The following is a 55,309-nucleotide window of genomic DNA, read 5'->3' on the forward strand; positions in this document are numbered from 1 at the left end:
GCGCAGACCGTCCTGCTCGGAAAAGAGCGCGCTGTGCGGCTCGTGATGCAGGACTTCCGCCATGACCTCGGCTTCTTCCGCGGCGGCGATATAGGGCGGGTTGCTGACCAGCACGTCCAGCCCGCCCGGCAACAGCGGCGGCGTGAACATGTCCCCCTGCACCAGGGCCAGACGGTCCGCGGCCTGCAGACTGCGGATGTTGCGGGCGGCCACGGGCAGGGCCCCGGCGCTGTATTCCAGCAGCAGGCCCCGGCCGCGCGGCAGCTCCAGGGCCAGAGTGATACCGATGCAGCCCGTGCCCGTACCCAGATCCGCAAAGCGTACTTCCCCGTGTCCTTCGCATTCCCGCAGCACGATCTCCAGCAGCAGTTCGGTCTCCGGCCGGGGGATGAGGGTCTGCGGGCTGACCTCGAAATCGCGGCCGAAGAACTCGCGCCGCCCGGTGATGTGGGCCAGCGGTTCACCGGCACAGCGGCGGGCGGTCAGAGCACGGATGGCGGCGGCAGCCTCTTCCGTCACAGGGGAGGGCATGGCCAGCATCAGGCCGATGCGGTCAAGGTGCAGCACATGGCCTGCCAGCAGGCGGGCCTCCAGCGCGGGGGCATCCGTGCCTGCGGCATGCAGGTCGCGGGTCAGCGAGGTCAGCAGTTCCTGAAGGGTCATATCCTTGTCCTGTGTGCGGCTGGGCAAAGCAAAAAGGCCCGGGGCAACGCCATGTCGTCCCGGGCCATCCGCGTCACCACCTTGCAGGGGCGACGGCAGCGTTATTTCTTTTCCGTGGCCGGAGCGGCTTTCTTGGCACGCGCGGCCGTCTTTTTGACAGGCTCGAAAGCCAGCGCCAGCACATCGTCATAGGTGTGGGCGGGGTGGACCTTGATCTTTTTCAGCAGTTCCTTGGGAACCTCTTCCAGATCCTTGACGTTCTGGCTGGGGATGATGACATGCTTGAGCCCGCGCGCCACACCGGCCAGGATCTTTTCCTTGATGCCGCCCACGGGCAGCACCCGGCCCTGCAGGGTGATCTCGCCGGTCATGCAGGTATCGGCCCGCACGATGCGGCCGCTCAGGGCCGAGATCAGGGCCGAGGTCAGCGTGACACCGGCGGAGGGGCCGTCCTTGGGCACGGCACCGGCAGGCACATGGATGTGGATGTCCTGCGTATCGCTGAAGTCCGCGTCGATGCCCAGGCTGTCGGCCCGGCTGCGGATGTAGCTCATGGCGATGCGGGCGCTTTCCTTCATGACGTCGCCCAGCTGGCCCGTAAGCTGCAGATTGCCCTTGCCCTTCATGCAGGCGCATTCGATGGTCAGCACTTCGCCGCCGGCCGGGGTCCAGGCCAGGCCCAGAGCCATGCCGGGCATGAGGCGCTTGTCCTTCTCGTCTTCGATGAAGCGCGGCGCGCCCAGCAGTTTTTCCACCACGGCGCTGTCCACGGTGAAGCTGCCCTTCTTGCCTTCGGCACGCTGGCGGGCCAGCTTGCGGCAGATGGAGCCCAACTCCCGTTCCAGGTTGCGCAGGCCGGCTTCGCGGGTATAGCCGCGGATGACGGCGGTAAGGGCGGTATCATCCATGATGACGTCACCTTCACGCAGGCCGTTTTCCGTCACCTTCTTGGGCAGCAGATGGCGTTTGGCGATCTCCACCTTTTCCTGCATGGTGTAGCCGGGCAGGCTGATGACCTCCATGCGGTCGCGCAGGGGAGCCGGGATGGTCTCCAGATGGTTGGCCGTGCACAGGAACATGACCTTGGAAAGGTCGAAGGGCACGTTCAGATAGTGGTCGCTGAAGGTATGGTTCTGTTCGGGGTCCAGCACTTCCAGCAGAGCGGAGGAGGGGTCGCCCCGGAAATCGGAACCCAGCTTGTCCACTTCGTCCAGCACGATGACCGGGTTGCGGGTCCCGGCCTGCTTGATGGCCTGGATGATGCGGCCGGGCATGGCGCCGATATAGGTGCGGCGGTGGCCGCGGATCTCGGCCTCGTCATGCATGCCGCCCAGGGACAGGCGCTGGAAATGACGGCCCAGGGCCCGCGCGATGGAGCGGCCCAGCGAGGTCTTGCCCACGCCTGGAGGGCCGGCGAAGCAGAGGATGGGCCCCTTGGACTGGGGATTGAGCTTGCGCACGCTGAGGAATTCCAGGATGCGGTCCTTGATCTTGTCCAGACCGTAGTGGTCCTCATCCAGGATGGCCTTGGCATGGGCGATGTCCAGACGGTCGCGGGAAAGCTTCTTCCACGGCAGTTCCACCAGCCAGTCCAGATAGGTGCGCACCACGTTGGCCTCGGAGGAGTCGGCGTGCATGCCGGACAGGCGGCGCAACTGCTTGTCGGCTTCCTTGCGCACGTCCTTGGGCAGACCGGCCTTGTCCAGGGCCTTGCGCAGCTCGTCCAGCTCTTCTTCGCCTTCGGAGGCCGCATCGCCCAGCTCGTGACGGATGGCCTTGATCTGTTCGCGCAGGAAGTATTCCTTTTGCGCCTTGTCCATACCTTCGCGGGCCGTGCTCTGGATGTGGGCCTGCATGGTGGCCACTTCCACCTCGCGTTCGAGCTGGATGTTGACCAGCATCAGGCGTTCCACAGGGTTCACGGCTTCGAGGATGCGCTGGGCCTCGGCGGTCTTCATGCGCAGGTTGGCGGCGATGAGGTCGGCCAGACGGCCCGGTTCCTCCACGCCCTGGAGCACGGCCAGGATGTCCGGGGAGGCCACGCCGCGCAGCTGGAGCACCTTTTCGCTCTGCTCGCGGGCGGAGCGCAGCAGGGCTTCTATCTTGGCGTCGCGCGGGGGCGTCTCTTCCTGCAGGACGGTGATGCGGGCTTCCAGATAGGGCTCCACACGGTGGTAGCCTTCCACCTTGGCCCGGCTGGCGCCCTGCACCAGGATCTTGATGCGGCCGTCGGGCATCTTGAGCATGCGCATGACCTGCACCACCGTACCGGCAGTGTAGAGGTCATTGGGGCCGGGATCTTCGGTGGATTCTTCTTTCTGGGTGCAGACCAGCAGGTGGCGGCCCTTCTTGAGGGCCGCCTCCACGGCTTTGACGGATTTTTCGCGACCGATGAACAGCGGCAGGATCATGTAGTTGAACACTACGACATCCCGAACGGGCAGCACCGGCAGCAGGTCGGAAATCTGCTGTTCGCCGGGGGCCGACGCCTGTTCGTCGCCGCTCGTCCCCTGGTCCTGTCCGGCGGCATCCACCGCCTGGCTCAGGGCATCCTGCAACTGGGACAGCATGTCCTCCAGCGGATGGTCGTTCTTTTTCTGATCAGACATATATACTCCCGGACTGCTTACAGGTGTCTGCACTGGCAGATGCTGTAGCAGCCATTATCGGTGACGATCACATGGTCCAGAAAACGCAGCCCCATGTTGACGGCCAGCTCCCGCACGGTATTGGTGAAGATGAGGTCGGGCTGGGAGGGCCGGGTCTGGCCGCCCGGATGGTTGTGCACCAGGATGATGCCGCTGGCCTTGTAGCGCAGGGCAGGCTCCAGTACATCGCGGGGCAGCAGGGGGACGCTTTCCACATTGCCCTGGCGCAGGCGTTCCCAGGCCACGAGGCGGTTGCCCGCATTGACCATGGCCAGCCAGCATTCTTCCTGCTGGCTGCCGGCCAGACGGGCCCGGGCCATCTCGGCCACGGCCTGGGGCGTTGCCACTTCCACCCCCTGCAACAGGGGCGCGGCCGCATGGCGGGCCAGCACTTCGTGCAGCACCTGCCACATGGAGAGCAGGCCGGGGCCGAAACCCGGCACGGCCAGCAGCTGTTCCGGCGGAGCGTCCAGCACACCGCGGATATTGTGGAAACGCAGCAGCAGTTCCCGGGCCAGCGGTTTGGTATCCTTGCGCGGCTGCCCGTAGCCCAGCAACAGTTCCAGGATCTCATAATCGGCCACGGCCAGAGGCTCGCGAGCCAGTCGCTGACGCAGGCGGCTGCGGTGGCCGCTATGGGGAGAGGCAGAGGATACAGGCATTGCGGTCATAAGGTAAGATGCTTTTTGGCAAGCGCAAGGGGCAGAAAAGAGATTCATTGAGGGGAGGGGGAGCCCTCATCTCTGTTGTCGATGCCCGTAAAGCTCCTTCGTCGCCAACGGGCACGGCCTGCGGTCGCCTTCGGTCGCTCCGACGCGCGCTTTACTGGAAACCAAAGAGGACGCCCGGGGAGCGTCCTCTTTGGTTTCGTGACCAGTCATAAACCCGGAAGGGCTGTGATGCAGTCCCTCAACTGCCTGTGGCAGAGAGGCCAGTGACTGCCGTTTGTGATTTTTGGGGATAGAGTGCGTCCGAAGAATTGCTGGCGCCGTGTCACATGTCTTCTTGGAAGGTTTCGCCCTTTTGAGTCGAAGGTCTGACCGTCATGCAAAAATGTTCCAGAAAAAAGCGCGTTTGCGGAAGGAGGGGGGCTTGGGGGAAGGGACCCCTTTTTCGCGCCGGCAAAAGGGGGTCCCTTCCCCCCAAAAAAATCTAGCGCCGTGCAGCAGCGAAGAGGGCCACAAGATCGGTGGCCAGCTTGTCCAGACTTTGCTCAGGCGTGCAGCGACCGCTCTTGATGGCCAGCTCGGCGTCCATGATCATGCCCAGGCAGCGGGCCAGGGCGGCGGGGCCCAGACGGCGTGCCAGCTGCTGCTTGGCATTGGCTTCGGAGGGATGGAAGCGGACTTTCTCGCCCGCGCAGGCCTGCCAGAGCTGGCGGAACTCGCGGGCCAGCAGGGAGAGCAGGGGGAAGAGCAGGCCTTCCACGTCCTTGCGGCCCCGGGCCAGCTCTTTCCAGACAGCGGCCAGGTTACCGGCTTCCATATGGCGGATGCAGGCGAAGATATTGCATTCCGGGGCCCAGGAGCTGGTGGCCAGCATGTCCGTGGTGACGGACCAGGGCATGGCCTGCCCGTCATCCGCCGGGCGCAGGAGCAGGAGCTTTTCCAGTTCGTTCTCCACGGCCTGGGCATCGGGGGGCACGGAGGTGCAGAACTGTTCGAAGGCGTCGGCCTCGAAGGGGATGCCCAGGGCCTGGGCGCGGTCGCGGACATATTTCTTGATGCTGCGCTCGCTCAGGCCTTCGCTGCGCCAGATCCAGCCCTGCTGATCGGCAAAGCCCAGGCAGCGCAGCTTGGCGATGTGGGCCGGGATCTTGGGCTGGCCCTTTTCCCAGGCCACTTCCAGGCAGAAGAAAGGCCAGCACTGTTCCGAGGGCCGGGCCAGGGCGGCAGAGATCTTTTTCCAGACCGCGGCGGGCCAGAGATGGGCCTGACGCACCACCAGCAGGCGCGGCGTGCCGAACAGCCCCTGGAGGGTGAGCTGTTCCCAGAAGCGCGGCGAAGGCTCCTCGTCCCCCCAGTGGACGTGCCGTTCCCAGCGGCTGCTGTCGCCCTGGGCGCTCACGAGGGCTTCCAGACGGGCCTGCAAAAGGCGGCTGTCCGGGCAGACGAGAAAGGAAAAACCGGGTCTGGGCATGGTACGTCCTGGGTTCGGGATGGAAAACGACGTTGCGGGGAAAAAAGGCGGACGGCATGTCCGGGCCTTCTTCCCCCGCAACGGTTCAGTTCGGTATTGCGGAGCGGGGCTCCCTGCGGGCTAGTTGGCCACCACGTTGACCAGCTTGCCGGGCACCACCACGACCTTGCGGATGGTCAGGCCGCTGGTGTGACGCTGCACGGCGGCGTCGGCCAGAGCCACTTCTTCCATCCGGGCCTTGTCGGCACCGGCGGGCACTTCGATGGTACCGCGCAGCTTGCCGTTGACCTGCAGGGCGATGGTGACGGTATCCTGCACCAGGGCGCTTTCCTCGCACACGGGCCAGGCTTCTTCCTGCAGGGAAGAGGTGTGGCCCATGCGCTGCCACAGTTCCTCGCACAGGTGCGGGGTGATGGGCGAGAGCAGGGTCAGCACCGTGGCCATGGCCGAAGAGAAGACGCGGTTCTCGGCGTCGCTCTTGCCCAGCTTTTCGCGGGACAGGTACATGGCGTTGACCAGTTCCATGACCGCGGAGATGGCGGTGTTGAACTGGAAGCGGTTGCCCATGTCCTCGGTGACCTTCTTGACCGTCAGATGCTCGCGGCGGCGCAGGTCGCGGGCTTCGGGCGTGGTCACGTCGTCGGCACCGGCGCCGCAGGCCTTGACCGCGGACAGGCGCTCGGCTTCGTCCATGAACAGACGCCAGACGCGGTGCAGGAAGCGCGAGGAACCTTCGATGCCGCTGTCGGACCAGTCGAAGTCACGCTCCGGCGGCGCGGCGAAGAGGCAGAACAGACGCACGGTGTCCGCGCCGTACTTGGCGATCATGGCCGTGGGGTCCACCACGTTGCCCTTGGACTTGGACATCTTGCTGCCGTCCTTGAGCACCATGCCCTGGGTGAGCAGGTTGGTGAAGGGCTCGTCCAGACCTTCGGGGTAGAAGCCCAGGTCGCGCAGGACCTTGGTGAAGAAGCGGGCGTAGAGCAGGTGCAGGATGGCGTGTTCCACACCGCCGATGTACTGGTCCACGGGCAGCCAGTACTTGAGGGCGTCCATATCGAAGGCGCTCTCGGTATTGCGGGCGCCGGTGTAGCGGGCGAAGTACCAGGAGGACTCCACGAAGGTGTCCAGGGTATCGGTCTCGCGACGGGCCTCGCCACCGCAGACGGGGCAGGTGCAGCGCACGAAGGAGTCGGTCTCGGGCAGGGGAGAGCGGCCGTCTTCACGCACATGGGCATCCAGGGGCAGGAGCACGGGCAGGTTCTCTTCCTTCTCGGGCACCACGCCGCACTTGTCGCAGTAGATGACCGGGATGGGGGCGCCCCAGTAACGCTGGCGCGAGATGTTCCAGTCACGCAGGCGGAACTGCGTGGTGGCCTTGCCCTTGCCTTCCTTTTCCAGACGTTCGGCCACGGCCTTCTTGCCGTCGGTGTTGGGCATGCCGTCGAAGTCGCCGGAATTGACCATCACGCCTTCGGTGGTGAAGGCGGCTTCCATGGTGGCGGGGTCGAGGACCTCGCCTTCGGGGCTGATGACCACCTTGACGGGCAGGCCGTACTTGCGGGCGAATTCGAAGTCACGCTGGTCGTGGGCGGGCACGCCCATGACGGCGCCGGTACCGTAGTCGGCCAGGACGAAGTTGCCCAGCCACACGGGCACCTGCTGGCCGGTGAAGGGATGGATCACATAGGCGCCGGTGAAGATGCCTTCTTTTTCCAGATTGTCGGACTGGCGCTCCAGACGGTCCATGTTGCGGATGCGGGTCACGAAGGCGCGCACTTCGTCGGCCTTTTCGTAGCCTTCGATGAGCTTTTCCACCAGCGGATGTTCGGGGGCCAGGGTCAGGAAGGTCACGCCGAACACGGTGTCGGGACGGGTGGTGAAGACTTCCAGATGGTCGACGCCGTCCAGGGGAGCGGGCAGGCCGAAGCGCACGGCCGCACCGGTGGACTTGCCGATCCAGTTGCGCTGCATGGAGAGCACGCGGTCGGGCCAGCCGCCTTCCAGCTTCTGCAGGTCCTGCAGCAGTTCGTCACCATAGGCGGTGATGCGCAGGAACCACTGGGTCAGGTCCTTCTGTTCCACATGGCTGTCGCAACGCCAGCACAGGCCGTCGATGACCTGTTCGTTGGCCAGCACGGTGTGGCAGGAGGGGCACCAGTTCTGGGGCGCCTTCTTGCGGTAGACCAGGCCCTTTTCCAGCAGGCGCAGGAAGAAGCTCTGCTCCCAGCGGTAGTACTCGGGGCGGCAGGTGGCCACTTCGCGGGACCAGTCATAGGAATAGCCCAGACGGCGCAGCTGCGCGCGCATGTTGTCTATGTTGGCATAGGTCCACTTGGCCGGATGGGTGTTGTGCTTGATGGCGGCATTTTCCGCGGGCAGGCCGAAGGCGTCCCAGCCCATGGGATGCAGCACGTTGAAGCCCTGCATGCGCTTGCAGCGGGCCACCACGTCACCGATGGAATAGTTGCGCACATGGCCCATGTGGATGTTGCCCGAGGGGTAGGGGAACATCTCCAGCACGTAATACTTGGGTTTGTCGCTGTGATGGTCGCAGGCAAAGGCATCCTGCTGCTGCCAGCGCTCCTGCCATTTCTGTTCGATGTCCTGCGGGGAATAACGATCTTGCGTCATGACACTTGTCTGCTTTTAGTTGGTGGAATCCTCTCCGGCGGAGAGGGAACCCTTTTCCAGAGCCTTGGCGGCGGCGTCCAGAATACCGTTGACAAAACTGGTGGCGTTGTCTTCGCCGAACTGGCGGGTCAGCTCCAGGGCCTCGTTGATGGCGACCTTGGCGGGGACGTCCTGGCGGTACAGCAGTTCGTACATGGCCAGGCGCAGCAGGGTCAGCTCCACGCGACCCATGCGGTCCACGCGCCAGTTGCGCGAGAAGCGGCTGATGGTCTTGTCCAGTTCATCACGCTTGCTCCACACGCCCTGCACCAGATCCCAGGCAAAACCGGAAGGCAGCTCGCCTTCTTCGGTCTCCTGATGATCGGGGGACTGCAGGAAGGCGCGGCGCACGTCTTCCAGCGAGGTGGCGTCGGCGAAGGACAGCCCGTACAGAACCTGAAAAGCCTGGGCGCGTTCGCCCCGGCGGCTGGCGGATTTACCCTTGCTCATGGATTACAGCTGCTCCAGCACGCGGATGGTTTCCAGCATGGCGGCGGCAGCTTCCACGCCCTTGTTGCCGCCCTTGGAACCGGCGCGTTCGATGGCCTGCTCGATGCTGTCGCAGGTCAGCAGGCCGAAGCCGATGGGGGTCTTGTACTGCAGCATCACCTGGGCGATGCCCTTGCTGGCTTCGTTGCACACGTAGTCGAAGTGGGGGGTGGCACCGCGGATCACGGCGCCCAGGGCCACGATGCCGTCATACTTGCCGCTGGCGGCCAGCTTCTGGCAGACCAGGGGCATCTCGAAAGCACCGGGGATGCGCACGATGGTGATGTTCTTGGCATCGAGGCCGTGGCGTTCCAGGTAGTCCAGGGCGCCGCCGGTCAGGCGGTCCACGATGAAGTCGTTGAAACGGGTGGCCAGGATGGCGATCTTGAGGCCTTTGGCATCAAGCATGCCGCTGATGGTAGTGGGATTGCTCATGGTCTGCTCCTAAAGAAAACCGTTTTGCAGTAAAAATTCCTTGTTGATGCCGCTGCTCTTCTGCGGCGTGGCGGGCCCGTCGGCCTGGCACTGCATGATGCGGCGCACGTATTTGCCGATGAGGTCCGTCTCCATGTTCACGCGGCTGCCCGGGCGCCAGTGCAGCATGGTGGTGCGTTTCTGGGTATCCGGGATGACGTTGACGGTCAGGAAATCCTTGCCGCAGGCATTGATGGTCAGGCTGATGCCGTCCAGCGTGACGGAGCCCTTTTCGATGACTTCCGCCGCAAAGGCCGGCGGGAAGGCCAGCGTGCAGCGCAGGGAGGAACCGGCCTGTTCCACGGAACGCACCGTGGCCACGCAGTCCACATGGCCGCTGACCAGGTGCCCGCCCAGGCGGTCGCCCAGGGCCAGGGCCCGTTCCAGATTGACCAGGTCGCCCTTGCGCAGATCGCCCAGGGTGGTGCGGGAAAGGCTCTCGCCCGAAGCATAGACAGTGAAGGTGGAACCGCTGTGCCGTTCCACGGACAGGCAGGCGCCGTTATGGGCGATGGACTCCCCGTCCACGATATTTTCCAGAGGGAAGAGGGGGCGCACTTCCATGCGGCACTCCTGGCCGCTGCGGCGCAGGCCCACGATCTCGCCCTGTCCCTGGATGATGCCGGTAAACATGGTCTACTCCTGAGGAATGGCCGGGCGCAGCTGCAGGTGGACGTCGCCGTCGCACAGGGAGGTACGGCAGACGCGCAGATCCAGGGCCTCGGCCATGGTGAGGGGGCTGCGGCCGTCGAACAGGGGCGCGGCCTCGTTGTCGCCCAGGATGCGCGGCGCCAGATGCAGCAGGAATTCGTCGGCAAAGCCCGCTTCCAGCAGGGAAAGGGCCAGATGCCCGCCGCCTTCGCAAAGCACGTAGGGGCAGTGCAGGTCTTCATACAGCATGTGGAACATGGCCGGGAAGTCCGGGCAGCCGCGCTGTCCGGGGCCCAGGGCCAGCACACGCACGCCCATCTGGCGCAGGGCGTGGGCCGCCGTGGAGGCTGCCGCCGCAGGCGAGCAGAGGAAGACCGCCTGGTGGGGACGCTCCTTGAGCAGATGGATGTCGCCTGCGGGATTGGGCAGGCGCGAGGTCAGCACGCAGGCCAGCGGCTGCTGTTCCACCGTCTCACCGGGGATGCGGGCCGTGAGGCAGGGGTTGTCGGCCCGGAAGGTGCCGCCGCCCACCAGCACGGCGCCCCCGGCACGGCCGATACCGGCACGCAGGCGATGCACCAGGGCGCGCGAACCTTCGCTGCTGACCCAGCGGGAGTGACCGGTACGGGTGGCGATGCGCCCGTCCATGGTGGCGGCCATCTTGAGGATCACATACGGGCGTCCCTGCTGCCAGGCCAGGAAATCGGCCACCTGGTCGCGGCATTCCTGCTCGCAGACCGGACCGATGACTTCCACACCGGCGGCACGCAGGCGTTCGGCACCGCCGGCCGCCTTGGGGGTGGGGTCGTACAGGCCGATGACCACGCGTTTGATGCCCGCGGCCAGCACGGCTTCGCTGCAGGGCGGGGTCTTGCCGTAATGGTTGCAGGGTTCCAGCGTGACCACCAGGGTGCACTGGGCAGGATCGATGCCCTGACGCTGCGCGTCGCGCAGGCATTCCACCTCGGCATGGGGCTGCCCGGCGGCATGATGCCAGCCGCGCGCCACCACCTGACCGTCGCGCACCAGCACGGCGCCCACCGTGGGATTGGGGCAGGCGCTCCAGCGGCCGTTCTCGGCCAGGGCCAGGGCCTCACGCATGAAGGGGGCGAAAATGTTCTCAGACATGCTGCGGTCCTTTGAGCATGTCGGGCGAGAAGGGGATCTGCTCGAAGGTCACACCGGCCTCACTGAGCATGGCCAGTCCCAGCTCGTCGGGATAATGCTCGCTGTACCAGATATGTTTGATGCCGCAATTGATGAGCATCTTGCTGCACATGGCGCAGGGGAAGGTAGTGCAGTACAGCTCCGCCCCGGCGATGCTCACACCGTGCACGGCGGCCTGGATGATGACGTTCTGTTCGGCGTGCAGGCCGCGGCAGATCTCGTGGCGCTGCCCGGAAGGGATGCCCATCTGTTCGCGCAGGCAGCCCGTCTCCAGACAGTGGCGCACACCGGAGGGCGCACCGTTGTAACCGGTGGCCAGGATGTGCCTGTCCTTGACGGCGATGGCGCCCACCTTGCGGCGCAGGCAGGTGGAGCGCTCGCGCACCAGATAGGTGATGCTCATGAAATAATCGGGCCAGGGCATTCGTTGCATGACAGTACTCGCAATAAAAAGTTGGACTACCTTACACGCAGCCGGGGCAAAAGCCAAGCCCGCCGGTGGCAGGGACCACGGACGGAAAAGGCCGCCAGAGGCGGCCTTTTCAAAAGAGGGGCTTTCCGCAAGGCACCGTCAGCAGCAGCGACCGGCAGGTCGGGGCCGCCGGCAGGCGCGGCGGAAAAAAAGAGGGAGGGACCACCGCCCCGCAGGGGCAATGGCGTCCTCCCTCCTGTCGTGCATGGTTACCAGGTGAACAGGGGATAGGCGCGGGCGAATTCCTCCACGCGGCTGCGGATGGCGGCCAGGGAGGCAGGTTCGTTGCGCTTTTCGATGGCTTCCACGATGAAGGCCGCCACCTGGCGCATCTCGTCTTCCTTCATGCCGCGGGTGGTCAGGGCAGCGGTGCCCAGGCGCACGCCGGAGGTCACGAAGGGCGAGCGGGTCTCGAAGGGGATGGTGTTCTTGTTGACCGTGATGCCGGCGGCATCGAGGGCGTGTTCGGCATCCTTGCCGGTCACGTCCTTGTTGGTCAGGTCCACCAGCATGAGGTGGTTGTCCGTACCGCCGGACACCAGCTGGAAGTCGGCATCGATCAGGCACTGGGCCAGCACGGCGGCGTTCTTGACGATCTGCTGGCTGTAGGTCTTGAAGCCGGGGCGCAGGGCCTCGCCGAAGGCCACGGCCTTGGCGGCGATGACGTGCATCAGCGGGCCGCCCTGGATGCCGGGGAAGATCTGGCTGTTGAGGCTCTTGCCGCGGGTCTCGTCGGAAAGGATCATGCCGCCGCGGGGACCGCGCAGGGTCTTGTGCGTGGTCGTGGTGGTGATGTGGGCGTACGGGATGGGGCTCTCGTGCAGACCGGCAGCCACCAGGCCCGCGATGTGGGCCATGTCCACCATGAGGACGGCACCCACTTCATCGGCGATGGCGCGGAAGCGGGCGAAGTCGATCTTGCGGGGGTAGGCGCTGGCACCGGCCACGATGGCGGCGGGCTTGTGCTCGCGGGCGATACGGGCCACTTCGTCATAGTCGATGCAGCCGGTCTCGCGGTTCACGCCGTAGAAAACGTTGTTGAACAGCTTGCCAGAGAAATTGACGGGGCTGCCGTGGGTCAGATGGCCGCCGTGGCTCAGATCCATGCCCAGGATGGTGTCGCCGGGCTTGAGGAAGGAGAAGTAGGCGCCCATGTTGGCCTGGGAACCGGAGTGGGGCTGCACGTTGGCGTATTCGCAGCCAAAGAGCTTCTTGGCGCGTTCGATGGCCAGGTTCTCGGCGATGTCCACGTATTCGCAGCCGCCGTAGTAGCGCTTGCCCGGATAGCCTTCGGCATACTTGTGGGTCATCACGCTGCCCTGGGCCTCACGCACGGCCGGGGAAACAAAGTTTTCCGAAGCGATCAATTCCAGTTTGGTGACCTGGCGCTGGGATTCCAGGATGATGGCCTGGGCCAGTTCCGGGTCCTGAAGCAAGATTTCGTCCATTCTACCGCTCTCCCTTTGGGGCTAGTCGTTCCACTTCTTCAGGATCAGGCTGGCATTGGTGCCGCCGAAACCGAAGGAATTGCACATGGCGTATTCACAGGGGATATGGGCGGAACCGCCGGCCATGTAATCCAGATCGCAGTTGGGATCGGGATTTTCCAGATTGATGGTGCCGGGCAGCCAGCCGGTATGCAGGGCCATGGCGGTGAACACGCTCTCCACACCGCCCGCGGCACCCAGCAGGTGACCGGTCATGGACTTGGTGGCAGAGATCTTGATCTTGGAAGCGTGCTCGCCGAACACCAGCTTGATGCCCTTGGTCTCGGTCTTGTCGTTGAGCTGGGTGGAGGTGGCGTGGGCATTGATGTGCCCGATGGCCTCGGGGGCCAGACCGGCGTCGCGCAGGGCGTTCTGCATGGCACGGGCCATGCCTTCGCCGGAATCGGCGGGAGCGGTCATGTGGAAAGCGTCGTCGGAGGCGCCGTAGCCCACCACTTCGGCGTAGATCTTGGCGCCGCGGGCCTTGGCGTGTTCCAGTTCTTCCAGCTGCAGCAGGCCGGCGCCTTCACCGATGACGAAGCCGTCGCGGTTGGCGTCGAAGGGACGGGAGGCCTTGGCAGGCTCATCATTGTAATGGCTGGAAAGGGCCTTCAGGGCCGTGAAACCGGCCACGCCCAGAGGCGTCACCGTGGCTTCCACACCGCCGGTGATGGCCGTGCTGATGCGGCCCAGCAGGATCTCGCTGAAGGCGGTGCCGATGCCGTGGATGGCGGAGGCACAGGCGGTGGTGGTCACGATGTTGGGGCCCTTGGCGCCGGTGAAGATGGCGATCTGGCCGGGGCCCATGTTGGAGATGAGCATGGGGATCAGAAAGGGAGAAACCTTGCCGGGACCACCCTGCAGCAGCTTGGCGTGATAGGTCTCGATGGTCTTCAGGCCACCCAGGCCGATGCCCAGGATGACGCCCACGTCGTAGGCGTTGTCGTCATTGATGACCAGGCCGGAGTCTTTGAGGAGCTGCTGGGCGGCCACCACGGCGAACTGGGTGAAGCGGTCCATGCGGCGGGCCTGTTTGGCCGGGATGAAATCTTCGGCAACGAAGTTTTTCACTTCGCCGGCAACGCGCGAGTCATAGTCGGTGGCATCGAAAAGGGTGATGGGGCCGATACCGGATTCGCCGGCAAGCAGGCGCTTCCAGGTGGTTTCAAGGTCATTGCCCAGAGGGGTGATGGCGGAAAGACCAGTGATGACAACGCGCGGACGACTCATGGATACTCCTTGGACAGGCGGGGTCTTGCGCCTGGAAAAAATCTCGTGTTGAGGCCGGAAGGGGAAAAACGCACCGGGCAAGCCCGGTGCGTTCCAATTTTTCCGGCAGACAGGGAAAAACTTAGCCCTGCTTGCTTTCGATGTAGCTGATGGCGTCCTGCACCTTCAGGATCTTCTGGGCGTCGTCATCGGCGATTTCGATGTCGAATTCTTCTTCCATGGCCATGATCAGTTCGGTCAGGTCCAGGGAGTCAGCGCCCAGGTCTTCCACGAAGGAAGCTTCGGGCTTCACTTCTTCAGCGCTCACACCCAGCTGGTCCACGATGATTTTGGTCACTTTGGCTGCAACTTCAGACATGGTTATCCTCCAACTCGCTTTGTGTTTTCCGGTAGCGGGAGCGGCAGCGTGCGCGGCCGCAGGTTTTAGCAGTACATGCCGCCGTTGACGGCCAGCACCTGGCCGGTGATGTAGGCAGCCTTGTCCGACGCCAGGAAGGCCACGGCGTCGGCGATCTCCTGGGCGGTGCCCATGCGTTTCAGCGGGATGGCGGCTTCGTAGGAGGCACGCACATCGTCGCTCAGGGCGGCGGTCATGTCGGTTTCGATAAATCCGGGGGCCACGGCGTTGACCGTGATCTGGCGCGCGGCCAGTTCCTTGGCGCAGGACTTGGTCAGACCCAGCAGGCCGGCCTTGGCGGCGCTGTAGTTGGCCTGTCCGGCGTTGCCCATCTGGCCCACGACGGAAGAGATGTTCACGATGCGGCCGTGACGGGCCTTGGTCATGATCTTGGCGGCTTCGCGGGTGCAGATGAAGGCACCGCGCAGGTTGATGGTGATGACGCGGTCGAAGTCGTCATCCTTCATGCGGACCAGGAAGCCGTCCTTGGTGATGCCGGCATTGTTGACCAGCACGGCCAGATTGACCTTGCCCTTGATATGTTCGGCAAAAAAGGCAGCCACGGCTTCGCCGTCGCCCACGTTGAGGGGCAGGGCCAGGGCACGGCCGCCGGCAGCCTCGATCTCCGCCACGGTCTTGTCGGCTTCTTCGGGACGGCTCACATAGGTGAGGATGACCTGATAGCCGTCACGGGCCAGGGTCAGGGCAACGGCGCGACCGATGCCGCGGGAACCGCCGGTAACCAGCGCGGTAGGAGTGGTGGAATCAAGATTGCTCATGATGCTGCCTCAATGGATTTTATGATATAGCAGAAAAGGGCCGAGTTCAACGCCGCGGCAGCCTAGAACTGCAGCAGGGCCGCGCCCCAGGTCAGGCCGCTGCCGAAGGCGGTCACCAGCACACGGTCCCCGGCCTTGATGCGGCCCTGGGCCAGAGCTTCCACCAGGGCCAGCGGCACGGAGGCGGAAGAGGTGTTGCCGTATTCGGCCACGTTGGTGAACACGTGATCCAGATCGATCTTCAGGCGGCTGCCCACGGCCTCGATGATGCGCATGTTGGCCTGGTGGGGCACGAAGAGATCGACATCGGCGGCCGTGAGGCCGTTGCGTTCCAGCAGTTCCTGGCAGACGCCGGACATCTGGCGCACGGCATGCTTGTAGACTTCACGGCCCTGCATGGAGATGAAAAAGTCGTCGCCCACGGGATCGCCGGGCTTGTACTGGCAGCTGGTGCCGCCGCCCACGACGATGAGGTCGTGCAGGCTGCCGTCGCTTTTGCAAATGCTGTCCTGCACGCGGGCCAGGGCGTTTTCGGGATCGCTGTTCAGGATGCAGGCACCGGCGCCGTCACCGAAGAGCACGCAGGTGCTGCGGTCGCTCCAGTTGACGCGGCGGGTAAGGGCCTCGGTGCAGACGAAAAGGATCTGGGAAGCCGGGTCCTGGCAGAGCAGGGCGTCCGCCAGGTGCAGGCCGTACAGAAAGCCGGAGCAGGCGGAGCCGAAGTCGAAGGACATGGCCGGGCCGGCACCGATGTTGCCGCCGATGATGCAGGCCAGTGAAGGCGTAAGATGGTCGGGCGTACAGGTAGCGGCCAGGATATGGGTCAGTTTGGCCGCGTCGAGGCCGGCATCTTCCAGAGCCTTGCGGGCGGCATTGGTTCCGAGGTCGGAGGCGTTCTCTTCCTGAGACAGACGGTGACGACGCTTGATGCCGGTACGGGTGGTGATCCACTCGTCGTTGGTCTCCACCAGTTTGCTCAGGTCATCATTGGTCAGGACCTCGGCGGGAACGTAGCTGCTGAGGGCGTGCAGATAGCAGTTTGGCTTCATAGAGATACCCGTGGCTTAAATGGCGCGTGAGAAGCGGGTGAGTTCCTCGTTGGCCAGGATGGTTTCGGCAAGACGGTCGTTGGTGCCCTTGCGCACGAAGGTACCGGCCATCTTGATGGCGTTCTGCATGGCGCGGGCGCTGGAACGGCCGTGGCAGACGATGGCCAGGCCCTGCAGGCCCAGAAGGGGGGCGCCGCCGTATTCGGCGTAGTCGATGGTGGTGGCGAATTTTTTGAAGGCGCCCTTGGCCAGCATGCCGCCCAGGGCGGGCAGGAAGCCGGAGGTGAACAGGCGCTTGAGCATGCGGACCAGGGCCGAGGCCAGGCCTTCGCTCATCTTGACCACCACGTTGCCTACAAAACCGTCGCAGACCACGACATCGATATCGCCCGTAAAGATGTCGCGGCCTTCGGCATTGCCCACGAAGTTGAGATTCTGGGCGAGTTTAAGCAGTTCGTAGGCTTCCTTGACCTGGCTGTTGCCCTTGCCTTCCTCTTCGCCGATGCTCAGCAGGCTGACACGCGGGGCCGCATAGCCCAGCAGGTCTCGCGCGAAGGCGTCGCCCATGAGGCCGAACTGGAAAAGATGATAGGGCCGGCAGTCCACGTTGGCGCCGGCGTCCAGCACGACCACGGGATTCTTTTCCGTGGGCAGCAGGGCAGCCAGCGCCGGGCGTTCGACGCCCGGCAGCCGACCCATGATGAACATGCCGCACGCGACCGTGGCGCCGGAATGACCGGCGCTGACCACGGCATCGGCCTTGCCGTCCTTGACGAGACGGCAGGCCACCTGGATAGAAGCGTTTTTCTTGCGGCGAAGGATGTCCGAAGGCTTTTCATTCATGTGCACCACATCATCAGCCTGGACGATGTCGAAATGCACGTTGGCAAGGTCGAGCTTGGCGAGTTCCGCTTCCACCTTGGGGGTATCCCCCACAAGGAGGACGTGCAAGTCATGAAGCCTGGCGGCGTCGATGGCACCAGGAACAACCACGGAGGGGCCAAAGTCCCCTCCCATGGCATCAACGGCTATGATGGGGCGCGCGTTCATTACTCAGCTTCGGTCTTGGCGATCACCTGACGGCCCTTGTAAGCGCCGCAGTTGGGGCACACGCTATGGGGCACGGTGGGCTCGCCGCAGGAGCAGTAGATGACGGTGGGGGTGGCCACGCGGTCGTGGGAGCGACGCATGCCCTTGCGGGAACGGGACTTTTTGTTTTGCTGGACAGCCATGATGTTCTCCTTCTCCGAGAGATCGGAAATGATATGCTTTTTGGGCGTGAGTGACCCTATGGGCCAAGCTCAAGAGGCAAGAGCCTAGCAGAAAAAAATCTTGATGTCTAGTTTTTGCGCAATTTCAGCCCGCGCAGGACGGCCATGCGCGGATCGCCTTCTTCCGGGGCGCACTGGCAGGGGCCGTCATTGAGGTTGGCGCCGCACTGGGGGCACAGGCCTTTGCAGTCAGGGCGGCACAGGGGATTGACCGGCAGGGCCAGGACGAATTCTTCCCAGCAGATAGCGCCCAGATCGAGATACGACACACCGTTTTCCACGACGATGCGACTTTCCAGCAGGTCTTCACCGGTGGTCGCGGCCTCTTCGTCTTCAGGTTCGGCGGCGGTCTCCTCAAAATTCTCAAAATGCGAATCCACGGTCACGGTCACGTCTTCGGCGCAACGGTTGCAGGGCAGCACCACGGTACCGGTGATGCTCCCGCGCACCAGATAGCCGCCTTCCAGGGGCATGATGCCGAGCTCGGCCTTCAGGGGATCGATGATGCGGCAGTCCATCTGGAATTCGGCCAGCGGTCCCTGCCAGATGGCGGGATCGTCCAGCGTCATGTCCTTGCCGGAAGGGGAAATCTCACTGAGCGGGATACGATAGTTCTGCATGGTCACCTCAATGCGGCCTTCTTACTCGGCGCTCAAGTCTGTGTCAAGCCCGGGAGGGGCGGCGTCACAGGGCCTTACGCGGCTCAGGCCACGCAGGAAAAGATCAGCATCACGGCCAGGGCCACGAAGACCAGACCGGCCACGCGATGCATGAGCATCTGGCCGCGCGGCGAGCTGTTGAACCAGTGGGCCAGGCGGCCGCCCAGGGCCGAGACGGCCGTGAAGACGAGGAAGGCCGCCAGCATGAAGAGCAGGCCCAGTTCCATGACTTGCAGCGCCACGCTGCCGCGTTCCGGCGCGCAGAATTGCGGCAGGAAGGCCAGGAAGAAGAGCGTCACCTTGGGGTTGGTTATGTTCATGATGACCCCGCGGCGATACAGGCCCCAGTAGCCCAGGAACCGGCTTTCCTGCAGATGGGCCATGCTGGCCCCGGCCCGGAAGGAGAGCCAGGCCAGATAGAGCAGGTAAGCCGCCCCGACGACGGTCAGCAGGGTGAAGGCCAGCGGCGAGGTCATAAAGATGCCCGCCACGCCCACGGCTACTATTGTTGTATGGAAGCACAGGCCGGAGATGAGCCCCAGGGTGGTGGCCACACCGGCCCGCATGCCGTAAAGGGCGGACTGGGTGAGGACGAAGATGATGTCCGGTCCCGGGGCAAGGGCCAGCATGAGGGCAGTCACGAAAAACGTCAGGACAGTATCCAGGGGCAGCATTGGGGAAACTCTTTCAGGGCCTGTTCCTTGCGGGAGCGGGGCAGTCGTTTGATATGATATTCCAGGCGCAGGGCCTCCTGCCGGGACGTACAGGCCCGGGAGAGCAACAGGGCCACGGGCCTGCGCGGGCGCGTATAGCGGGCCCCGCCGGCCAGACGGCCGTTGTGCTGGGCCAGACGCCGGTCAAGGTCGGTGGTCACGCCGCAGTACAGGGTGTCATCGGCGCAGCGCAACAGATAGACATGCCATGTGGCATCACTGGAAGCCACCGGAGAGCCAGCCTACCAGCAAAAAGCTGATGGTCCAGCTGAGGATGCGGCCGGGCCACGGGTTGGGGGGATTGCCCGCCAGCATGGAGCGCATCTCGCGCATGGAGTTGAGGACAGAGCCGATGGCATGGAAGACCATGAAGCCGATACTGGCCAGCAGACCGAATTGGATCCCGGCGATGATGATCAGGGCCAGGGTGATGCCGGGCGCCAGACCGGCCTGTCGGCTGCTGCCAGAGGTCCAGATGGTCTGGAAATGGAGGCCGCCGTTCCAGGGGCTGCGGCTGCTGCGGAATTGTTCCTGGCCGTAACCGTTCCCGCAGGAGCGGCCGTAAGGCCCCTGGCCCCTGCCGTCGTCACAGCCGTCGTGGATGATCTCGGCCTCGATGACGCGTTCATTATCGCGGGACTGACCGCTGTCGCTCCGGGGAGAGGGGTATCTGTTCTGAGGATCGGGATTGAAGGGGGACATGATACTCCTGTATCAGGTAGGAAGGTTATAGCGGGCGGCCATGGCCCGCAGCACGCCCCTGCCCAGGCAGCGGGCGCGTGAGGAAACTTTGTCCAGGGGCACGTGGTCCAGCGGCTCGATGTCGCATACCTTGGCCCCTGCACGCACCGGAAGACCGGAGCGCAACAGGCCGCGCAAACGGCCGGACAGGGGAGCCGGGACGGGAACACCGTCCACCCGGCCCACTTCCTGCCCCTGAAGGACATGGCTGCCCAGAGGCAGGGGGCTTGCGAAGACACCGGCACACGGGGCACGGCCCACGCGCTGTTCGGAGCGGCCATGCTCGCAGGGGATGCCGGTATTGGCCAGGGCCTGTCCTTGCCGGAGGCAACGGCCCATGTCCGGGCCGAAACTTTCGATGACGCAGTGGACGTCCCGCCCGGCTTCGATGCCCGGGCCAAGGGCGATGACCAGATCCGCCATGTCCGGGGAAAGGCCGCGGGCCTTCTTGCTCATGGTGGCGTCCACGAAGACCTGCGGGCAGAGCTCGCGCAGGCTCGTGCCGTCTTCGTCCACCAGCAGGGGCAGGGCCTCTCCGGTCTGCCAGAGGACACGGCAGGCGGCCGCATCGGGGCACAGACGGGCTTCGAGTCCTTCCACCCGGGCCTTGCCTTCGAAGACCGCCTCGGAAAAGACCACCAGACGGCGGATGGCCCGCGGCCGGGCGCACTCCAGCAGCACGAGCCTGTGCAGGCCCGCGTGCCACAGTTCCAGGGCCACACCGGTGCCCATGTCTCCGGCACCCCGGATGACGATAAGGGGACAGAATCCTTTTTGCATCATGACAAAAATGCATCTTGCCGGGCCAGTCGTCAAGGGCCGGGGAACGCGCGGACAGGATGCTTGTGTCCCGCCCCGGGGCGGCGTATGGTGGCCTGCACGCGTGTCCCCCGGCTTGATGCCGGAAGAGGAAACGGCACGCAAGGAGAGATCATGAACAAGATACTCGCGACAGGCCTGCTGGGCCTTGCCCTGGTGAGCGCCATCCCTGCCGTGGCCGCGGACAGCAAGGCGGACAAGACCTGGCAGGAAGCCTGGACGGCCTACAATATCGGCCAGTACAAAAAAACGCTGCGCCTGCTGCAGCCCCTGGCCTCGGACGGCGATGCCCGCTCGCAGGTGCTGCTGGGCCGCTGCTACGAGAACGGCCTGGGCGTCCCGCAGGATCTGGCAACGGCTTTCAAATGGTATATGCTGGCGGCGGAACAGAACGATGCCGAAGCCCAGACCCTGGTGGCCTACATGCTGCGTTCCGGTGCGGGCGTACCGCGCGACACCAATGGCTATCTGCAGTGGATGCAGCGTGCGGCCCAAAGCGGTTATGCCGAGGCCCAGTTCAACATGGCGCTGATCTGCGCCGACGGTGAACTGGTGACCAAGGACCCCGAACAGAGCTTCGACTGGGCCAAGCGTGCTGCCGAACAGGGCAATGGCCAGGCCCAGCGCTTCCTGGGCGCCTGCTATGAAGTGGGCTTCGGCGTGCCGCAGGATGCCACGGAGTCCGCCCTCTGGTATGCCAAGGCCGCCCAGCAGGGACTGGAACGGGACGGCAGCATCTTCTCGCATATCCGCCAGTATCCCAAGCCGTAGTCCGTGCATATCCCGTCATTGCGGCACGTCCGGTACCGCATTGACGGACAGATAAAAAAACAGGGCCAGTCTCCCTTGTGTGGGGGACTGGCCCTGTTGCGCAGGCGGTCCAAAAAAAGATGGCCGCAACATATCGTATGGTGCGCCGGAAGGAGCGCCGTCCAAGCTGTCCGGCCGTGCCGCGTAGCGCATCTCATGCGCGGCGGCAAGGCGACGCATCTCTTTCCGGGGGACACCATTTCTTTGCCTTCATGCCGGACCTTGTCTTTCTCCCGCATCATGTCGGGGGACGGTGAGTCGCGCACAGCCTGCGCGACACGAGGCCTTGCCGGTGATCCGGCCAAAAGTTTTTGGCAGGGATGGGAGAGTTTGAGGGGGAAGGGGAGACCTTTTTTCAAAAAGGGCCTCCTTCCCCCTCATCCTTTTATTCCTGCTCTTCAGCTTCCATATCGGCCAGCAGCTGACGGATGCCGTCCAGCCGGGCGGCCGCCGTGTCCTTGAGACCGGCATGGAGCTCATTGCCGACGATGCCTTCCAGGGTATCGGCCAGCCAGGGGAAGAGGCTGTCGGCCAGGGCTTCGGCCTGCGTCACCGAAGAAAGGCCGCTCAGGGCCTGGCGCTGCATGCGGATGTAGATCTCTTCCGCCGTAGCCAGGTTGCGATGACGGGCAGTGAACAGATCGCCCAGGCAGGGCGTGGTGCAATCCTGCGCGGCGGCTTCCAGCGACTGGCGCTGGGCCTGCATGGTCTGGCGGAAACCGTCTTCGGGCAGGCCGTCCTTGTCTTTTTTGTTCTGGGCGTAGGTCTGGGCAGCGGCGGCATAGGCCTGGGCGTCACAGACCAGGGGCAGGAGCTCGGCGGCCTGTTCCAGGCTCTCGCGCTGGCGTTCCAGGCTGTGGATGATCTTGCGGGCAAAGGCGGCCATCTTGCAGGCCCCGGGCTGCCCGGCGGCGTGACCGGCCTCGGCGGCTTCGGCTTCCTGCATGGCCAGGTTCAGGTCTTCGGCCACATGCAGGATCTCCAGCCCCAGCATGGCCTGGAGGTTGTTCTCGGCACGGGCCTGTTCCAGCAGCAGGATGTCCAGACGGGTCTCCTGCTCCAGATCGAGATATTCGGGCGACATGCGGCAGACCTGATCCATGACCAAGGCCACATGCTCTTCCCAGACCTGTTGCAGCACGCTCTGGTCAGGCTCCTTGGCATGCTTCTGCTGCGCGGGCAGGGCGGCCACATCGATGCCGTCCAGATTGAAATTCTCCAAGCCCTTGGGGCCGTAGCAGCGGGCCAGACGGGCGGCCAGAGCCTGATCCAGCGGGTACTGGCTGATGAGGGCGGTGATGGCGTTCTCGTCAGCGCCCACGCGCTGGGCCTGGGCGATGTCCTGCAGGACGCTTTCCTTGTACGCAGACAGCTCTTCGGGCTGCTTCATGACGAACTCCTGAAAAGCCGGACGATCCCGGCGTGTGATCTGTTGAAGGTAAGGGCGCGGCGCAGCCTCCTTGTCTCGTGGGGAGGACGGTGCCGCAGGCAGCCGTGGCCGCGGGCCTGTCCCGGACTGCCTGCCGGAGCAAGGATACGGGCGGGAGGGCCGGGCCGGACGGCGATGGCACGGGCGCGGGAAGCGCTCCCGGCGTTGCCGCCGGGGCTGCCGTGTTCAAAGGGTAAGCCTCAAATGGCATCTGTGAAGGATGCGGAAGGAAATTTCCAAGGATTTTTATGGCGGTGGACAGGGCGCGCAGCTACTGTTGTGCCATCCGTCCGGGGAGAAGAGGATATACGTTTCTGCACGGCGCGGGGGGCAGCGGTACCGCAGGGACATGGCTGGCAGCAGTCTGGAAAGGAGGGGGGAGCTGCGGTTGCCCGGAGCCCGCCGGCGGTGCGGGACGGTATCAGCTGGTGAAAACGGAGATGCGTCCAGCGCTCCACCAGAGGAAAAAGGAAAAGGGCCGCTTCCGTACGGGAAGAAGGCCCTTCAACAATTCTTATTTGCGCGTGCTAGTCGGCCACGGGCTGCCAGTCTTTGATGCCCACGTCGATGGAGGCCACGCCCCGGTAGTAGTCCAGGCGCGGCGTGTAGGCCACACGGATGCGTGAGCCCACGGAAGAGGGCGGAAAGGCCGTGGCCATGTTCCAGCCCTTGGCCATGAGGGTGATGCCGCTGGCGCTGTCCTTCAGGCGCAGACGCACATGGTCGCCGCTGTAGCCCAGCGGGCTGCGATCCACCACCGTGAGTTCCGGGGAGGCAAAGACCGGTTCGGCATTGCCTGCCCCAAAGGGCTGCATGAGTTCCAGCTCCTGCAAGAAGGCGGAGTCCGAAGCCTGCTGGAAATCCAGCTCGCATTCCAGCAGCAGGGCCGGGGTCAGGGGCTGCTCGCCCAGCTCGTCCGCCACGACCTGTTCGAAGGCCTCGCGGAAGCGTTCCAGCTGGTTGGGTTCCAGGCGCACGCCCGCGGCCAGCTTGTGGCCGCCGAAGCCTGCCAGCACATGGGCCGTCTTCTGGAGCCCGGCGTAAAGGTCGAACTCGCGGATGGAGCGGCCCGAGCCCTTCATCATATTGTTGTCGTCGCAAAGGATGATGGTGGGCCGGTAGAATTCTTCCACGATGCGCGAGGCCACGATGCCCACGATGCCGGGGTGCCAGTCGCCGCCGTAGAGCACCAGGGCCGGGCGCTGGCGCTGCTCCAGCTGGCGGTGGGCCTGCTCGCGGGCGGCGGCCCAGATGCGCTCCTCTTCCTCGCGGCGCTGGGTGTTGAGGGCATCCAGATGCTGGGCCAGGCGGAGGGCCTCCACATGGTCCTTGCTGCGCAACAGCTGGAGGGCGGTGTCGGCCGCGCCCATGCGTCCGGCGGCATTGATGCGCGGCGCCAGACGGAAGACCACCTGTCCGGCGTTGAGGCGGGCGGCCGCGTCGGAACCGCTCACGGTCTTGAGGGCGGCGATACCGGGACGGGCGGCCTCGGCCAGCTTGTCCAGCCCGCCGCGCACGAGGATGCGGTTCTGCCCGCCCAGGCGCATGACGTCGGCCAGCGTGCCCAGGGCCACCAGATCCAGCACCTTGTCCATCTTGAAGCGGCGGCCCGTGTGCGGGGCCAGGGCCGCGTTGACGGCGGCCATGAGGAAGAAGGCCACGCCCACACCGGCCAGATGGGGGCAGGGCATGTCGTCTTCCGGGCCAAGACGGGGATTGCAGATGGCGTCGGCCGGGGGCAGTTCCGGCGGCGGCAGGTGGTGGTCGGAGATGACCACGGTCATGCCCAGCTCGCGGGCGCGGGCCACGGCCGCCATGTCGGAGATGCCGCAGTCCACGGTGAGCAGGATGCCGCAGCCCTGCGCGGCCAGTTCTTCGATGGCCGGGATGTTCAGGCCGTAGCCTTCGCTGCGGCGGTCGGGCACATGCCACAGGGCTTCCAGGCCGTGGGCTTCCAGCACGTCCAGCACCAGCGTGGAGGAGGTGATGCCGTCCACGTCGTAGTCACCCCAGACGGCCAGCTTCTTGCCGTCCAGCAGAGCCTTGCTGATGACCTCGGCCGCCTGCGGGAACTGGGGCCAGCGGGACGGCGGCACCAGATCGGGCAGACGCGCGGAAAGATAGGCGTCCAGCTCTTCGGGGCTGTCCAGGCCGCGCCGCCAGAGGATGTCCAGCAGCAGGGGAGAGATGGAGAGCTCACGGGCCAGACCGCGCGGCGGCGAACCGGCAGGGGGCTCACGGAACAGCCAGCGCTTCATGCCGCCACCTCCATGACAGGCCCACGCCGCCGGATGCTGCGGCGACGGGACATGCCTGAGGTGCGGAAAAGGGCAAGAGGGGCGCTGGCTGTCATGCTGTCTCCTTTAGACGGCGGCTTTCATCTCGGCCTGGATGGCACGGGCGGCCTCGGCAGGCGAGGGAGCCTTGAGGATGGGACGTCCCACCACCAGGAAGTCGGCACCGGCCTGCACGGCACGGGCGGGCGTCATGATGCGCTGCTGGTCGTCGGTATCGGCACCCGCAGGACGGATGCCGGGGCACAGGCAGCGCAGGCCCTGGCAGGAGGCCTTGATGCGGGCGGCCTCATGGCCGGAACAGACCACGCCGTCCAGGCCCCAGCCGCGGGCCTTGCCGGCCAGTTCCAGGGCAAAGTCGGAAGGATCGGCGCTGATGCCGGGCATCTCGCCGGGGCCGAAGCTGGTCAGGGCCGTGACGCCGAAAAGCTGGGGAGCCTTGCTGCCGTAGCTGTCGGCGGCAATACGGGCCTCGCTGCACATGCGCTCGCCACCCTGGCAGTGCAGGGTCAGCAGTTCCGCACCGGCGGCGGCAGCGGCCTTGACGGCCTGGGCCACGGTGTGGGGGATGTCGTAGAATTTCATGTCCAGGAAGACATGGAAGCCAAGGTCGTGCAGTTCGCGGATGATGTCCGGACCGGCCAGGGTGAACAGTTCCATGCCCACCTTGCACCAGGGCACGGCGCCTTGCAGTTCGCGGGCCAGGACGAGAGCGTCTTCCTTGCGGGGCAGATCCAGAGCGACAATGAGTTGGGCAGCCATCGTTCTTCTTCCTTTAAAGGAGGTGTCCGTTGTTCAGGGCCTCCACCAGCTCGGGGCGGCAGTGGGGGGCCAGGGTCGCGGCCAGGTAGGCGGCGCGCAGGTGGTCGTAAGCCGTGTCCAGGTCGTCATTGACGATAAGGGCATCATAGTGGGGCGCTTCCTGCATCTCGGCACGGGCATTGGCCAGGCGGCGCAGGATGACTTCCTCGCTGTCCAGGCCGCGGCCGCGCAGACGGCGTTCCAGCTCTTCCATGGAAGGCGGCAGGATGAAGAGGAAGCGGGCATCGGGCATGTTCTTGCGCAGCTGGGCAGCGCCTTGCACGTCGATGTCGAACAGGATGTCCTGGCCTTTGGCCAGCATCTCGCGCACAGGGGGCAGGGGCGTGCCGTAGAAGTTGCCGTGCACTTCGGCCCATTCGGCAAAATGGCCCTGGTCGCGCAGCTCCACGAAGCGCTCGCGGCTCAGGAAGTGATAGTCCTTGCCGTCCACTTCGCCCTCGCGGGGGGCGCGGGTGGTGCAGGAGATGGAATAGCCGAAGTTGGGGAATTCTTTGCGCAGGCGTTTGATGAGCGTGGTCTTCCCCGTGCCGGAGGGCGCGCTGATGACCAGCGCGATGCCGAGTCTGTTCATGATGTCAAAATCTCCTTCCGCAGGCAGAGCCCGCAGAGCTCAGTGTCGGACGACCGTGACGGGAACCCGCCGGCTATTCGAGGTTCTGTACCTGCTCGCGGCACTTTTCCAGTTCGTTCTTGAAATCGACCACCATGCGCGAAAGCTGCACATCGGGGATCTTGTTGCCGCAGGTGTTGATCTCGCGGAAGCATTCCTGCAGCGTGAAGTCCAGACGGCGGCCGGCATCCTTGCCCGCATCCAGCAGTTCGTGCAGACGGGCAAGGTGGGTGTGCAGGCGGGTCAGCTCTTCGGTGACGTCCAGACGGTCGGCCAGGATGGTGACCTCCTGCAGGAAGCGGTTCTCGTCCAGGCCGTTGACGGCTTCCAGCGCCTCGTTGAGGCGTTCGCGCATGACGGCGGCGCGCTCTTCCTTGATCTCGGGCGCGCGTTCGGCGATGAGGCCGGTCCATTCTTCCATGCGCAGGATGCGGGAATGCATGTCGCGGGCCAGGGCGCGGCCCTCGGCGGCGCGGGCGTCGTTCCAGTCTTCCAGTGCCAGGGACAGGCCTTCTTCCAGGGCCAGGGTCAGGCTCTCGTCAACTTCGTCACCGGCATCGCCCCACAGGCCGGGCAGGGCGAGCAGGGCGTTGTAGTCGGGGGTGAAGGACTCGCCACGGCGGGCAGCCAGTTCTTTCAGGCTGTCCAGCATGGCTTCGGCCTGCATGGCGTCAAAACGCGGCGCGGGGCCGGTGCCGCCGGTGTACTGGAGGGTCAGGCTGATGTCCACGCGACCGCGGGAGGCGAAGCGGCGCACCACTTTTTCCAGGCGCGGCTCAAGGCTGCGCACGCTCATGGGCAGACGCCATTTAAGGTCCAGATGGCGGCTGTTGACGCTTTTGACTTCCCATTGCTGGGTGAAGCCTTCGCTCTCTACCAGGCAGCGGCCGAAGCCGGTCATACTGCGCAGCATAATATCCCCCTGAAGTGAAAATATTCCAAAAGAATAGGCCAAGCAGCTCCATAATGCAAGGAACGCGCCCGCGCGGCTGGATACATGCCGCGGAAGGCGCGTCCCCAAAATGAACGTATCCTTCCAGGATACGAGGAGCCTAGGCTCAGGAGAACTTGCCGTTGCCGCCGCAGGCGGAACCGGAGCTGGGCGCGGCGGGGGCGCTGCCGCAGCCGCCGGCCTGACCGCAACCGGCAAGGCCTTTGCCCGTCTTGGAGGCCAGCGGATGCACCGGGCCGGGCTTGAAGGGGAAGGCGCCGGTCTTGAGCGGGCTGGGCACGCTCATCTGGCGCTGGGTCTCGGCATGGCCGCACTGGGGGCAGGCGGGCGTTTCGTCACCGAACGCCAGCTCTTCGAACTGGGCCCCGCAGGCGGGGCAGACAAAATCATACAGGGGCATGGAGCACTCCTTGCCATGTTTTGAGCCGCAGCCGGGGCCGCGGGACAGTGAGGTGTATCGGCAGGCAGCCGCCGGGACGGAAAAGCTCCGGCCTGCCTCTTGTCTGTAACGTTCCGCTGCTTATATAAGCAGTATATGAGCGATGGCAAGTGCGGGCCCGGCTTCTTTGTTCCGGACGGGCGCCTTGCCGCACAGGAGTATTACGATGAAAAAGATTCTGCTGCTGGCCGGCGATTATGTGGAAGATTACGAAGTGATGGTGCCTTTCCAGATGCTGCTGATGCTGGGCTACGAAGTCCACGCCGTCTGCCCGGGCAAGAAGGCCGGCGACTTCGTGCGCACGGCCATCCATGACTTTGAGGGCGACCAGACCTACAGCGAGAAGCGCGGCCACAACTTCGCCATCAACTATGACTTCGACAAGGTCGATGTGGCTGACTACGCCGGTCTGGTGGTGCCCGGCGGGCGCGCGCCCGAATACCTGCGCCTCAACGAGCGCGTGCTGGAGATCGTGCGTGAATTCGACGCCGCCGGCAAACCCATTGCCGCCATCTGCCACGGCCCCCAGCTGCTGGTGAGCGCGGGTATCCTCAAGGGCCGCACCTGCACCTGCTACGCTGCGGTCAAGCCCGATGTGGTGGCCGCGGGCGCCACCTGGCATGACTTCAACGCCACGGCCAGCAACGCGGTGGTGGACGGCAATCTGGTCACGGCTCCGGCCTGGCCTGCGCATCCGGCCTGGATCGCCGCCTTCGTCAAGCTGCTGGGCGCCCAGATCAGCATCTAGCCTGCGAATAACAATATCCCCTGACAGGGAAAGAGGGAGCCGTGCCGCAGGGCAGGCTCCCTCTTTTTGTATGGATTCGTCTGTTGAGCCCCGAGGCGCGAAACCAAAGGCATGCGCCATACGGGGGATGTGCGTATGCCTGAGGCCTGGGCGGCAGGCGCCCCGGTCTTGTCCGGCAGGGGCCTGCCCCGGTAGCCGACAGGAAGATCCTGAACTGCCGGTGCGGGCCTGTCTTCTTTCTCCGGCGGGGAGGAGGGGTGCCTCTCTACCTCGTGCGGGCAAGGAAGACGGCGTCGTTGCGGTAACGCACCGCAGGCTGCGTGGCCGGACCGCCCAGGTTCCCGCTGTTGTCCTCGGCAAAGATGCCGCGCTGGCCGATGCGCGAGACGAAGCCGGGATGCGCCTGGTAGTGGGGCTTTTCCGGCTGCTGGGGGATGGGCGTCACGCTTTGGAGCACGAGGCAGGCACCCACACGGCCCGCCTGGGCGGCGGCATCATCGGCGGATGCGGGGACGGCGCTCTCCCACATGGCCCGGCCCAGGCGGACATAGCCGTCAGCAAGGGCCCCGGCAAGGCGTTTTTCCATGACGGATGCCGGGAGCTGCTCCACGCGGGGGGCGCTACAGGACTCAAGGGTATCCACGGGGCGGACATGGTCGTCCGTCGCCTGATAATGACGGGAAAAACCGCCGGTACAGCCGGATGCCAGCAGGGTGAGGCCCAAAAGGACAGAGAGTGCATAGCGGCAGGACATGGCATTTCCTCTCTTGGTTACAGGGGATGCGGCCGCAAAGGGGGGAAGGAAAAGGTTCGCTCCAGTGATTCATGGTGCGGTGCGGTACGATGCCGGGCAGGTTTCGCGGTCGGGAGCAGCGGTTTTTCCCGTCCGGTCGATGGGGGGAATATGAAACATATTTAATCGCTATGTTTTTATTTCAGAGATCAGAAATTTTAGCAAGCTCTTTGAGACAACTATCCCGTCACATCCCCCACGATCCTGAGAGGACGGGGCCCGGGGGAGGGACGTGCCGCTGCTGCCTGGAGCTGTCCTGCGGGACGTTCCCGGCAGGCCTTCGGACATCGATAGCGGCGGGACGACAATGCCCCTCCCCGGGGCCCCAAAGCAAAGATATCTAGTCCGCCAGCGGTTCCACCAGCAGGCCCTTGTCCGTGACGGACAGGGGGCGCACGGCCAGCAGTTCGCGACCGGGATGGGCCCCGGCGGGCAGGATGCAGGGCACATAGAATTCGTTGACGCCCTTGATGGCTTTGCGGCGGCGGGCAGGGGCCTGGTCGGGGGCGGGGCTGTCGGCGGCCAGCAACATGCGCGGCAGGGCCAGCTGTGCCTGCCAGAAAGTCTGGCGGCGTTCCTCCACGGCGGCGCGGACACGGGCGGCCCGCTCCTGCTTGACCTGCTGGGGCAGGTGGCCGTCAAAGCGGTCGGCGGCGGTACCGGGGCGACGGGAATAGGGGAAGACGTGGGCATAGCTGAAGGGCGTCTCGCGTACGAAGTCCAGCAGGCAGGCCACATCTTCTTCACGCTCGCCGGGGAAGCCCGCGATGATGTCCGCCCCCAGCCCCATGACGGGCCAGTGGGCGTGCAGGCGTTCCACGGCACGCTGGAGCATTTCGGCCGTATAGTGGCCGCGGCCCATGCGGCGCAGCACGGGCTGGCTGGCGTGTTGCAGCGAGATGTGCAGCTGCGGGCAGAGCATGCGGCAGGCCATGAGGGTCTCCACCCCTTCGTCGTCCAGCTGCGACGGTTCCAGGGAGCTGATGCGGAAACGGCCGCGTCCGGCGAATTCCGGGGCAAGGGCGGCATCCAGACGGCGGAGCAGGCTCCAGAAATCACCAAAATCAGCGTTGTCCCGGCCATATTGGCGCAGATTGATGCCGGAAATCATGATCTCGGCATGCCCGGCCAGCAGCAGGCGCCGGGCCTCGGCGATGACGTCTTCCGGCGGGCGGCTCAGGCAGCGGCCGCGGGTGAGGGGCACGATGCAGTAGGTGCAGCGGTGCTGGCAGCCGTCCTGCACCTTGAGCACGGGGCGGGCGCGCCGGAAGCCGCTGATGGCAAAGGGCGGGTAGGAAGGGGCCTGCGCTTCTCCTGCCGGAGCCTGGGCTTCTTCCGTCCAGGGCCCGGCCAGCAGCAGGCGCTTGTCGCCCTGGGGCAGAACGAGGTCCGGCTGTACGCAGTCCTCGTGGCCGTGCCGGCGAAAGTCCTCGAACAGGCGGGCCGCGCAGCCGGTCAGGATCAGGCGGGCAGCGGGAGCCGCGCGGCGCAGACGGAACACGGCATTGCGGGCATCGCGCTCCCCTCGGGCCGTGATGGCGCAACTGTTGACGCAGACCACGTCCGCCTGGGCGGGGTCGTCGCATTCCACGCCGCCACGGGCCTGCCAGGCCTCGCGCAGGGATTGCGTTTCGTACTGGTTCACCTTACAGCCAAAGGTAATGAAGTAGAATTTCCATGCTTGCATGGCTGCTATGTAGGGCAAAGGCCGTCCCCTTGACAAGAGGCGGCCGGGCCCGCTGGAGATGGATGATGAAAGGATGTGTGTGGCGGCATCCCTCCCGTTGGGGCGGGCTGCTGGTGTGGCTGTTGCTGCTGCCGCTGTGCTGTACGGCGGAGACGGCTGCCGGTGAACGTGGCGGCGAGCTGTCCGGCCTGTCCGCCGAGGACCGTATCAATCTGCTGTGCCTGCGTTCGGCCTATCCGCAGATCAGGGCGGTGGAATCCGGGCCTGACGGCATCTGGCTGCGCCTGGAAGGGGAGCGGCGGGTGCTCTATGCCTCGGCAGCGGAACTGGCGGCCCATCCTTATGATGATGCGGCCCTGCTGGACAGGGAACAGCGTCTGGCCCGGCGTCTCGATCCCGCACGCATGGATGTCTCGCTGCGTGCCAGCATGCACTTGCCCTATCTGCCGGACCCGGAACGGGCGGCCACGCCGCGGGGCTATTCGCCCGGCCGCTGGCGCAGCTATGCCTTTTTGAGGGCCCTGTACGGTGCGGATGCGGCCACGGTCCGCCGGGGCCTGGGCGGGACGTCCCTGCAGGGACGCAAGGTGCGGATGAGCGGGGCCGCCGTGCGGGCGCTGGCCGCCGTGGATGGCCGCCTGCGCGAGGCCGTGCGGCAGCGGCCGGAGCTCAAGCCCTGGCTGGTCTCGGCCGGAGGTTTTTTGTGGCGCCCCATCGCCGGAGAGCAGCGCCTGAGCCCGCATTCCTTCGGTATCGCCATCGACCTGAGCCCGCAGCGGGCGCCGTACTGGCGCTGGGCCAAGCTGGAGCGCCATCCCCTGCAACAGTCCTACGACAGCGAGATCGTCCGGGCCTTCGAGGCCGAGGGCTTCATCTGGGGCGGCAAATGGCACGAATATGATCTGATGCACTTCGAATACCGGCCCGAGATCATGGCCAAGGCCCGTGTGCTGCACCAGCTGGAGACGGCTGGCGGGAGCGGGCTCGAAGATCTTCCCGGCGGGACCGGGCGGGACGGCGGGACAGTCGCGTCCCCTCATGACCTGTCGGGAGTGGTGTCGGCAGGGGGGAGCAACGGCTGAGAGACCTCTGTCCCGGCGGCCGTCCCAGGCAGGCAGCGAGCCGGGGCGGGGATGCTGTGTCGTCGCGAACGTGTCGGGCAGGCAGAGCCCGCAAAAAAAGGAGGGGTCCCGGTGGGGCCCCTCCTTTGTCATTCGTATGGCAGGACGGCTTAGTCCTGACCGGTGGCCGCAGCCTCGTCCACGACCCAGATCAGGTCGCCCACGCTGGGGCGCACCATCTGGGCAGGCAGGGTGGGCTCGGCCAGCAGATCCAGCACCTGGCCCAGCACCTGATGCTTTTCCTTGCCCGTGACCAGGAACATGCAGCAGCGGGAGTTGTTGATGACCGGCAGGGTCAGGGTCAGACGGTCGGCTTTGCGCTCGGGCACATACTGGTCGATGACCAGACGCTTGTGTTCGGCCAGGGCCGGAGAGTTGGGGAAGATGGAGCCGGTGTGGCCGTCATCGCCCATGCCCAGGATCATGAAGTCGAAGCGGGGCAGGTCGTTGGGACCGATATTGAAGTCCTGGCGGATCTGCTGCTCGTATTTGACGGCAGCTTCCACAGGGTCGATGTCGCCGCGCATGCGGTAGAAGTGGGTGGCAGGCACATGGCTCAGCAGTTCGCGGCGGGCAAGGCCGTAGTTGCTGTCAGGATGGTCGGGCCCCACGCAGCGTTCGTCCACCCAGAAAAAGCTCATCTTGTCCCAGGGCAGGCGGTCGGCCCAGTCACTGGCCGCCAGCAGACGGAACAGGGGGATAGGCGTCTGGCCGCCGGAAAGGGCGATGCGGAACACGCCGCGTTCGGCCACGGCTTCTTCACAGGCGGCGGCCAGGATATGGGCGGCGCGCTCGGCCATGGCGGCAGGATCTTTATGGATATGCACGGAAAGATGGATGGATCTGCTGCGCGCTTTCATGATGATCTCCTTATTGTGGACTGCGCAATAAAAACGGCGCGGCACAGGATACCGCCCGTGTTGCTGTCATTTCCTTCAGGACGTACCACCATAATGCAGGCCGGTGCCGGCGGCAAGCCCCCTGAGGCCTGTCTGCCGCTGCGGGCGGGAGAGGAATGCCGAAAATCCCCTGCGCTGTGGTCTCCGGGAACAGAAAAATTTTTTCCTGTGATTCAGGGATGCTGTTTTTGTGCCGGGGACTGTTCGGCGGCGCGCAGGGAGTCGTACTCCATGACGGGGCGGGCGGTATCCAGACGGGGGCGCAGACGCAGGGGCAGGGGGGTCCCCGTACGGCGGGGCGACATGTCCAGACGCAGGACGCACCAGGCCCCGAAGGGCAGGCGGGAAAGGGCCGCGGCATGGACGTGCGTCCCGTGATGCCAGCGGCAGGCGGGCCGCCAGAGGCAGCTTGCCGCGTGCAGTCGTCCCGGACGGGCGGCCAGCAGGCGCCAGGCTGTCCAGAAGGGCAGGCAGTGACCGGGCCAGGCATGGCGACGCCCGTGCAGCCGCCAGGTCAGCCAGGGCAGGGAGGCGCTGTTCCAGAAAGTGAGGGCCAGACCGCAGGCCGCCACGCGGCAGGCCTCGCCCAGTGCCGCAGGCAGGGCGGCGGGCGGCAGTTCGTCGGCCCGCAGCAGTACCCAGTCGAAACTGTTGTCGGCAAAGGGCAGCCAGTCCGGGGAGGCGGCTTCTATTTCCACGCCTTGCGGGGCCCTGCGCCGGGCCTGCTCCCGCAGGGCCGGAGAGGCTTCGCAGGCGCTCAGGTCAAAGCCGCTCTGCCAGAGCGGCGGCAGAACATGCCCCGCCCCGCAGCCGATGACCAGCAGTTCCCTGCCCCGGCGTGGCCAGGGGGCCAGCATGGAGAGCAGCAGGGCAGTCCTTTCCGGCAAGGCGATGTGCTGGTGGAACGGGCTTGGGGGCTGAAGGGGCATGCGGGCTCCTTGGAAGGTGGGGGTTCTCTATCCTGCTAATGTAGGGCCTGCCGGAGCGACAGGCAAGAGGGATGCGGGATGAAGTCCCGATACTCCCGCAGGGGATGTCCGGCCTGCGGGAGCGGGGAAAAAGGCGGGCAGACGGGATGCAGAAGGGCGATGCGTTATCGCGGCGCGCGCAGGACCAGCAGCAGGATCTCGGAAGGTACGCCCAGGCGCAGGGGAAAACCGCCCCACAGGCCGCTGCCGGGGCCCACATACAGGCGGGCATCGTCCCGGACATACCAGCCGCGCACGAAACCGCCGTTGAACAGGGCCACGCCCTGATCCAGCAGCAGGGCCAACCCGCCGTGGGTATGGCCGGAAAGCTGCAGGTCGATCTTCGGGGCCGTCTCATGGAAGAGCTCCGGCTTGTGGGCCATGAGGATGCGCGGTCGCGGCGTCCCTTCCAGGGCACTGTGCGGATCGGGGCCGGGCAGGCCGAAGCGTTCAGCCACATTGTCGGTGACGCCAGCCACGGTCAGGTGGCTGCCCCGCACCGGCAATACCACGGCCTCGTTCTCCAGCAGGGTGATGCCGTGGGCACGCAGGACGGGCCGCCAGGCAGGCAGGTCGGAGTAATATTCATGGTTGCCCGGGCAGGCGAAGACGCCCAGCGGCGCCCGCAGGTCGGCCATGGGCGCGAAGTCCTCACGCCGCAGGGCGGGGCTGCCGTCCATAAGGTCGCCCGTGAGCAGGATGATGTCCGGCCTGAGGGCATTGGTCCTGTCCACCACGGCCCGGGTCCATGCGGCGGGAAAGTTGCGGCTGATGTGCAGGTCCGTGAGCTGGGCCACGCGCAGTCCGTCCAGGGCGGGGGGCAGGCCGGGCAGGACGATCTCCTGCGTGCGGACTTCGGGGATGCGCAGGGCCGCGGGTACGGCCATGACGGTCAGTACCAGGGCCACCAGGAAAAGGGCGGCCATCTGCCGGTTGCTGTCGGGCAGGGCCGGAAGGCCCGGGCGCAGGCGGCGCGCCAGCCACCAGGCAAGGCAGGCAGCATCCCGGAGCAGCGAGAGCAGGGCCAGCAGGAAGAAGAGCACATGCGGCACGCCCGTGCTGACCAGCACCCAGCGCGGCAGCTCGGGATTGAAGGTGGCGTAGAGCAGGGAAAAGATGTGCAGCCGGAAGCCCACCAGCAGTACCAGCAGGGCCAGCAGCATCTTGAGCGGCCGCTTGCAGCGCAGGGGCAGCACGCAGCGGACCAGCATGTAGACGCAAAGGATGGTCGTGACGATCTTGAGCATAGGCAGGGAGCGGAGGAAGGCGCGGCTCCGGGACAGGCGGCAGAAAGTCAGCCAGAGGAACGCAGGGAGCCGGATAGAAAAAGGAGGGGCATCCCTTTGCAGGACGCCCCTCCCGGACAGGCTTAGAGGGCGGCGATGGCTTCCACTTCCACCTGGGCGCCCAGCGGCAGGCTCTTGATGGCCACGCAGGAACGGGCGGGGAAGGGTTCGCAGAAGTATTTCTTGTAGACTTCGTTGACCTTGGGGAAGTCGTTCATGTCAGCGATGAACACGGTGGTCTTGACTACGTTGGCGGTGGTCAGGCCCTGAGATTCCAGCAGGGCCACCACGTTCTTGCAGCACTGCTCGGCCTGGGCGCAGATGTCGCCTTCCACCAGCTTGCCGGTGGCGGGATCCAGCGGGATCTGGCCGGAGAGGAAGAAGATGTCGCCCACGCGGATGCCCTGGCTGTAGGGGCCCACGGCGGCAGGAGCGTTGGGGGTGCTGATGACGTCCTTGTTCATGAGGAACTCCTTGCGTATTGGCTGCTACTTGAAGACAGGCAGCAGGTTGAAGACATACAGGGTATGGCAGACGGCCACGATGATGCCGTAGACCAACAGCAGGGGCACGGTGGTGGAACCGCCGGGCACACGGTACAGGCTGGCCTGGAACTTGCGGCGGCTGGCGCGCAGCAGCAGGGCGGGCACGATGACCGACCAGATGGAGGCCGCCAGACCGGCCCAGCCGATGGCGGGCAGGAAGCCGTCGGGCCAGATGATGCCGCCGATCATGGGCGGCACGAAGGTGATGAGCATGGTCTTGGTGCGGCCCAGGCGGCTGTTGTCGAAGCCGCACAGGTCGGCCATGTAGTCGAACAGGCCAAGGCCCGCGCCCAGGAAGGACGTGGCGATGGCGAACAGGGCAAAGGCCTCCAGCATCTTGAGGATGATGCCGCCCAGGCTGGTGCCGGAAGCGGCCACCAGATCGCCCACGTTGGTGATGTGCTTGAAGTCGTCACGCGGGATGATGCCGTCGGCGGCGGCGATCCAGACCACGTAGCAGAGCAGGGCGATGACCGTACCGATGCGCAGGCAGCTGTTGATGGTGCGGGCGTCCTTGCCCAGATATTTGATGAGGCTGGGCACCGAGGCGTGGAAGCAGAAGGAGGTCAGGTAGGTGGAGGCCGCGCCGAAGATGAAGATGAATTCGCCGCTCTGGCCGTCCAGGCCCAGCATGGAATCCAGGCGGGCCTGACCGATCATGCCGCCGATGGACAGCAGGAAGGTGATGACCATGCCGCCCATGAGGATGGCGGACAGACGGTCCACAGCCTTGGAGCTCCACCAGACACAGGCCGTGAGCAGGATGGTGAAGATCAGGCTGGTGAGGACACGGGGCGGCGTGATGCCCCAGCTGGACTGCAGGGCATGCTGGACCACGGAACCGCCGCTGCTGACGTAGGCATAGACCAGCGTGTAGAGCACGAAGGCCACGGAAAAGCCGTTGAGCACGCTCCAGAAGGAACCCAGCGTGTTCTGCACCAGGGTGTGCAGGCTGTCGCCGGGCTCGAACAGCAGGTTGACTTCAAGGATGGCCTGGCTGGCGCGCAGCATGCAGAACCAGGAAAGCAGCATGAGCACCATGGACCAGTTGAACCACATGCCGGCCGAGGTCATGGGCAGGGCCAGCATGCCCGCGCCGATGGCCGTACCGGCCACCATCATGGAACCGCCCAGAGTGCGTTGGAAACCCTCACCGAAAATGAACTTCATGAATCCTTCTCCCCGGAATCAGACGTTACGGGACGCGTTGCCCAGAAGTTGGAGAGCAGCGCGCCGGAAATGTTCTGCCAGACGCTGAACAGGGCGCCGGCAATGGCGGCGGCAGGCGTGAAATGCGCCAGCGCCAGGGCTGTGGCCAGCCCGGAATTCTGTGTGCCTATCTCTATGGCCAGGGCGCGGCGACGCGGCGGCGCAAAGCGCAGCCGGCAGGCGGCGAACCAGCCCACGGCCAGGCCAAGGAGGTTGTGGGCGATGACCGCCGCGAAGATGGCGGGCCCGGCCGAAAGGATGTTCTGCGCATTGACGGCGATGATGCCGGCGATGACCAGGGTGATGACCAGGGCCGAGGCCAGCGGCAGGAAGGGCATGAGCCTGTCCACCAGGCCGCGCTGGAAATGGTGCAGCAGCAGACCCAGCAGCACGGGCACCAGCACGATCTTGACGATGGACCAGAAAAGGCCGCCCATGTCCACCGGCACCCACACACCGCCCAGCAGCCAGGTCAGCGGCGGGGTCAGCAGCAGCGAGACCAGGGTGGCCGCTGCCGTCATGGCCACGGAAAAAGCCACGTCGCCGCGGGCGATGAAGGTCAGCACGTTGGAGGCAGTCCCGCCCGGGGCCGTGCCCACCAGGATCATGCCCATGGCCAGTTCCGGCGGCAGGGCGAACACATGGCACAGGGCAAAGGCCAGCAGCGGCATGCAGCCGAACTGCACCACCAGTCCCAGCCCCAGATCGCGGGGATGCCGCAGCACATGGCTGAAGTCCTGCCAGTGCAGGGTCATGCCCATGCCCAGCATGATGATGCCCAGCATGGCGGAAATATGCGGCGCCACCCAGGAAAAGATCCAGGGTTGCCACAGGGCCAGCGCCGAGAAGGCGATGATGATGACACCCATGAAGCGGGTCAGGGCGACACTGAGCCTGCGCAGAACCGACAGCATACGACCTCCTCCTTTGCGGACATGATGAACCATGCATCTTGGCAGACTCAGGGCGGCAAATCAAGCCGTTCATCCGGCCGCGGGAACAGACAAAATCCTCGGCCGGGGGCGTGGACAAAGGGACGTCGCTCACGCATCCCTGACGCCGGGCATGTTCCTGTGGCTGCGGCGCGTGCTTGAAATGTGGCGCAAGCCCGGCTAGACTGTACGCCCTGCCGGCCCGGCCGGCACACATCACTTTTGAGGATACTATGAGCAACGAACCGGACAAGATCATTTATTCCATGATCCGCGTGTCCAAGCGCCACGGCCAGAAAGAAGTGCTGAAGGACATCTCCCTTTCGTACTTCTACGGGGCCAAGATCGGCGTCCTGGGCCTCAACGGCGCGGGCAAGTCCAGCCTGCTGAAGATCCTGGCCGGTGTGGACGAAGCCTTTGACGGCAAGACCGTGCTGGCTCCCGGCTACACCATCGGCTACCTGGAACAGGAACCCCTGGCCGGGGAGACCCGTACCGTGCGCGAGGTGGTGGAAGAGGGTGTGAGCGAACTCATGGCCATCGCCAAGGAGTTCGAGGAAATCAATGCCCGTTTCGCCGAACCCATGGAACCTGAGGAGATGGACGCCCTCATCGAGCGTCAGGCCCAGGTGCAGGAACTGATGGACCACAAGGGCGTGTGGGATCTGGACGCCCGGCTGGAAATGGCCATGGACGCCCTGCGCTGCCCGCCGGCCGACATGACCGTGGACAAGATCTCCGGTGGCGAACGCCGCCGCGTGGCCCTGTGCCGCCTGCTGCTGCAGGCCCCGGACATCCTGCTGCTGGACGAACCCACCAACCATCTGGATGCCGAATCCGTGGCCTGGCTGGAGCGTTACCTCTCCACCTTCCCCGGTACGGTCATCGCCGTGACCCACGACCGTTACTTCCTGGACAACGTGGCCGGCTGGATCCTGGAACTGGACCGCGGCCGGGGCATCCCGTGGAAGGGCAACTACTCCTCCTGGCTGGAACAGAAGCAAAAGCGCCTGGCCAATGAGGAAAAGGCCGAAGCCGACCGCCAGAAGACCCTGGCCCGCGAACTGGAGTGGATCCGCATGTCGCCCAAGGGCCGCCACGCCAAGGGCAAGGCCCGCATCAACGCCTACGAGGCCATGCTCTCCCACGAGAGCGAGAAGCGCGCCCCGGATCTGGAGATCTACATTCCGCCGGGACCGCGTCTGGGCAAGAGCGTCATCGAGCTCACCGGCGTCAGCAAGAGCATGGGCGACCGTGTGCTGATGGAAGATGTCAACGCCATCATCCCGGCCGGTGCCATCGTGGGCATCATCGGCCCCAACGGCGCGGGCAAGACCACACTCTTCAAGATGCTGGTGGGTCAGGAACAGCCCGATACCGGCACCGTGAAGGTGGGCGATACCGTGCAGTTCGCCTATGTGGACCAGGGCCGCGAGTCCCTGGAGCCGGGCAAGAGCGTATACGACATCATCAGCGAAGGCCACGACACCATCAAGCTGGGCAGCCGCGAAGTCAACGCCCGTGCCTACTGCACGCGCTTCAACTTCCATGGTGCCGACCAGCAGAAAAAGGTGGACGTGCTTTCCGGTGGTGAGCGCAACCGTCTGCACCTGGCCCGGATGCTGAAATCCGGCGCCAACGTGCTGCTGCTCGACGAACCCACCAACGATATCGACGTCAACACCATGCGCGCCCTGGAAGACGCCCTGGACAACTTCGCCGGCTGCGTGCTGGTGGTGAGCCACGACCGCTGGTTCCTGGACCGCATCGCCACGCACATCATGGCCTTCGAGGGCGACTCCAGCGTCATCTTCTTCGAGGGCAACTTCAGCGAATACGAGGAAGACCGCAAGAAGCGTCTGGGCAAGGAAGCGGAGACCCCGCACCGGCCCAAGTTCCGCAAGCTGACCCGCTGATGTTCGCCGCGGCTGTCCCGTCGCTCCGTGCCCTTGCCGGCATGGGCGCGACGGGGCGGCCCGGCCCCGCCTTTCCTGCCTGCCCCGGGACGACCCGGCAGGCAGGGCTTTCCCGGAGGCACGGCATGGTGCCGTGTCCCCGTCCCGGCCGGGACGTCTTTCCCGGCCTTTCCCTCCGCCTTCCTGTCCGGGGCCCCGCCCCGGGATCCTTTTCCTCTCCCCGGCCTGGGCCCAGGCCGCCTGCCGTTCCCGGACAGGACGACATTACTGACTTGAAAAGTCAGGAACAGGATGATGAAACAAAAGACAACTGGACACCGTCGTATCCCTTCCCGCCTGCTGGGAGTCTCGCTCCTGCTGGCGGGCATGAGCCTTGTCCCCGTATCCGGGCCGGTCTGGGCCCGCGAAGGCGCCACCGCGGCCACGTTCGGCCTGGTGGACGAAGCGCCGCATACCTTCCTGCGCCCGAAGCAGGTCTCCCTCTTCCCCACCCACGCGCTGGTGCAGGGGGAAGAAGAACTGGAGGTCCGTGTGCGGGACGGCGTGGGGCGTGTGGAACTTTTCGTGCCCGAGAACGCCCGCAACCTGCAGTTCGATCTGGGGGACGTGCGTCTTGCCAGCTGGCGCAGCCGGGTGGCCCCGGCCGCCGTGGCCGATGGTGACGCCCGTCGCCGCCAGGATCTGCTGGCCCGCAAGCGTGCCGTGGAAGGGGAGCTGGAAGCCGTCTCGGCCCGTCTTGGCCTGTGGACGGCCCATGCCGGGGAACGGAGCTTGGAAGCTCTGGAAAAGCTGGATGCCCGCATGGCCGAAGTCATCCCACGCCTGCGTGAGCGTCAGGCCGCCCTGCAGCGCGAGCTGAAGACCATCAGCAATGTGCTGGCCAGCCTGCCGCGCGTGACGGAGAGCGGTCAGCTGGTGATCCTGCTGCTGGACGGCGCGCCGGCCGGGAAGATCCGTGTGCGCTACGCCTACACGCTGGACAACAGCGGCTGGGACCCCGTCTATGATCTGGATGCCCGGCCGGAAGAAGGCACCGTCCGCGTGCTCCTGACGGCCCGTCTGCGCCAGAACTCCGGCATGGACTGGCGCGGTTGTGACCTTTCCATCGTCTGGCAGGACGCCCGTCCGCTGGATGCGCCCGCCCTGCCTGTCTGGCGCGTGGATGATGGTCCGGTGCCGCGTCCTTACGCCCGGGCCGCTGCGGAATTCAAGGCCGCCCCTGTGGTGCTGGCCGCCCGGGCCGACAGCGCGCCCAACGCTCCCGCCTCTCCTGTGCCGGTGCTGGACAAGGGGACCTATGCCCGCTGGGATCTGGGGCGCGTGACCCTGCCGCAGGGGCAGGAACGCCTTGTGCTGCGACAGGAAGAATGGAAGGCCCCCTTGCAGTGGGTGGCCCGTCCTGACGAGCAGGGCAGCCCGGTGTGGCTGATGGTGGAACGGGCGCTGGACAGCACTCCCTGGCCTTCGGCCCAGGCCGAGTTCTCTGTGGACGGTCTGCCGGTGGGATCGGGGCGTTTCGTGCCCGAAGGCAATAAGGTGCGCCTCTATTTCGGGGTGGATCCCCGCGTGTCGGTGACCACCACCACGGACGACAAACGTCGCGGTGAGACCGGGATCATCGGCAAGCGCCAGACCTGGAGCTGGAACTGGACCTACACGGTGCACAATGCGCGTGCCCAGGCCGTGACGGTGCGTGTGGAGCGGCCCGAGCCCCTGCCCGTCAACAAGTCCGTGGAAGTGTCGCTGGACGGCACCCGGGCACAGAAGGGCGAGGATCACAGCCTGTTCTGGAAGGTGGAGGTGCCCGCGGGCGAGAGCCGCAGCATCAGCCACGGCGTGAACGTCAGCGCGCCGGCCGAGCTGGGCCTGAGCCCTGTGGCGCCGTAAAAGATTATTTGCTGTGAACCCCCGGTGTCGCCGTGGCGGCAGGAGGACGCGGAATACAGACAAGGGCGGGACATCCCGCCCTTTTTTCGTATCATCGCGGATTGTCCGCCGGGCAGGTAAGCTGGGAAAGCCCCGGTATGTCTGAAGGTGGGAGCAGGTCTGGTTTGCCGGGGAAGGCGGGGACGCTTTTTGTAAAAACTGTCCCCGCCTTCCCCCGGGCCCCCATCCACCCCTGAAAAAACTTTTGCTCAGGTCTGTCTGCCGGTCCCCGCCGCTGTCTGGAGAGGGGCAGGCGTGGATGTTGCGGGCTGTGTGGTTCGATCCCGTTTACCAAGGGCGGGAGAGGAGGGGGATCAATGGGCCGGGGCGAAGTCCGGCAGGCGGCACGGAATCAAAGCAGAGTGCTTGGTATGTGATATTTTATAAAATAAAATCGGAGGGTTCCCCGGATTTTTGGCTTGCGGCCCGCGGGCGAGGGGCCTATATTCGCGGACCTCTGCGGAGGTGTTCCGCTGTTTTCTGGCTTTAGAGGGAATGAGGTGCGTCATGTCAGAACATACGCTGCACTATGGTGATATTTCCTGGACCATGCCGGTGGCCGACAAGAACCTGGTGGCCGTGCTGGAGTCCAATCCTGTGTCCTTGCCGGTCATGGAACCGGATCAGGCCGTGCGTGAGGCCCTGCGCCATCCCATCGGTTCGCCTTGCCTGAAGGACATCGTCAACCCCGGCGAGAAGATCTGCCTGCTGGTACCCGATGTGACCCGCTTGTGGCAGTCGCCCGCGGTCTACGTCCACGTGATGGTGGAAGAGCTCAACGCCTGCGGTATCCCCGACAGCGACATCCTCATCGTCACGGCCACGGGCACGCATCGTGCCCACATGGGCGACGAGCAAACCCGCCTGCTGGGCGAGGACATCTGCCGCTGTATCCGCGTCATCGACCACGACTGCCGCGATACGGCCCATCTGGTGCACGTGGGCGATACCAGCCGCGGCACGCCGGTATGGTTCAACAGCTACGCCATGGCCTGTGACAAGATCATCATCACCTGCGGCGTGGTCTACCACTTCCTGGCGGGCTTCGGTGGCGGCGGCAAGATGCTGCTGCCCGGCATCGCCGGTTACGAGACCATCCAGCGCCACCACAAGCAGGCCCTGAACCCCGGTTTCGGCAACGGCACCAACGCCGACGTGCGCAGCGCCAACATGGCGGACACCAACATTTTCCATGCCGACATCTTCGAGGCCGCGGCCATGGCCCGGCCCTGCTTCGGCCTCAATGTGGTGGTCAATGACGATTACCGCATCATCAAGGCCTTTGCCGGTGACTGGGTCCAGTCCCATGCGGCGGCCTGCCGTCTGGTGGACAGCATGGAAGGCGTGACCATCCCCGAGCGTACCCCCCTGGTGGTGGCCAGCGCGGGCGGCTACCCCAAGGACATCAACCTTTACCAGACCATCAAGCTGCTGAGCAACGCCCTGAGCGCCGTGCAGCCTGGCGGGACCATGATCCTGCTTTCCCGCTGCTCCGAAGGCTTCGGCAACCCCGATGTGGAGACGCAGATCTGCGCCTACAGCGACATGCAGGCCCGTGAAAAGGCCCTGCGCGATACCTTCTCCATCGGCAGCTATGTGGGCTTCCTCTTTGCCGAGGCGGCCGAGAAACACAACCTCATCCTGGTGACGGACATGGATGCCGCCCTGTTCGGCAAGACGAAGATGCATGTCTGCCATACCTTGGACGAGGCCCTGGACAAGGCTCGCCATTTCCTGGGACAGGAGCTGGACGTGCGCACCATCATCATGCCGCACGGCGCCTCGACCCTGCCCAAGCTGGCGGTCTAGCGGCCACAGGCCGGCGCGGGCATCTTCGGGTACCCGCGCCGGTTGAACCATGGGTCCCCGCCGGATGCGCGGTCCGTACGCGGGCTGTGTCACCCGGCAGGGATCCTCTATCAGGGGAATCTGTTTCCCGGAGGAGAGCCCTTTTTTATGCAGAAAAGGGGGCTCCGGCAGGGCGGCAAGTTGTGAAAAACGACGCAGGCGGAGTGGTCTGCGGATTCAAAAATCCCGCCAGCCCAGAATTGGCGCGGACTTTGGCAAATTGCCTGTTTTGGCGCAGACTTGTGATTTTTTACAATTATTTCAAAATGTTGTAAAATACTTACAAAAACTCTGTGTTGACACGTGAGGCACCTTTTGCCATCTTGAGCGGGCAGAAGCGCTGCTACGAGCTTCATCGGGAATCCCGTGAGATCCGGGAGCGGACCCGCCGCCGTAAGTCGCAGAACCTGCTCCCCCCGTGTGCCACTGGCAACCGCCGGGAAGGCCGGGAGCAGGGTGACGAGCCGGAAGACCTGCTTCTGCCGCTTGTCCATGGGGACAGCCTCACGGCAACGGGTTTTTGCCGCTGGGAAGGGACGTCATGACACTCTGTCGCCGGGCGTCCGTATCTTTTTTCCACCTTTTTTCATGATTTTTCAGGGCCTGAGACCTCCCCTACAGGGAGGGTCTTTTGTGTTGACCCTAAAACGGGTCAGGAAAACAAATATCTTTGGATCTGGAGCAGGAAAACATGCTTGCGAGCATCATCAAGCGGGACGGGACCGAGGTCGCCTTTGATTCCGTCAAGATTCTCAATGCCATTACCAAGGCCAACAAGGCGTCCGGCGAGGACATGTCCCCCACGGATCTCCTGTTCGTCACCGAAAAGGTCTGCCGCAAGCTCGAAGCCCAAAACCTCCGCCATGTGGAAGAGATCCAGGACGTGGTGGAAGAGACCCTGATCCAGTACGATTACGCCAAGACCGCCAAGGCCTACATCCTGTACCGCGCCGAGCACACCAAGCGCCGCAACGCGGAATCCTACCTGATGGAGATCTACAAGACCCTGACCTACGCGCCTGCCATCGAAGAAGACATCAAGCGCGAGAACGCCAACATCGACGGCGATACGGCCATGGGCACCATGCTCAAGTACGGTTCCGAAGGGGCCAAGTATTTCACCGACAACTACGTCCTGCCCAAGGACGCCTCGGCCGCGCACATCAACGGTGACATCCATATCCATGACAAGGATTTCTACATGCTCACCGAGACCTGTTGCCAGATCGACCTGATCCCGCTGTTCCGCAACGGGTTCTCCACCGGTCACGGCCATCTGCGCGAGCCCAATTCCATCGAGAGCTATTCCGCCCTGGCCTGTATCGCCATCCAGGCCAACCAGAACGAGATGCACGGCGGCCAGAGCGTGCCGCACTTCGATTACGCCATGGCCGGCGGCGTGGCCAAGACCTTCCGCAAGGAATACCGCCACGCCTTCACCGCCTTCGTGCGCATCAGGACCGGCATGGATGCCGCCCAGGCCGAAGAATTCAGCCAGCAGATCCTGCTGCCCGTGATGCCCGCCATCCGCATGGCCGATGTGGACGAACTGGGCAAGCGCATGGAAGGCCTGGTGGCCGAGAACGAGCGCGAGCTGGTGCGTGCCGCCCATGCCTACGCCGCCGAGGAAGCCCTGCGCATCACCGACCGCCGCACCTACCAGGCCATGGAAGCCTTTGTGCACAACCTGAACACCATGAATTCCCGCGCCGGTGCGCAGGTGCCCTTCAGCTCCGTCAACTACGGCACCGACACCTCCGCCGAAGGCCGCATGGTGGTGCGTAACCTGCTGCTGGCCACCCAGGCCGGTCTGGGCAGCGGTGAGACCTCCATCTTCCCGGTGCAGATCTTTAAGGTCAAGGAAGGCGTCAACTACAACGAAGGCGACCCCAACTACGACCTGTTCAAGATGGCCATCAAGACCTCGGCCATGCGCCTGTTCCCCAATTTCAGCTTCCTGGATGCGCCGTTCAACCTGCAGTACTACAAGCCCGGTGACTACAACAGCGAAGTGGCCTACATGGGCTGCCGTACCCGCGTGCTGGGCAACGTGTACGATCCCGACCGCCAGGTGACCTGCGGCCGCGGCAACCTGAGCTTCACGTCCATCAACCTGCCCCGCCTGGGCATCGAGGCCAAGGGCGATCTGGATCGCTTCTTCCAGCTGCTGGACGATCAGATCGACCTGGTGTTCCGCCAACTGCTGCACCGCTTCGACATCCAGTGCTCCAAGAAGGTGCGCAACTATCCCTTCCTGATGGGCAACGGCATCTGGCTGGATTCCGAAAAGCTGGACTGGGACGAGAGCGTGGCCGAAGTGCTCAAGCACGGCACCCTGACCGTGGGCTTCATCGGTCTGGCCGAGACCCTGGTGGCCCTGACCGGCAAGCATCACGGCGAGAGCGAAGAGTCCCAGAAGCTGGGCCTGCGCATCGTGGAACACATGCGCAAGCGCTGCGATGACGAAGCCGCCAAGACGCATCTGAACTTTACCCTGATCGCTACGCCTGCCGAAGGTCTGAGCGGCCGTTTCGTGGCCTTGGACCGCAAGAAGTACGGCGTCATCAAGGGCGTCACGGACCGGGAGTACTACACCAACTCCTTCCACGTGCCCGTGTATTTCCCCATCAAGGCCTTCCGCAAGATCGAGCTGGAAGCGCCCTACCACAGCTTCACCAATGCCGGTCATATCACCTATGTGGAGCTGGACGGCGATACCTGCAAGAACCTGGAAGCCTTTGAGACCATCATCCGTTTCATGCACGACAAGGGCGTGGGCTACGGATCCATCAACCATCCGCTGGACCGCGACCCTGTGTGCGGCTATGTGGGCGTCATCAACGGCCAGTGCCCCCGCTGCGGGCGCAAGGAGGGCGAGGCCGTGAGTCAGGAAACGCTCAAGATGCTGCGCCGCAAGTATCCGCACATGCCCAACTGCTGCCGTTAGTTTCCGTCACTTTTTACCCCAAGAGGAGGAGCCTGGACCATGCTGATGAAATCTGAACTGACCGAGACCAAAGCCGAAGTGAAAATGGTGGGCGAAGGCGTGGCTTTTGAACGCGTGCGCCGCATCACCGGCTATCTGGTGGGGACGCTTGACCGTTTCAACAACGCCAAGCGTGCCGAAGAACGCGACCGCGTCAAGCATGCCTAGGCTCCGCATAAGCGGTATTGTGGAAGAGTCCATCGTAGACGGTCCCGGACTGCGCTACGTGGTCTTCACCCAGGGCTGCCCCCATCATTGCCCGGGCTGCCACAATCCGCAGACCCATGACTTCGACGGCGGAGAGTTCCGGGATACGGACGACATCCTGCGTCAGTTCATGGAAAACCCCCTGTTGTCGGGCATCACGTTCTCCGGCGGTGAGCCTTTCGTCCAGGCCGAGCCCCTGTGCTACCTGGCCGATGCCGTGCACGCCGCCGGCAAGAACGTCTACGCCTACAGCGGCTACACCTGCGAGGAACTCTACAGCCTTGCCCAAAAGATCCCGGCCGTGGGCCGGTTGCTGGACAAGGTGGACGTGCTGGTGGACGGCCCCTATGTGGAAGCCCTGCGCGATCTGGAGCTGGATTTCCGCGGCAGCTCCAACCAGCGTGTCCTGGACAGGGCCGCCATCGAAGCCCTGCGCCCCGTGGAGGCGTGATCTTTACCGGGGGTTCAGCTGGGGGAAGGATGGGCGTTTTTTGTAAAAACTGCCCCTTCCTTCCCCCAGCCCCCTATCCAACCCCGAAAAAATTTTTTTCAGGTCTGTATGCCGGTCCCCGTCGTTGCGTGGTGGCAGCCGGCGTCGCAGCCCGTATGTCAAAAAGCCTGCCTTGCGCAGGCTTTTTTGTTTTGGGCGCTCACACCGGGGATACTCGGAATACAGGAGCGCAAGGACAGCTCGCGCCATGATGCAAGCCCGGATCAGGCATCCGCAGGAGAAGAGGAGGTGTCCCTGTGATGCGCTCCCCGGAGGCTTGGGGCGAACATCCCGGCATCCGAAACCGTTATGGCGCCGTTCGTCGTCAGATGCATGAAGGCCGGATGACGATCTGCCGTCAAAATGGGGACGTGAATTTTGTCGGAGTGCCGACTGGGGAAAAGGGCGTTTTTGTAAAAGCTGGCCTTTTTTCTCCCAGTCCCCCGTCCAATCCCAAAAACATTTTCCTCGGAACTGTGTACAGCCCCCCATCGTTGTGCGGTTGTGTCCGGCGTTGCAGCTCGTATGTCAAACGTCTGCCTTGTGCAGGCGTTTTGTTTTTGGGCACAACTTGGTCTTACAGGGGACTCGCCGAAAGAAAAAATGTCCGGATGCAACATCACAGACAGCGTGGGGGAGCATGCGCCTTCCAGAAGAAAGCCCTCCGGGCCTGCAGGCCAGGAGGGCTTTCTTCTGGAAATATGAGCGGTTTTTGAAGGAGGGAGGGGGGCAGGGGAGGGAGGAAATTTTTTTCCGCAAGGAAAAGTTCCCTCCCTCCCCGCATATCCTCGTTAGTTCTTGAAGGGCGAGATGGCGCGCAGGGTCTTGATGACCTGGGGCATGTTCTCGACCACGAAGTCGACCTCTTCTTCCGTGGTGTAGCGGGAAAGGGAGAGACGGACGGAGCCATGGGCGTAGGTGAAGGGCACGCCCATGGCGCGCAGCACATGGGAGGGTTCCAGGCTGCCGGAGGTGCAGGCGGAACCGGAGCTGGCGCAGATGCCCAGCTGATCCAGCATCAGCAGGATGGCTTCGCCTTCCACGTTCTTGAACGCGATGTTGGTGGTGTTGGGCAGGCGGTTCTCGGGATCGCCGTTGACCATGCAGTCAGGGATGGCAGCCAGCAGGCCCTGTTCCAGCTTGTCGCGCAGGCGGGCCACTTGGGTGCGTTCTTCCTGCATGTGCTGCCCGGCCAGCTGGGCGGCCATGCCCAGACCGACGATGTAGGGCACGTTCTCGGTACCGGCACGGCGGCCGCGTTCCTGGTGCCCGCCGCGCAGGAAGGGACGGAAGCGCACGCCCTTGCGCACATAGAGCACACCGATGCCCTTGGGCGCGTGCAGTTTGTGGCCGGACAGGGAAAGCATGGAGATGGGCTGCTTGCCAAGGTCGATGGCTTCCTTGCCCACGGCCTGCACGGCGTCGGTATGGAAGAGCACGCCCTTTTCGGCGGCCATCTCCGCCATGCGGCTGATGGGGAAGACGTTGCCCACTTCGTTGTTGGCGTACATGATGGAGACCAGCGCCGTGTCGTCGGACAGGGCGGCGGCGTATTCGTCCAGATCCAGACGGCCCTTGTTGTCCACGCCGAGCAGGGTCACGCGGTAGCCCTGGCGTTCCCAGTACTGGGCCACGTTGAGGATGGCGGGATGCTCCACGCGGGTGGTGATGAGGTGGCGCTTTTCGGGCTGGGTCTGCAGGGCGGACCAGATGGCGGCGTTGTCGCTTTCGGAACCGCAGGACGTGAAGATGATCTCGTCGGGATGGGCGCCCAGCAGGGCGGCCATGCGTTCGCGGGCTTCTTCCACGGCGCGGCCCACCTGGCCGCCGAAGGTGTGCATGCTGGACGGGTTGCCGTACAGGTCCGTGAGGTAGGGCAGCATGGCTTCCCGGACTTCGGGAGCCACGGCGGTGGTCGCGTTGTTATCGAGATAGATGGTCTTCATGGCTAGGCTTCCTCGACGACGATGTCGGCTTCCACATGTTCACGCAGGACACGTTCCACCAGGTTGCGGATGGTCACTTCGCTGGAGCGGCACTGGGCGCAGCGGCCGCGCAGGGACACGACCACGCGCTTGCCGTCCACGTCCACCAGCTCGATGTCGCCGCCGTCGGCGGCCAGCTGGGGACGGATCTCTTCTTCGATGGTCTTCATGACCAGCTGCATGCGCTGCACGTTGGTCATGCGGGGCTTGCTGACCGGGCGCAGTTCGGTGAGGGGCTTCTGCTTGAGCTCGGCGGCCAGGATCTCGGCGATCTGGTCCTGGCAATCACCGCAGGCGCCGCCGGCCTTGGTGTAGTTGGTGATCTCTTCCACGGTCTTGAGGCCGTTCTCGCGGATGGCGCGGATGATCTGGGCATCGGTGATGCCGAAGCACTTGCAGACCAGACGGCCTTCCTCATGGGCATGGGGCACGGGCGTCTCGCCCTTCCACTGGCGGATGGCGGCTTCCAGAGCTTCCTGGCCCATGACGGAGCAGTGCATCTTTTCCTTGGGCAGGCCGCCCAGGGCTTCGGCGATTTCCTTGTTGGTGAGCTTGAGGGCGTCTTCGGCCTTCATGCCCTTGACCATGTCGGTCAGCACGGAGCTGGAAGCGATGGCGCTGGCACAACCGAAGGTTTCGAAGCTGGCCTTTTCGATGATGCCTTCATCGTTGATCTTCAGATAGAGCTTGAGGGCGTCGCCACAGGCCAGGCTGCCCACTTCGCCGATGGCGTTGGCATCTTCCATGGGGCCGGCGTTATGCGGACGGAGAAAATGTTCATGGACGGCGTTAGTGTAGTTCCACATGATGTTCTCCCGGATCCTGGCAACAGGATCTTTCTGATTCGATGATGTTTTGCAGGGTCTGGTGGCGCAGGAAGTCGCGGACGTGTTCGTCCAGCTGATGCCAGAAGGCCCTGGTGGAGCAAAGCCCCTCGCGCTGGCAGACTTTGCCGCGTCCGAGGCAGGAAACGGGGGATATCTCGCCTTCCAGATGCAGGAAGACGTCCTCCATATTGATTTCTGACGGTGGTTTGGACAGGGCATAGCCCCCGCCGGAACCGCGTACGGCACGCAGGATGCCCAGCGGCTTGAGGGCGCGCACGATCTGTTCCAGATAGCCGGGGGAGATGGATTCCTCCTGGGCTACCTGCCCCAGCTGGAGCAGGGAGTTGTCGGGCTGGGCCGCCAAGCGCAGCAGGAAACGGAGACCGTAGCGGGTTCGGGTGGAAAACTTCATAGCAGCCTCGCTCAGGAGTTTTTGCCCTGCATGACGAAGTCGTAGGGGGTTTCCTGATAAACGTAGTAGTTGAGCCAGTTGTTGTAGAACAGATGGGCATGGGCCCGCCAGTTCATGCGCGGCAGCTGGCTGGGATCGTCATTGGGGTAATAGTGGCTGGGCACATGGGGATTCATACCGCGGGCCAGGTCACGGCGGTATTCCGCGTCCAGGGTCCCGCGGTCGTATTCCAGATGACCGGTCATGAAGACCTGGGAGTGATCCAGGCTTTCCACCAGGGTCAGGCCGGCCTCGTCGGATTCGGCCAGAATGCGCAGGTTGGGCGTCCGGCGTACGTCTTCGGCGCGAACTTCGGTGTGGCGCGAATGCGGCGCCGGGAAGTCGTCGTCGAAGCCGCGGAACAGGCGGCAGTCGGGGTGCAGGACCTGGTGGCGGAAGATGCCCGAACGCTTTTCAGGCAGTTCGTACTTGGGCACACCGTAAAAGTGGTACAGGGCGGCCTGGGCGGCCCAGCAGATGTAGAGCGTGGAGAAGACGTGCCCGTTGGCATAGGTCATGATGTCCAGCAGTTCCTGCCAGTAGTCCACCTGCTCGAAGGGCAGATGCTCCACGGGAGCCCCGGTGACGATCATGCCGTCGAAGCTGCGGTGGCGGATCTCGCTGAAGGTCTTGTAGAAACGCTCCAGATGCTGCAGGGGCGTATTCTTGGACTGATGCTCCGCCGTGCGCAGCAGGGTGATGTTGACCTGCAGGGGCGAGTTGCCCAGCAGGCGCAGCAGCTGTGTTTCGGTGGCGATCTTGGTGGGCATGAGGTTGACGATCACGATGTCCAGCGGACGGATGTCCTGGCGGACGGCGCGTTCGTCGGTCATGACAAAGATGTTTTCACTTTCCAGAGCGCTGCGTGCAGGCAGGTCGGCGGGAATCTGGATGGGCATGTTTTCCTCGTTGGTCAAGATGTGTTCCGGAATAAAACATAGTTGTCAGCTATGTTTTTGTCAAGGCTATTCCGGGATTTTTTGTAAGGATTTACCGGGGCAGGTGGACGGTGTGGCAATGCAGGGCGGCGTGGCTGCCGGCGGCTTCATGCGCCTGGCGGGCCAGATGTTCCAGCGCGGCACAGCAGGGAACGCTCATGCGCAGCAGGGTGACGCTGGCAGGCCGCATGGCGAACAGGCGGGCCAGACGTTCGGCATAGTCTCCGTTGTTGTCCAGCTTGGGGCAGGCAATAACAGGGATGCGGCCCTGCAGCCAGTCCGTATGCAGACCGGGCAGGACGAAGCCGGAGCATTGGGCGGCCAGCAGAACGTGGGCCCCGCTCAGGAAGGGCGCCTGGGGCGGCAGCAGGCGCAGCTGGATGGGCCAGCTGGGGGTGCGGGCACGCAGACTGTCGGGGATGTCGTTGTCGGCAGCGGAAAAGAGAGGCGTCAGGGCGGGAGCGCCAGCGGGTATGGTGCCGGGAGCAGCAAAGGTGCGGGGCCGGCTGCCGGGGCAGCCCTGCGGACGGGCCTGACCATCGCGGGCGGCCTTGGCGGCCAGGGCCGCTGCTTCGTCAAAGGCTTCGGCCTCGCGCATGACGATGCGCAGGGCACCACGGGGACAGTTCAGGCAGGCGCCCAGGCCGTCGCAGTAACTGTCGCGGATCAGGCGGGCCTTGCCGTCCACGACGGCAAGGGCACCTTCGGCGCAGTCCAGTACGCACTGGCCGCAGCCGTCGCATTTTTCTTCATCAATCTCGATAATGGGACGTTCCATAACACCTCAGGCTTTCAAAAGGATCTGTGCAAGTTCTTCGGCATCGGCGGCCACCACGTCCGCTCCGGCTGCCTGCACCTCGGCCGCGCCCCGGAAGCCCCAGGCTACGCCCACGGCTGTCATGCCCGCATTGCGGGCCGTCATCATGTCCACGTCGCTGTCGCCCACATAGGCGCAGTCCTGCGGAGTCACGCCCATGGATTCCGCCATCTGTAAAAGGACCGTGGGGTCGGGCTTGAGGGGGGCGTCATGGCGGCCGCCGCGCACCGCGTCGAAACGGATGCCGGGAAAATGCAGCGGGACCAGGGCACAGGTAAGGTCTTCCGGCTTGTTGGAAAGCACGGCCAGCCGGAGCCCGGCATCCTGCAGGCGGCCAAGGGCCGCGGCAAGGCCGGGGTAGGGCGTGGTATGGATGCTGAGGTGGGCGGCATAGTAGCGGCGCCCTTCTTCGGTCAGGGCATCCAGACGTTCCTGTGGGCCCTGGGACACCACGGACGCAGGCAGGGCCCGGCGCATGAGGATGGGGAAGCCGTTGCCGACCATCTGCCGGTAGGCGCTGACAGGATGGACAGGGTAGCCGTGGGCGGTAAGGACGGCATTGCAGGCGCCGCCGATGTCGGCAAGAGTGTCCAGCAGGGTTCCGTCCAGATCAAAAAAACAGGCTTTCATGTGACCTCCGAAAGATGGGCCGGGCTAGGGGGGGCCGTCAAGGCAGGACGCAGTATAGCTGCAAAATCATCCGGCGGCAAATGTCATGCCGTTTTCACAAGTCGTGGATAGCCTGCAAATTCTGGACATGGATACGGGCTGTTTGCTATTCTGGAGTCCGGTGGCGGATCTCGCTGCCGTCTGATTTGGGAGGTTATGTATGCCCCGACACGTTTTGACTCTCAACGATCTTGGTGAAGAAGGTTCCTGGCTGCTGGTGCAGCAGGCACGCGGGATCCCTGATGCGAAGAGCCGTACCGACTTCATGACGGAACGCACGGCTGTGCTGCTGTTCGCGCAGGATTCGTTCGCCGAGCGGCTGTGCGTCTCGGCGGCTGTGCGGCAGATGGGCGGTTCCATCGTCTTCCAGGGCGCCACGGGCGGCTGGAAGTCCGAGGTGGAGCGTTACCAGCGCCAGATGCTGGCCGTTATCGACTATTTTGTGGACTGCATGTACGTCTACGGTATCCCCGGTCTGGCCACCACGGTGGACAGGGACCTGGTGCAGTTCCCCATCATCAATGCCGGCAGCCCCGATGCCCATCCGGCCCATGTGCTGGCCGACGTGGCCTGCATGTTGCGCTATACCCGTGACGATCTCAAGAAGGCCCGCGTAGGTTGGCTCGGCTGCACCAACGGTACCCTGTTCTCCCTCATCGAGGCCCTGCGCTACTTCCCCTTCAGCTTGCAGGTGGCCCTGCCGCCGCTGGAGGACCGTCCCACGCTGGAGGCCTACGCCCGTCATTGCGGCGTGAAGGTGGACTTTGTGGATACGCCCCAGCAGGCCGTGGAAGGCTGCAACTTCGTCTATGCCGGCTGCCGTTCCGGCCTGGATGACGAGCTGGCGCAGCAGTGGAAGGTGGATGATGCCCTGCTGTCCCATGCCGACCAGAAGGCGCGCGTCCTGCTGGGTACCAGCCCCATGCAGGCCATCGAGGTCGCCAGCGACATCCTTGCCAGCCCGGCGTCGCTGTTGCTGTTGCAGTCGGAAAACCGCCTACGCGTGCACAAGCGCCTGCTGCACTGGGTCTTTTTGGAAAACGAACGGGCCATCTAGCCCCCGATCGTCCTTCAGATGTTCACGATGGCTGTCCGGCCTTGCCGGGCAGCCGTTTTTTATTTCTGTTTTTGTCTTCTGGATCTCTGAGGGCGTGCCCGTCCGGCGATTTCGTATGCCTGCCACAGGTCTTCAACAAAAAACACAAAGCCGTTCTTTCCGCTTTTTCTTCCCCTTGCTTTTCCTGTCCAGTCCTGCTGTCTGCGGTCTGAATGGTTGCCTCGCCCTGTAGAAGGCCGGACATCGACGCTTTCACTTTTGAAGCCAGGATGTTTACCGGGGGACCTGCCACAACGTGCCCGGCCTGTGCCCGTCCCGTGTCCGTTTTTGACCAGAGCAGCGGTTTTGGGGAAGAGGGGGAGAGCACGAGAGGGGGAGAGGGACTTTTTTCCGCTGGAAAAAGTCCCTCTCCCCCTCTCGTTCAACAAAACTGTCTGGATAACTTTCTGCCTAATCCGCCGCGATCTCGTACTGGTCCAGTTTGTCCCAGATGGCGGTGATGACCAGGGCCATGACCGCGGCCAGACGGGCCTGGATTTTCTTCAGTATCTCGGGCGTGATGCGGCTGTCCTCGTCATAACCCAGACGGCGGCAGAAGAGTACGGGACACTGGTGCTGCTTTTCCTGGGCCAGCAAGGGCATGTAGGCAGCAAAGGGGCCGTCCACGAAGGCGTTGAGGCTGTCCTCGGTGACCGGCACGGCCTGGGTATGCAGGCTGGCGCCTTCGGCTTTGGCCGTGGCGGCCAGCAGCTCGCCGGTGCGGCGCAGATAGCCCACCAGCACGGTATTGGGCGCGTGCTGCATGAGACCGGCCGTGACCGTGGCGTGGACGAAGGCCCGCCACTCGGCGCAGAAGTCGGGCAGTGCACCGGGCTCCGTCAGGCAGGCTTCGGGGATCTCCGCACCAAAGGCCAGATTGACGATGTGTTCACGCTTGCTGTTGAGCTCAAAGAGGATGCAGGCGGCATCCATGCCTTGGGCGGCGGTCAGTTGTTTCTTGGCTGCCATGACGGCCTCACTTCTGGTGATAGCGGGAAAGATAGACCTCATAGCCATGAGCACGCAGCTTACAGGCCGGGCACTGGCCGCAGCCGTAGCCCCAGGGATAGCGCTCGCCGCGCGTGCCC

Annotated in this window: 54 protein-coding genes and 1 riboswitch (2 of these 55 only partly in view); of the genes, 10 read left to right on the forward strand and 44 right to left on the reverse strand. The window is 64.5% G+C overall.

What is annotated here, in order from left to right; all coding sequences use genetic code 11:
- The 22 genes from prmC to yqeB all read right to left on the reverse strand — a co-directional run.
- Positions 1-663: the 5' portion of a peptide chain release factor N(5)-glutamine methyltransferase gene (gene prmC / locus ACQRBR_RS04015; RefSeq protein ID WP_427812371.1), read on the reverse strand. 186 nt of this gene lie to the left of the window's left edge; the window shows 663 of its 849 coding nt (coding positions 1-663); the start codon lies at positions 661-663; its stop codon lies beyond the left edge, outside the window.
- Positions 664-764: 101 nt separating this feature from the next.
- Positions 765-3,233: an endopeptidase La gene (gene lon / locus ACQRBR_RS04020; RefSeq protein ID WP_427812487.1), complete on the reverse strand. Its 2,469-nt coding sequence runs from the start codon at positions 3,231-3,233 to the stop codon at positions 765-767.
- Positions 3,234-3,289: 56 nt separating this feature from the next.
- Positions 3,290-3,982, reverse strand: a complete 693-nt coding sequence (locus ACQRBR_RS04025) for a JAB domain-containing protein (protein ID WP_300705909.1) — start codon at positions 3,980-3,982, stop codon at positions 3,290-3,292.
- Positions 3,983-4,463: 481 nt separating this feature from the next.
- On the reverse strand, positions 4,464-5,450 hold the full coding sequence (gene holA / locus ACQRBR_RS04030) for a DNA polymerase III subunit delta (protein WP_204673814.1): 987 nt from the start codon (positions 5,448-5,450) through the stop codon (positions 4,464-4,466).
- A 120-nt stretch (positions 5,451-5,570) separates the two neighbouring features.
- Positions 5,571-8,084 carry a leucine--tRNA ligase gene (gene leuS, locus ACQRBR_RS04035; RefSeq protein WP_204625029.1) on the reverse strand — a complete coding sequence of 838 codons (2,514 nt, stop codon included), beginning with the start codon at positions 8,082-8,084 and terminating at the stop codon, positions 5,571-5,573.
- 15 nt (positions 8,085-8,099) lie between these two features.
- Positions 8,100-8,573, reverse strand: coding sequence for a transcription antitermination factor NusB (gene nusB / locus ACQRBR_RS04040; protein WP_278882833.1), 474 nt, complete (start codon positions 8,571-8,573; stop codon positions 8,100-8,102).
- Between the two features lie 3 nt (positions 8,574-8,576).
- Positions 8,577-9,047 carry a 6,7-dimethyl-8-ribityllumazine synthase gene (ribH, locus tag ACQRBR_RS04045; protein ID WP_006003824.1) on the reverse strand — a complete coding sequence of 157 codons (471 nt, stop codon included), beginning with the start codon at positions 9,045-9,047 and terminating at the stop codon, positions 8,577-8,579.
- Positions 9,048-9,056: 9 nt separating this feature from the next.
- Complete coding sequence (locus ACQRBR_RS04050; protein ID WP_168935424.1) at positions 9,057-9,719, reverse strand: riboflavin synthase; 663 nt, start codon at positions 9,717-9,719, stop codon at positions 9,057-9,059.
- Positions 9,720-9,722: 3 nt separating this feature from the next.
- Positions 9,723-10,865, reverse strand: coding sequence for a bifunctional diaminohydroxyphosphoribosylaminopyrimidine deaminase/5-amino-6-(5-phosphoribosylamino)uracil reductase RibD (ribD, locus tag ACQRBR_RS04055; protein WP_303867506.1), 1,143 nt, complete (start codon positions 10,863-10,865; stop codon positions 9,723-9,725).
- The gene (locus ACQRBR_RS04060; protein WP_040368923.1) at positions 10,858-11,337 is read right to left on the reverse strand and encodes a deoxycytidylate deaminase; all 480 of its coding nucleotides are present in this window, start codon (positions 11,335-11,337) and stop codon (positions 10,858-10,860) included. The genes ribD and ACQRBR_RS04060 overlap by 8 nt, the downstream gene beginning before the upstream one ends.
- Positions 11,338-11,585: 248 nt before the next feature.
- Positions 11,586-12,824 (reverse strand): serine hydroxymethyltransferase, encoded by a 1,239-nt coding sequence (gene glyA, locus ACQRBR_RS04065; RefSeq protein WP_006003831.1) that lies wholly within the window; start codon positions 12,822-12,824, stop codon positions 11,586-11,588.
- A 21-nt stretch (positions 12,825-12,845) separates the two neighbouring features.
- Positions 12,846-14,093: a beta-ketoacyl-ACP synthase II gene (gene fabF / locus ACQRBR_RS04070; protein ID WP_303880766.1), complete on the reverse strand. Its 1,248-nt coding sequence runs from the start codon at positions 14,091-14,093 to the stop codon at positions 12,846-12,848.
- A 121-nt stretch (positions 14,094-14,214) separates the two neighbouring features.
- Positions 14,215-14,451 carry an acyl carrier protein gene (acpP, locus tag ACQRBR_RS04075; protein ID WP_006003837.1) on the reverse strand — a complete coding sequence of 79 codons (237 nt, stop codon included), beginning with the start codon at positions 14,449-14,451 and terminating at the stop codon, positions 14,215-14,217.
- Between the two features lie 65 nt (positions 14,452-14,516).
- Positions 14,517-15,269 (reverse strand): 3-oxoacyl-[acyl-carrier-protein] reductase, encoded by a 753-nt coding sequence (gene fabG, locus ACQRBR_RS04080; protein WP_006003839.1) that lies wholly within the window; start codon positions 15,267-15,269, stop codon positions 14,517-14,519.
- A 62-nt stretch (positions 15,270-15,331) separates the two neighbouring features.
- Positions 15,332-16,318 carry a beta-ketoacyl-ACP synthase III gene (locus ACQRBR_RS04085; RefSeq protein ID WP_303880768.1) on the reverse strand — a complete coding sequence of 329 codons (987 nt, stop codon included), beginning with the start codon at positions 16,316-16,318 and terminating at the stop codon, positions 15,332-15,334.
- Positions 16,319-16,333: 15 nt separating this feature from the next.
- Positions 16,334-17,368, reverse strand: a complete 1,035-nt coding sequence (gene plsX / locus ACQRBR_RS04090) for a phosphate acyltransferase PlsX (protein ID WP_072334025.1) — start codon at positions 17,366-17,368, stop codon at positions 16,334-16,336.
- The gene (gene rpmF, locus ACQRBR_RS04095; RefSeq protein WP_006003844.1) at positions 17,368-17,550 is read right to left on the reverse strand and encodes a 50S ribosomal protein L32; all 183 of its coding nucleotides are present in this window, start codon (positions 17,548-17,550) and stop codon (positions 17,368-17,370) included. Before rpmF ends, plsX begins: the two co-directional genes overlap by 1 nt.
- A gap of 107 nt (positions 17,551-17,657) precedes the next feature.
- Positions 17,658-18,209, reverse strand: a complete 552-nt coding sequence (locus ACQRBR_RS04100) for a YceD family protein (protein WP_427812372.1) — start codon at positions 18,207-18,209, stop codon at positions 17,658-17,660.
- Positions 18,210-18,292: 83 nt separating this feature from the next.
- Positions 18,293-18,922 carry a LysE family translocator gene (locus ACQRBR_RS04105; protein ID WP_168935417.1) on the reverse strand — a complete coding sequence of 210 codons (630 nt, stop codon included), beginning with the start codon at positions 18,920-18,922 and terminating at the stop codon, positions 18,293-18,295.
- Positions 18,898-19,191 carry a GIY-YIG nuclease family protein gene (locus ACQRBR_RS04110; RefSeq protein WP_168935416.1) on the reverse strand — a complete coding sequence of 98 codons (294 nt, stop codon included), beginning with the start codon at positions 19,189-19,191 and terminating at the stop codon, positions 18,898-18,900. The genes ACQRBR_RS04105 and ACQRBR_RS04110 overlap by 25 nt, the downstream gene beginning before the upstream one ends.
- On the reverse strand, positions 19,178-19,663 hold the full coding sequence (locus tag ACQRBR_RS04115; protein ID WP_303880770.1) for a hypothetical protein: 486 nt from the start codon (positions 19,661-19,663) through the stop codon (positions 19,178-19,180). Before ACQRBR_RS04115 ends, ACQRBR_RS04110 begins: the two co-directional genes overlap by 14 nt.
- Before the next feature lie 12 nt (positions 19,664-19,675).
- A complete protein-coding gene (yqeB, locus tag ACQRBR_RS04120) occupies positions 19,676-20,485 on the reverse strand; it encodes a selenium-dependent molybdenum cofactor biosynthesis protein YqeB (RefSeq protein ID WP_427812373.1) in 810 nt (269 codons plus the stop codon).
- A 150-nt stretch (positions 20,486-20,635) separates the two neighbouring features.
- On the opposite strand from yqeB, the gene ACQRBR_RS04125 reads away from it, so the two are divergent.
- A complete protein-coding gene (locus ACQRBR_RS04125; protein WP_168935413.1) occupies positions 20,636-21,292 on the forward strand; it encodes a tetratricopeptide repeat protein in 657 nt (218 codons plus the stop codon).
- Between the two features lie 424 nt (positions 21,293-21,716).
- Here ACQRBR_RS04125 and ACQRBR_RS04130 read toward each other — a convergent pair whose 3' ends face one another.
- The 6 genes from ACQRBR_RS04130 to ACQRBR_RS04155 all read right to left on the reverse strand — a co-directional run bounded on the left by ACQRBR_RS04130 (position 21,717) and on the right by ACQRBR_RS04155 (position 27,838).
- A complete protein-coding gene (locus ACQRBR_RS04130; RefSeq protein WP_168935412.1) occupies positions 21,717-22,721 on the reverse strand; it encodes a hypothetical protein in 1,005 nt (334 codons plus the stop codon).
- 566 nt (positions 22,722-23,287) lie between these two features.
- Positions 23,288-25,018, reverse strand: coding sequence for a single-stranded-DNA-specific exonuclease RecJ (recJ, locus tag ACQRBR_RS04135; RefSeq protein ID WP_303880773.1), 1,731 nt, complete (start codon positions 25,016-25,018; stop codon positions 23,288-23,290).
- Between the two features lie 105 nt (positions 25,019-25,123).
- Positions 25,124-25,816 carry an orotidine-5'-phosphate decarboxylase gene (gene pyrF, locus ACQRBR_RS04140; RefSeq protein ID WP_006003862.1) on the reverse strand — a complete coding sequence of 231 codons (693 nt, stop codon included), beginning with the start codon at positions 25,814-25,816 and terminating at the stop codon, positions 25,124-25,126.
- Between the two features lie 13 nt (positions 25,817-25,829).
- A complete protein-coding gene (gene gmk / locus ACQRBR_RS04145) occupies positions 25,830-26,447 on the reverse strand; it encodes a guanylate kinase (protein ID WP_415992576.1) in 618 nt (205 codons plus the stop codon).
- A 73-nt stretch (positions 26,448-26,520) separates the two neighbouring features.
- Complete coding sequence (locus ACQRBR_RS04150; protein WP_303880775.1) at positions 26,521-27,399, reverse strand: YicC/YloC family endoribonuclease; 879 nt, start codon at positions 27,397-27,399, stop codon at positions 26,521-26,523.
- Positions 27,400-27,544: 145 nt separating this feature from the next.
- On the reverse strand, positions 27,545-27,838 hold the full coding sequence (locus ACQRBR_RS04155; protein WP_427812374.1) for an FmdB family zinc ribbon protein: 294 nt from the start codon (positions 27,836-27,838) through the stop codon (positions 27,545-27,547).
- Positions 27,839-28,043: 205 nt separating this feature from the next.
- Here ACQRBR_RS04155 and ACQRBR_RS04160 point away from each other — a divergent pair, with 205 nt between their 5' ends.
- Entirely contained in the window at positions 28,044-28,625 is a 582-nt protein-coding gene (locus ACQRBR_RS04160) for a DJ-1/PfpI family protein (RefSeq protein WP_040368924.1), read from the forward strand.
- A 265-nt stretch (positions 28,626-28,890) separates the two neighbouring features.
- Here the strand turns inward: ACQRBR_RS04160 and ACQRBR_RS04165 are convergent, their stop codons facing one another.
- Together ACQRBR_RS04165 and ACQRBR_RS04170 are read right to left on the reverse strand one after the other, a co-directional pair.
- The gene (locus ACQRBR_RS04165; RefSeq protein ID WP_427812375.1) at positions 28,891-29,379 is read right to left on the reverse strand and encodes a hypothetical protein; all 489 of its coding nucleotides are present in this window, start codon (positions 29,377-29,379) and stop codon (positions 28,891-28,893) included.
- A gap of 379 nt (positions 29,380-29,758) precedes the next feature.
- On the reverse strand, positions 29,759-31,105 hold the full coding sequence (locus tag ACQRBR_RS04170) for a MiaB/RimO family radical SAM methylthiotransferase (protein ID WP_418237274.1): 1,347 nt from the start codon (positions 31,103-31,105) through the stop codon (positions 29,759-29,761).
- 65 nt (positions 31,106-31,170) lie between these two features.
- Between ACQRBR_RS04170 and ACQRBR_RS04175 the strand changes: the two genes are divergently transcribed.
- Positions 31,171-32,187: a M15 family metallopeptidase gene (locus tag ACQRBR_RS04175; RefSeq protein WP_427812376.1), complete on the forward strand. Its 1,017-nt coding sequence runs from the start codon at positions 31,171-31,173 to the stop codon at positions 32,185-32,187.
- 149 nt (positions 32,188-32,336) lie between these two features.
- Here the strand turns inward: ACQRBR_RS04175 and pgl are convergent, their stop codons facing one another.
- From pgl to ACQRBR_RS04205, 6 genes are all read right to left on the reverse strand, one after another.
- Entirely contained in the window at positions 32,337-33,086 is a 750-nt protein-coding gene (gene pgl, locus ACQRBR_RS04180; RefSeq protein ID WP_427812377.1) for a 6-phosphogluconolactonase, read from the reverse strand.
- Positions 33,087-33,298: 212 nt separating this feature from the next.
- Positions 33,299-34,054: a class I SAM-dependent methyltransferase gene (locus ACQRBR_RS04185; protein ID WP_427812378.1), complete on the reverse strand. Its 756-nt coding sequence runs from the start codon at positions 34,052-34,054 to the stop codon at positions 33,299-33,301.
- Positions 34,055-34,218: 164 nt separating this feature from the next.
- A complete protein-coding gene (locus tag ACQRBR_RS04190) occupies positions 34,219-35,340 on the reverse strand; it encodes a metallophosphoesterase (RefSeq protein ID WP_321128407.1) in 1,122 nt (373 codons plus the stop codon).
- Between the two features lie 122 nt (positions 35,341-35,462).
- Positions 35,463-35,843 (reverse strand): RidA family protein, encoded by a 381-nt coding sequence (locus tag ACQRBR_RS04195; RefSeq protein ID WP_006003888.1) that lies wholly within the window; start codon positions 35,841-35,843, stop codon positions 35,463-35,465.
- Positions 35,844-35,867: 24 nt separating this feature from the next.
- Positions 35,868-37,094, reverse strand: coding sequence for an aromatic amino acid transporter (locus ACQRBR_RS04200; protein ID WP_006003889.1), 1,227 nt, complete (start codon positions 37,092-37,094; stop codon positions 35,868-35,870).
- Positions 37,091-38,047 (reverse strand): bile acid:sodium symporter family protein, encoded by a 957-nt coding sequence (locus ACQRBR_RS04205; RefSeq protein ID WP_303953471.1) that lies wholly within the window; start codon positions 38,045-38,047, stop codon positions 37,091-37,093. Before ACQRBR_RS04205 ends, ACQRBR_RS04200 begins: the two co-directional genes overlap by 4 nt.
- A 251-nt stretch (positions 38,048-38,298) precedes the next feature.
- On the opposite strand from ACQRBR_RS04205, the gene ettA reads away from it, so the two are divergent.
- The 6 genes from ettA (at position 38,299) to nrdG (ending at position 47,399) form a co-directional block, all read left to right on the forward strand.
- Positions 38,299-39,981: an energy-dependent translational throttle protein EttA gene (gene ettA, locus ACQRBR_RS04210; RefSeq protein WP_006003892.1), complete on the forward strand. Its 1,683-nt coding sequence runs from the start codon at positions 38,299-38,301 to the stop codon at positions 39,979-39,981.
- A 294-nt stretch (positions 39,982-40,275) separates the two neighbouring features.
- Positions 40,276-41,868 (forward strand): DUF4139 domain-containing protein, encoded by a 1,593-nt coding sequence (locus ACQRBR_RS04215; protein ID WP_427812379.1) that lies wholly within the window; start codon positions 40,276-40,278, stop codon positions 41,866-41,868.
- A gap of 546 nt (positions 41,869-42,414) precedes the next feature.
- Entirely contained in the window at positions 42,415-43,716 is a 1,302-nt protein-coding gene (gene larA, locus ACQRBR_RS04220; RefSeq protein WP_427812380.1) for a nickel-dependent lactate racemase, read from the forward strand.
- Between the two features lie 357 nt (positions 43,717-44,073).
- Positions 44,074-44,250: riboswitch (cobalamin riboswitch) on the forward strand.
- A gap of 196 nt (positions 44,251-44,446) precedes the next feature.
- The gene (locus ACQRBR_RS04225; RefSeq protein ID WP_303953463.1) at positions 44,447-46,702 is read left to right on the forward strand and encodes an anaerobic ribonucleoside triphosphate reductase; all 2,256 of its coding nucleotides are present in this window, start codon (positions 44,447-44,449) and stop codon (positions 46,700-46,702) included.
- Positions 46,703-46,741: 39 nt separating this feature from the next.
- Positions 46,742-46,909, forward strand: coding sequence for an anaerobic ribonucleoside-triphosphate reductase (gene nrdD, locus ACQRBR_RS04230; RefSeq protein WP_006003899.1), 168 nt, complete (start codon positions 46,742-46,744; stop codon positions 46,907-46,909).
- Between the two features lie 19 nt (positions 46,910-46,928).
- Positions 46,929-47,399 (forward strand): anaerobic ribonucleoside-triphosphate reductase activating protein, encoded by a 471-nt coding sequence (gene nrdG, locus ACQRBR_RS04235; RefSeq protein ID WP_303880793.1) that lies wholly within the window; start codon positions 46,929-46,931, stop codon positions 47,397-47,399.
- 830 nt (positions 47,400-48,229) lie between these two features.
- Here nrdG and nifS read toward each other — a convergent pair.
- From nifS to ACQRBR_RS04265, 6 genes are all read right to left on the reverse strand, one after another.
- Positions 48,230-49,384 carry a cysteine desulfurase NifS gene (nifS, locus tag ACQRBR_RS04240; RefSeq protein ID WP_006003903.1) on the reverse strand — a complete coding sequence of 385 codons (1,155 nt, stop codon included), beginning with the start codon at positions 49,382-49,384 and terminating at the stop codon, positions 48,230-48,232.
- Between the two features lie 2 nt (positions 49,385-49,386).
- Entirely contained in the window at positions 49,387-50,229 is an 843-nt protein-coding gene (gene nifU, locus ACQRBR_RS04245; RefSeq protein ID WP_040368928.1) for a Fe-S cluster assembly protein NifU, read from the reverse strand.
- Positions 50,213-50,662, reverse strand: a complete 450-nt coding sequence (locus ACQRBR_RS04250; RefSeq protein WP_006003905.1) for an RrF2 family transcriptional regulator — start codon at positions 50,660-50,662, stop codon at positions 50,213-50,215. The genes nifU and ACQRBR_RS04250 overlap by 17 nt, the downstream gene beginning before the upstream one ends.
- 11 nt (positions 50,663-50,673) lie before the next feature.
- A complete protein-coding gene (metA, locus tag ACQRBR_RS04255; RefSeq protein ID WP_303880794.1) occupies positions 50,674-51,600 on the reverse strand; it encodes a homoserine O-acetyltransferase MetA in 927 nt (308 codons plus the stop codon).
- Positions 51,601-51,691: 91 nt separating this feature from the next.
- On the reverse strand, positions 51,692-52,417 hold the full coding sequence (locus tag ACQRBR_RS04260) for an ATP-binding protein (protein ID WP_303880795.1): 726 nt from the start codon (positions 52,415-52,417) through the stop codon (positions 51,692-51,694).
- A 6-nt stretch (positions 52,418-52,423) separates the two neighbouring features.
- Positions 52,424-53,086 (reverse strand): HAD family hydrolase, encoded by a 663-nt coding sequence (locus tag ACQRBR_RS04265; protein WP_427812382.1) that lies wholly within the window; start codon positions 53,084-53,086, stop codon positions 52,424-52,426.
- A 199-nt stretch (positions 53,087-53,285) separates the two neighbouring features.
- Between ACQRBR_RS04265 and ACQRBR_RS04270 the strand changes: the two genes are divergently transcribed.
- A complete protein-coding gene (locus ACQRBR_RS04270) occupies positions 53,286-54,182 on the forward strand; it encodes an ornithine carbamoyltransferase (RefSeq protein ID WP_303880797.1) in 897 nt (298 codons plus the stop codon).
- A gap of 450 nt (positions 54,183-54,632) precedes the next feature.
- On the opposite strand, the gene ACQRBR_RS04275 is transcribed toward ACQRBR_RS04270, so the two are convergent.
- Positions 54,633-55,190, reverse strand: a complete 558-nt coding sequence (locus ACQRBR_RS04275; RefSeq protein WP_278882068.1) for a serine/threonine protein kinase — start codon at positions 55,188-55,190, stop codon at positions 54,633-54,635.
- Positions 55,191-55,197: 7 nt separating this feature from the next.
- Positions 55,198-55,309: the final stretch of a 7-cyano-7-deazaguanine synthase QueC gene (gene queC, locus ACQRBR_RS04280; RefSeq protein WP_303880800.1), read on the reverse strand. Its footprint extends 617 nt past the window's final position; 112 of the gene's 729 nt are visible here — the last part of the coding sequence; its start codon lies off the right edge, out of view; the stop codon is at positions 55,198-55,200.

Origin of the sequence: Desulfovibrio sp. SGI.133 (assembly GCF_050313955.1) — a bacterium.
Lineage (GTDB): Bacteria > Desulfobacterota > Desulfovibrionia > Desulfovibrionales > Desulfovibrionaceae > Desulfovibrio.

Excerpts from the sequence above, each read along its gene's own strand:
- lon (WP_427812487.1), bottom strand. The coding sequence starts at position 3,233 with ATGCTGTCCCAGTTGCAGGATGCCCTGAGCCAGGCGGTGGATGCCGCC.
- ACQRBR_RS04025 (WP_300705909.1), bottom strand. The coding sequence starts at position 3,982 with ATGACCGCAATGCCTGTATCCTCTGCCTCTCCCCATAGCGGCCACCGC.
- holA (WP_204673814.1), bottom strand. The coding sequence starts at position 5,450 with ATGCCCAGACCCGGTTTTTCCTTTCTCGTCTGCCCGGACAGCCGCCTT.
- leuS (WP_204625029.1), bottom strand. The coding sequence starts at position 8,084 with ATGACGCAAGATCGTTATTCCCCGCAGGACATCGAACAGAAATGGCAG.
- nusB (WP_278882833.1), bottom strand. The coding sequence starts at position 8,573 with ATGAGCAAGGGTAAATCCGCCAGCCGCCGGGGCGAACGCGCCCAGGCT.
- ribH (WP_006003824.1), bottom strand. The coding sequence starts at position 9,047 with ATGAGCAATCCCACTACCATCAGCGGCATGCTTGATGCCAAAGGCCTC.
- ACQRBR_RS04050 (WP_168935424.1), bottom strand. The coding sequence starts at position 9,719 with ATGTTTACCGGCATCATCCAGGGACAGGGCGAGATCGTGGGCCTGCGC.
- ribD (WP_303867506.1), bottom strand. The coding sequence starts at position 10,865 with ATGTCTGAGAACATTTTCGCCCCCTTCATGCGTGAGGCCCTGGCCCTG.
- ACQRBR_RS04060 (WP_040368923.1), bottom strand. The coding sequence starts at position 11,337 with ATGCAACGAATGCCCTGGCCCGATTATTTCATGAGCATCACCTATCTG.
- glyA (WP_006003831.1), bottom strand. The coding sequence starts at position 12,824 with ATGGACGAAATCTTGCTTCAGGACCCGGAACTGGCCCAGGCCATCATC.
- fabF (WP_303880766.1), bottom strand. The coding sequence starts at position 14,093 with ATGAGTCGTCCGCGCGTTGTCATCACTGGTCTTTCCGCCATCACCCCT.
- acpP (WP_006003837.1), bottom strand. The coding sequence starts at position 14,451 with ATGTCTGAAGTTGCAGCCAAAGTGACCAAAATCATCGTGGACCAGCTG.
- fabG (WP_006003839.1), bottom strand. The coding sequence starts at position 15,269 with ATGAGCAATCTTGATTCCACCACTCCTACCGCGCTGGTTACCGGCGGT.
- ACQRBR_RS04085 (WP_303880768.1), bottom strand. The coding sequence starts at position 16,318 with ATGAAGCCAAACTGCTATCTGCACGCCCTCAGCAGCTACGTTCCCGCC.
- plsX (WP_072334025.1), bottom strand. The coding sequence starts at position 17,368 with ATGAACGCGCGCCCCATCATAGCCGTTGATGCCATGGGAGGGGACTTT.
- rpmF (WP_006003844.1), bottom strand. The coding sequence starts at position 17,550 with ATGGCTGTCCAGCAAAACAAAAAGTCCCGTTCCCGCAAGGGCATGCGT.
- ACQRBR_RS04100 (WP_427812372.1), bottom strand. The coding sequence starts at position 18,209 with ATGCAGAACTATCGTATCCCGCTCAGTGAGATTTCCCCTTCCGGCAAG.
- ACQRBR_RS04105 (WP_168935417.1), bottom strand. The coding sequence starts at position 18,922 with ATGCTGCCCCTGGATACTGTCCTGACGTTTTTCGTGACTGCCCTCATG.
- ACQRBR_RS04115 (WP_303880770.1), bottom strand. The coding sequence starts at position 19,663 with ATGTCCCCCTTCAATCCCGATCCTCAGAACAGATACCCCTCTCCCCGG.
- yqeB (WP_427812373.1), bottom strand. The coding sequence starts at position 20,485 with ATGATGCAAAAAGGATTCTGTCCCCTTATCGTCATCCGGGGTGCCGGA.
- ACQRBR_RS04125 (WP_168935413.1), top strand. The coding sequence starts at position 20,636 with ATGAACAAGATACTCGCGACAGGCCTGCTGGGCCTTGCCCTGGTGAGC.
- ACQRBR_RS04130 (WP_168935412.1), bottom strand. The coding sequence starts at position 22,721 with ATGAAGCAGCCCGAAGAGCTGTCTGCGTACAAGGAAAGCGTCCTGCAG.
- recJ (WP_303880773.1), bottom strand. The coding sequence starts at position 25,018 with ATGAAGCGCTGGCTGTTCCGTGAGCCCCCTGCCGGTTCGCCGCCGCGC.
- pyrF (WP_006003862.1), bottom strand. The coding sequence starts at position 25,816 with ATGGCTGCCCAACTCATTGTCGCTCTGGATCTGCCCCGCAAGGAAGAC.
- gmk (WP_415992576.1), bottom strand. The coding sequence starts at position 26,447 with ATGAACAGACTCGGCATCGCGCTGGTCATCAGCGCGCCCTCCGGCACG.
- ACQRBR_RS04150 (WP_303880775.1), bottom strand. The coding sequence starts at position 27,399 with ATGCTGCGCAGTATGACCGGCTTCGGCCGCTGCCTGGTAGAGAGCGAA.
- ACQRBR_RS04155 (WP_427812374.1), bottom strand. The coding sequence starts at position 27,838 with ATGCCCCTGTATGATTTTGTCTGCCCCGCCTGCGGGGCCCAGTTCGAA.
- ACQRBR_RS04160 (WP_040368924.1), top strand. The coding sequence starts at position 28,044 with ATGAAAAAGATTCTGCTGCTGGCCGGCGATTATGTGGAAGATTACGAA.
- ACQRBR_RS04165 (WP_427812375.1), bottom strand. The coding sequence starts at position 29,379 with ATGTCCTGCCGCTATGCACTCTCTGTCCTTTTGGGCCTCACCCTGCTG.
- ACQRBR_RS04170 (WP_418237274.1), bottom strand. The coding sequence starts at position 31,105 with ATGCAAGCATGGAAATTCTACTTCATTACCTTTGGCTGTAAGGTGAAC.
- ACQRBR_RS04175 (WP_427812376.1), top strand. The coding sequence starts at position 31,171 with ATGAAAGGATGTGTGTGGCGGCATCCCTCCCGTTGGGGCGGGCTGCTG.
- pgl (WP_427812377.1), bottom strand. The coding sequence starts at position 33,086 with ATGAAAGCGCGCAGCAGATCCATCCATCTTTCCGTGCATATCCATAAA.
- ACQRBR_RS04185 (WP_427812378.1), bottom strand. The coding sequence starts at position 34,054 with ATGCCCCTTCAGCCCCCAAGCCCGTTCCACCAGCACATCGCCTTGCCG.
- ACQRBR_RS04190 (WP_321128407.1), bottom strand. The coding sequence starts at position 35,340 with ATGCTCAAGATCGTCACGACCATCCTTTGCGTCTACATGCTGGTCCGC.
- ACQRBR_RS04195 (WP_006003888.1), bottom strand. The coding sequence starts at position 35,843 with ATGAACAAGGACGTCATCAGCACCCCCAACGCTCCTGCCGCCGTGGGC.
- ACQRBR_RS04200 (WP_006003889.1), bottom strand. The coding sequence starts at position 37,094 with ATGAAGTTCATTTTCGGTGAGGGTTTCCAACGCACTCTGGGCGGTTCC.
- ACQRBR_RS04205 (WP_303953471.1), bottom strand. The coding sequence starts at position 38,047 with ATGCTGTCGGTTCTGCGCAGGCTCAGTGTCGCCCTGACCCGCTTCATG.
- ettA (WP_006003892.1), top strand. The coding sequence starts at position 38,299 with ATGAGCAACGAACCGGACAAGATCATTTATTCCATGATCCGCGTGTCC.
- ACQRBR_RS04215 (WP_427812379.1), top strand. The coding sequence starts at position 40,276 with ATGAAACAAAAGACAACTGGACACCGTCGTATCCCTTCCCGCCTGCTG.
- larA (WP_427812380.1), top strand. The coding sequence starts at position 42,415 with ATGTCAGAACATACGCTGCACTATGGTGATATTTCCTGGACCATGCCG.
- ACQRBR_RS04225 (WP_303953463.1), top strand. The coding sequence starts at position 44,447 with ATGCTTGCGAGCATCATCAAGCGGGACGGGACCGAGGTCGCCTTTGAT.
- nrdD (WP_006003899.1), top strand. The coding sequence starts at position 46,742 with ATGCTGATGAAATCTGAACTGACCGAGACCAAAGCCGAAGTGAAAATG.
- nifS (WP_006003903.1), bottom strand. The coding sequence starts at position 49,384 with ATGAAGACCATCTATCTCGATAACAACGCGACCACCGCCGTGGCTCCC.
- nifU (WP_040368928.1), bottom strand. The coding sequence starts at position 50,229 with ATGTGGAACTACACTAACGCCGTCCATGAACATTTTCTCCGTCCGCAT.
- ACQRBR_RS04250 (WP_006003905.1), bottom strand. The coding sequence starts at position 50,662 with ATGAAGTTTTCCACCCGAACCCGCTACGGTCTCCGTTTCCTGCTGCGC.
- metA (WP_303880794.1), bottom strand. The coding sequence starts at position 51,600 with ATGCCCATCCAGATTCCCGCCGACCTGCCTGCACGCAGCGCTCTGGAA.
- ACQRBR_RS04260 (WP_303880795.1), bottom strand. The coding sequence starts at position 52,417 with ATGGAACGTCCCATTATCGAGATTGATGAAGAAAAATGCGACGGCTGC.
- ACQRBR_RS04265 (WP_427812382.1), bottom strand. The coding sequence starts at position 53,086 with ATGAAAGCCTGTTTTTTTGATCTGGACGGAACCCTGCTGGACACTCTT.
- ACQRBR_RS04270 (WP_303880797.1), top strand. The coding sequence starts at position 53,286 with ATGCCCCGACACGTTTTGACTCTCAACGATCTTGGTGAAGAAGGTTCC.
- ACQRBR_RS04275 (WP_278882068.1), bottom strand. The coding sequence starts at position 55,190 with ATGGCAGCCAAGAAACAACTGACCGCCGCCCAAGGCATGGATGCCGCC.